The sequence below is a fragment of the Ruegeria sp. BB10 genome (assembly GCF_056535725.1).
This window is the reverse complement of record NZ_JBQFIW010000001.1, coordinates 2,582,960-2,637,492: the sequence shown is the minus strand read 5'-3', so window position 1 is coordinate 2,637,492 and position 54,533 is coordinate 2,582,960. Positions and strand designations below refer to the sequence as shown.

60 protein-coding genes (2 of these 60 running past the window's edge) are annotated in these 54,533 nt (G+C 58.8%); 38 read left to right on the top strand and 22 right to left on the bottom strand.

Annotated elements, in window-relative coordinates; genetic code table 11:
- The 4 genes in view from ACR3EP_RS13650 to ACR3EP_RS13635 are tightly spaced (at most 31 nt apart) and all read left to right on the top strand, a layout consistent with a single transcriptional unit that may run on beyond the window.
- A protein-coding gene (locus ACR3EP_RS13650; protein WP_480638331.1) for an ABC transporter permease crosses the window boundary here: on the top strand, window positions 1-198 show its final stretch. 750 nt of this gene lie to the left of the window's left edge; only the last 198 of its 948 coding nucleotides appear in the window; the start codon falls outside the window, past its left edge; it ends in the stop codon at window positions 196-198.
- Window positions 195-1,010: an ABC transporter permease gene (locus ACR3EP_RS13645; RefSeq protein ID WP_480638329.1), complete on the top strand. Its 816-nt coding sequence runs from the start codon at window positions 195-197 to the stop codon at window positions 1,008-1,010. Before ACR3EP_RS13650 ends, ACR3EP_RS13645 begins: the two co-directional genes overlap by 4 nt.
- Window positions 1,007-2,605 carry an ABC transporter ATP-binding protein gene (locus tag ACR3EP_RS13640; protein ID WP_480638328.1) on the top strand — a complete coding sequence of 533 codons (1,599 nt, stop codon included), beginning with the start codon at window positions 1,007-1,009 and terminating at the stop codon, window positions 2,603-2,605. Before ACR3EP_RS13645 ends, ACR3EP_RS13640 begins: the two co-directional genes overlap by 4 nt.
- Before the next feature lie 31 nt (window positions 2,606-2,636).
- A complete protein-coding gene (locus ACR3EP_RS13635; RefSeq protein WP_480638326.1) occupies window positions 2,637-4,088 on the top strand; it encodes an aldehyde dehydrogenase family protein in 1,452 nt (483 codons plus the stop codon).
- Window positions 4,089-4,091: 3 nt separating this feature from the next.
- Here ACR3EP_RS13635 and pncB read toward each other — a convergent pair whose 3' ends face one another.
- Complete coding sequence (gene pncB / locus ACR3EP_RS13630; RefSeq protein WP_480638324.1) at window positions 4,092-5,384, bottom strand: nicotinate phosphoribosyltransferase; 1,293 nt, start codon at window positions 5,382-5,384, stop codon at window positions 4,092-4,094.
- Window positions 5,385-5,550: 166 nt separating this feature from the next.
- Between pncB and ACR3EP_RS13625 the strand changes: the two genes are divergently transcribed.
- Window positions 5,551-6,084, top strand: coding sequence for a hypothetical protein (locus tag ACR3EP_RS13625; protein ID WP_170349732.1), 534 nt, complete (start codon window positions 5,551-5,553; stop codon window positions 6,082-6,084).
- Here ACR3EP_RS13625 and pncA read toward each other — a convergent pair.
- Window positions 6,081-6,674, bottom strand: coding sequence for a bifunctional nicotinamidase/pyrazinamidase (gene pncA / locus ACR3EP_RS13620; protein ID WP_170349733.1), 594 nt, complete (start codon window positions 6,672-6,674; stop codon window positions 6,081-6,083). The two genes, ACR3EP_RS13625 and pncA, sit on opposite strands and share 4 nt — an antisense overlap.
- Before the next feature lie 117 nt (window positions 6,675-6,791).
- On the opposite strand from pncA, the gene trhO reads away from it, so the two are divergent.
- Together trhO and ACR3EP_RS13610 are read left to right on the top strand one after the other, a co-directional pair.
- Complete coding sequence (gene trhO, locus ACR3EP_RS13615; protein WP_480638321.1) at window positions 6,792-7,697, top strand: oxygen-dependent tRNA uridine(34) hydroxylase TrhO; 906 nt, start codon at window positions 6,792-6,794, stop codon at window positions 7,695-7,697.
- 75 nt (window positions 7,698-7,772) lie between these two features.
- Entirely contained in the window at window positions 7,773-8,276 is a 504-nt protein-coding gene (locus ACR3EP_RS13610; RefSeq protein WP_170349735.1) for a potassium channel family protein, read from the top strand.
- Window positions 8,277-8,280: 4 nt separating this feature from the next.
- Here the strand turns inward: ACR3EP_RS13610 and ACR3EP_RS13605 are convergent, their stop codons facing one another.
- Window positions 8,281-8,610 (bottom strand): hypothetical protein, encoded by a 330-nt coding sequence (locus ACR3EP_RS13605; RefSeq protein ID WP_170360821.1) that lies wholly within the window; start codon window positions 8,608-8,610, stop codon window positions 8,281-8,283.
- A 182-nt stretch (window positions 8,611-8,792) separates the two neighbouring features.
- Between ACR3EP_RS13605 and betB the strand changes: the two genes are divergently transcribed.
- The 3 genes from betB to ACR3EP_RS13590 all read left to right on the top strand — a co-directional run bounded on the left by betB (window position 8,793) and on the right by ACR3EP_RS13590 (window position 14,175).
- Window positions 8,793-10,247, top strand: a complete 1,455-nt coding sequence (gene betB / locus ACR3EP_RS13600; protein ID WP_480638320.1) for a betaine-aldehyde dehydrogenase — start codon at window positions 8,793-8,795, stop codon at window positions 10,245-10,247.
- A gap of 146 nt (window positions 10,248-10,393) precedes the next feature.
- Window positions 10,394-12,835: a GcvT family protein gene (locus ACR3EP_RS13595; RefSeq protein WP_480638318.1), complete on the top strand. Its 2,442-nt coding sequence runs from the start codon at window positions 10,394-10,396 to the stop codon at window positions 12,833-12,835.
- Entirely contained in the window at window positions 12,832-14,175 is a 1,344-nt protein-coding gene (locus ACR3EP_RS13590) for an MmgE/PrpD family protein (RefSeq protein WP_480638317.1), read from the top strand. The genes ACR3EP_RS13595 and ACR3EP_RS13590 overlap by 4 nt, the downstream gene beginning before the upstream one ends.
- Before the next feature lie 65 nt (window positions 14,176-14,240).
- Here the strand turns inward: ACR3EP_RS13590 and ACR3EP_RS13585 are convergent, their stop codons facing one another.
- The 5 genes from ACR3EP_RS13585 to ACR3EP_RS13565 are packed head-to-tail and all read right to left on the bottom strand — an operon-like array spanning window position 14,241 to window position 18,875.
- Window positions 14,241-16,385, bottom strand: coding sequence for a hypothetical protein (locus ACR3EP_RS13585; RefSeq protein WP_480638315.1), 2,145 nt, complete (start codon window positions 16,383-16,385; stop codon window positions 14,241-14,243).
- The gene (gene motA / locus ACR3EP_RS13580; protein ID WP_480638313.1) at window positions 16,382-17,251 is read right to left on the bottom strand and encodes a flagellar motor stator protein MotA; all 870 of its coding nucleotides are present in this window, start codon (window positions 17,249-17,251) and stop codon (window positions 16,382-16,384) included. Before motA ends, ACR3EP_RS13585 begins: the two co-directional genes overlap by 4 nt.
- A 38-nt stretch (window positions 17,252-17,289) precedes the next feature.
- On the bottom strand, window positions 17,290-17,865 hold the full coding sequence (locus tag ACR3EP_RS13575) for a MotE family protein (RefSeq protein WP_170410821.1): 576 nt from the start codon (window positions 17,863-17,865) through the stop codon (window positions 17,290-17,292).
- Window positions 17,862-18,368, bottom strand: a complete 507-nt coding sequence (locus ACR3EP_RS13570) for a hypothetical protein (RefSeq protein WP_480638311.1) — start codon at window positions 18,366-18,368, stop codon at window positions 17,862-17,864. The genes ACR3EP_RS13575 and ACR3EP_RS13570 overlap by 4 nt, the downstream gene beginning before the upstream one ends.
- Window positions 18,369-18,377: 9 nt before the next feature.
- On the bottom strand, window positions 18,378-18,875 hold the full coding sequence (locus ACR3EP_RS13565) for a flagellar basal body-associated FliL family protein (RefSeq protein WP_480638309.1): 498 nt from the start codon (window positions 18,873-18,875) through the stop codon (window positions 18,378-18,380).
- Window positions 18,876-18,994: 119 nt separating this feature from the next.
- On the opposite strand from ACR3EP_RS13565, the gene fliF reads away from it, so the two are divergent.
- The 4 genes from fliF to fliP are packed head-to-tail and all read left to right on the top strand — an operon-like array spanning window position 18,995 to window position 22,191.
- Window positions 18,995-20,584, top strand: coding sequence for a flagellar basal-body MS-ring/collar protein FliF (fliF, locus tag ACR3EP_RS13560; protein WP_480638307.1), 1,590 nt, complete (start codon window positions 18,995-18,997; stop codon window positions 20,582-20,584).
- Window positions 20,584-21,180 carry a FliH/SctL family protein gene (locus ACR3EP_RS13555; protein WP_480638305.1) on the top strand — a complete coding sequence of 199 codons (597 nt, stop codon included), beginning with the start codon at window positions 20,584-20,586 and terminating at the stop codon, window positions 21,178-21,180. Before fliF ends, ACR3EP_RS13555 begins: the two co-directional genes overlap by 1 nt.
- Window positions 21,173-21,460 carry a FliM/FliN family flagellar motor switch protein gene (locus tag ACR3EP_RS13550; protein ID WP_170360799.1) on the top strand — a complete coding sequence of 96 codons (288 nt, stop codon included), beginning with the start codon at window positions 21,173-21,175 and terminating at the stop codon, window positions 21,458-21,460. Before ACR3EP_RS13555 ends, ACR3EP_RS13550 begins: the two co-directional genes overlap by 8 nt.
- Window positions 21,460-22,191: a flagellar type III secretion system pore protein FliP gene (gene fliP / locus ACR3EP_RS13545; protein WP_480638303.1), complete on the top strand. Its 732-nt coding sequence runs from the start codon at window positions 21,460-21,462 to the stop codon at window positions 22,189-22,191. Before ACR3EP_RS13550 ends, fliP begins: the two co-directional genes overlap by 1 nt.
- Window positions 22,192-22,195: 4 nt before the next feature.
- Here the strand turns inward: fliP and ACR3EP_RS13540 are convergent, their stop codons facing one another.
- Together ACR3EP_RS13540 and ACR3EP_RS13535 are read right to left on the bottom strand one after the other, a co-directional pair.
- Window positions 22,196-23,647 (bottom strand): sensor histidine kinase, encoded by a 1,452-nt coding sequence (locus ACR3EP_RS13540; RefSeq protein ID WP_480638302.1) that lies wholly within the window; start codon window positions 23,645-23,647, stop codon window positions 22,196-22,198.
- The gene (locus ACR3EP_RS13535) at window positions 23,644-24,381 is read right to left on the bottom strand and encodes a response regulator transcription factor (RefSeq protein ID WP_170349750.1); all 738 of its coding nucleotides are present in this window, start codon (window positions 24,379-24,381) and stop codon (window positions 23,644-23,646) included. Before ACR3EP_RS13535 ends, ACR3EP_RS13540 begins: the two co-directional genes overlap by 4 nt.
- Window positions 24,382-24,600: 219 nt before the next feature.
- Between ACR3EP_RS13535 and ACR3EP_RS13530 the strand changes: the two genes are divergently transcribed.
- Genes ACR3EP_RS13530 through ACR3EP_RS13515 form a run of 4 tightly spaced genes read left to right on the top strand, consistent with a single transcriptional unit; the run spans window position 24,601 to window position 28,768 of the window.
- On the top strand, window positions 24,601-25,845 hold the full coding sequence (locus tag ACR3EP_RS13530) for an ABC transporter substrate-binding protein (RefSeq protein ID WP_170349751.1): 1,245 nt from the start codon (window positions 24,601-24,603) through the stop codon (window positions 25,843-25,845).
- A gap of 57 nt (window positions 25,846-25,902) precedes the next feature.
- Window positions 25,903-26,775 carry a carbohydrate ABC transporter permease gene (locus ACR3EP_RS13525; protein WP_480638300.1) on the top strand — a complete coding sequence of 291 codons (873 nt, stop codon included), beginning with the start codon at window positions 25,903-25,905 and terminating at the stop codon, window positions 26,773-26,775.
- Window positions 26,768-27,667, top strand: a complete 900-nt coding sequence (locus tag ACR3EP_RS13520) for a carbohydrate ABC transporter permease (protein WP_170349753.1) — start codon at window positions 26,768-26,770, stop codon at window positions 27,665-27,667. The genes ACR3EP_RS13525 and ACR3EP_RS13520 overlap by 8 nt, the downstream gene beginning before the upstream one ends.
- A 3-nt stretch (window positions 27,668-27,670) precedes the next feature.
- The gene (locus ACR3EP_RS13515; protein WP_170349754.1) at window positions 27,671-28,768 is read left to right on the top strand and encodes an ABC transporter ATP-binding protein; all 1,098 of its coding nucleotides are present in this window, start codon (window positions 27,671-27,673) and stop codon (window positions 28,766-28,768) included.
- A gap of 60 nt (window positions 28,769-28,828) precedes the next feature.
- On the opposite strand, the gene ACR3EP_RS13510 is transcribed toward ACR3EP_RS13515, so the two are convergent.
- Together ACR3EP_RS13510 and ACR3EP_RS13505 are read right to left on the bottom strand one after the other, a co-directional pair.
- On the bottom strand, window positions 28,829-29,437 hold the full coding sequence (locus ACR3EP_RS13510; protein ID WP_480638297.1) for an MlaC/ttg2D family ABC transporter substrate-binding protein: 609 nt from the start codon (window positions 29,435-29,437) through the stop codon (window positions 28,829-28,831).
- Window positions 29,427-30,206, bottom strand: coding sequence for an MlaA family lipoprotein (locus ACR3EP_RS13505; RefSeq protein ID WP_170349851.1), 780 nt, complete (start codon window positions 30,204-30,206; stop codon window positions 29,427-29,429). Before ACR3EP_RS13505 ends, ACR3EP_RS13510 begins: the two co-directional genes overlap by 11 nt.
- Before the next feature lie 328 nt (window positions 30,207-30,534).
- Between ACR3EP_RS13505 and ACR3EP_RS13500 the strand changes: the two genes are divergently transcribed.
- The 4 genes from ACR3EP_RS13500 to ACR3EP_RS13485 are packed head-to-tail and all read left to right on the top strand — an operon-like array spanning window position 30,535 to window position 33,277.
- Window positions 30,535-30,990 carry a RidA family protein gene (locus tag ACR3EP_RS13500; protein ID WP_170515801.1) on the top strand — a complete coding sequence of 152 codons (456 nt, stop codon included), beginning with the start codon at window positions 30,535-30,537 and terminating at the stop codon, window positions 30,988-30,990.
- Window positions 30,987-31,754, top strand: a complete 768-nt coding sequence (locus tag ACR3EP_RS13495) for a glycerophosphodiester phosphodiesterase family protein (protein ID WP_480638295.1) — start codon at window positions 30,987-30,989, stop codon at window positions 31,752-31,754. Before ACR3EP_RS13500 ends, ACR3EP_RS13495 begins: the two co-directional genes overlap by 4 nt.
- A 45-nt stretch (window positions 31,755-31,799) precedes the next feature.
- A complete protein-coding gene (locus tag ACR3EP_RS13490; RefSeq protein ID WP_480638293.1) occupies window positions 31,800-32,987 on the top strand; it encodes a GNAT family N-acetyltransferase in 1,188 nt (395 codons plus the stop codon).
- On the top strand, window positions 32,984-33,277 hold the full coding sequence (locus tag ACR3EP_RS13485; protein ID WP_170396597.1) for a 4a-hydroxytetrahydrobiopterin dehydratase: 294 nt from the start codon (window positions 32,984-32,986) through the stop codon (window positions 33,275-33,277). Before ACR3EP_RS13490 ends, ACR3EP_RS13485 begins: the two co-directional genes overlap by 4 nt.
- Here the strand turns inward: ACR3EP_RS13485 and ACR3EP_RS13480 are convergent.
- The 4 genes from ACR3EP_RS13480 to ACR3EP_RS13465 form a co-directional block, all read right to left on the bottom strand.
- On the bottom strand, window positions 33,274-33,579 hold the full coding sequence (locus tag ACR3EP_RS13480; protein ID WP_226689087.1) for a hypothetical protein: 306 nt from the start codon (window positions 33,577-33,579) through the stop codon (window positions 33,274-33,276). The two genes, ACR3EP_RS13485 and ACR3EP_RS13480, sit on opposite strands and share 4 nt — an antisense overlap.
- A 15-nt stretch (window positions 33,580-33,594) precedes the next feature.
- Window positions 33,595-33,942: an EF-hand domain-containing protein gene (locus tag ACR3EP_RS13475; protein WP_480638291.1), complete on the bottom strand. Its 348-nt coding sequence runs from the start codon at window positions 33,940-33,942 to the stop codon at window positions 33,595-33,597.
- A gap of 11 nt (window positions 33,943-33,953) precedes the next feature.
- Window positions 33,954-34,199 (bottom strand): glycine zipper 2TM domain-containing protein, encoded by a 246-nt coding sequence (locus tag ACR3EP_RS13470; RefSeq protein WP_058282649.1) that lies wholly within the window; start codon window positions 34,197-34,199, stop codon window positions 33,954-33,956.
- Between the two features lie 103 nt (window positions 34,200-34,302).
- On the bottom strand, window positions 34,303-34,788 hold the full coding sequence (locus ACR3EP_RS13465; protein ID WP_170410792.1) for a peroxiredoxin: 486 nt from the start codon (window positions 34,786-34,788) through the stop codon (window positions 34,303-34,305).
- Between the two features lie 100 nt (window positions 34,789-34,888).
- Between ACR3EP_RS13465 and ACR3EP_RS13460 the strand changes: the two genes are divergently transcribed.
- From ACR3EP_RS13460 to ACR3EP_RS13445, 4 genes are all read left to right on the top strand, one after another.
- Window positions 34,889-36,100, top strand: a complete 1,212-nt coding sequence (locus tag ACR3EP_RS13460) for an NAD(P)/FAD-dependent oxidoreductase (protein ID WP_480638289.1) — start codon at window positions 34,889-34,891, stop codon at window positions 36,098-36,100.
- On the top strand, window positions 36,097-36,654 hold the full coding sequence (gene rsmD, locus ACR3EP_RS13455; protein ID WP_480638288.1) for a 16S rRNA (guanine(966)-N(2))-methyltransferase RsmD: 558 nt from the start codon (window positions 36,097-36,099) through the stop codon (window positions 36,652-36,654). Before ACR3EP_RS13460 ends, rsmD begins: the two co-directional genes overlap by 4 nt.
- Before the next feature lie 86 nt (window positions 36,655-36,740).
- Window positions 36,741-37,376 (top strand): HAD family hydrolase, encoded by a 636-nt coding sequence (locus ACR3EP_RS13450; protein WP_480638286.1) that lies wholly within the window; start codon window positions 36,741-36,743, stop codon window positions 37,374-37,376.
- A 24-nt stretch (window positions 37,377-37,400) separates the two neighbouring features.
- Complete coding sequence (locus tag ACR3EP_RS13445; protein WP_170349765.1) at window positions 37,401-37,580, top strand: hypothetical protein; 180 nt, start codon at window positions 37,401-37,403, stop codon at window positions 37,578-37,580.
- Here ACR3EP_RS13445 and map read toward each other — a convergent pair.
- On the bottom strand, window positions 37,568-38,380 hold the full coding sequence (gene map, locus ACR3EP_RS13440; RefSeq protein WP_170349766.1) for a type I methionyl aminopeptidase: 813 nt from the start codon (window positions 38,378-38,380) through the stop codon (window positions 37,568-37,570). The genes ACR3EP_RS13445 and map overlap by 13 nt on opposite strands.
- Window positions 38,381-38,571: 191 nt before the next feature.
- On the opposite strand from map, the gene ACR3EP_RS13435 reads away from it, so the two are divergent.
- Window positions 38,572-40,260 carry a tetratricopeptide repeat-containing sulfotransferase family protein gene (locus ACR3EP_RS13435; protein WP_480638284.1) on the top strand — a complete coding sequence of 563 codons (1,689 nt, stop codon included), beginning with the start codon at window positions 38,572-38,574 and terminating at the stop codon, window positions 40,258-40,260.
- 37 nt (window positions 40,261-40,297) lie between these two features.
- On the opposite strand, the gene ACR3EP_RS13430 is transcribed toward ACR3EP_RS13435, so the two are convergent.
- Together ACR3EP_RS13430 and sfsA are read right to left on the bottom strand one after the other, a co-directional pair.
- A complete protein-coding gene (locus ACR3EP_RS13430) occupies window positions 40,298-41,440 on the bottom strand; it encodes an amidohydrolase (protein ID WP_480638282.1) in 1,143 nt (380 codons plus the stop codon).
- 105 nt (window positions 41,441-41,545) lie between these two features.
- Window positions 41,546-42,253: a DNA/RNA nuclease SfsA gene (sfsA, locus tag ACR3EP_RS13425; protein ID WP_480638280.1), complete on the bottom strand. Its 708-nt coding sequence runs from the start codon at window positions 42,251-42,253 to the stop codon at window positions 41,546-41,548.
- 52 nt (window positions 42,254-42,305) lie between these two features.
- Here sfsA and ACR3EP_RS13420 point away from each other — a divergent pair, with 52 nt between their 5' ends.
- From ACR3EP_RS13420 to ACR3EP_RS13400, 5 genes are read left to right on the top strand one after another with little or no spacing between them, the layout of a single operon-like run.
- Entirely contained in the window at window positions 42,306-43,028 is a 723-nt protein-coding gene (locus ACR3EP_RS13420) for a competence/damage-inducible protein A (protein WP_480638279.1), read from the top strand.
- Window positions 43,025-43,753 (top strand): GNAT family N-acetyltransferase, encoded by a 729-nt coding sequence (locus tag ACR3EP_RS13415; RefSeq protein WP_480638277.1) that lies wholly within the window; start codon window positions 43,025-43,027, stop codon window positions 43,751-43,753. The genes ACR3EP_RS13420 and ACR3EP_RS13415 overlap by 4 nt, the downstream gene beginning before the upstream one ends.
- Window positions 43,750-44,322: a peroxidase-related enzyme gene (locus ACR3EP_RS13410; RefSeq protein WP_170549945.1), complete on the top strand. Its 573-nt coding sequence runs from the start codon at window positions 43,750-43,752 to the stop codon at window positions 44,320-44,322. Before ACR3EP_RS13415 ends, ACR3EP_RS13410 begins: the two co-directional genes overlap by 4 nt.
- Window positions 44,319-45,221, top strand: coding sequence for an OmpA family protein (locus tag ACR3EP_RS13405; protein ID WP_480638275.1), 903 nt, complete (start codon window positions 44,319-44,321; stop codon window positions 45,219-45,221). Before ACR3EP_RS13410 ends, ACR3EP_RS13405 begins: the two co-directional genes overlap by 4 nt.
- A gap of 48 nt (window positions 45,222-45,269) precedes the next feature.
- Window positions 45,270-45,989 carry an SDR family NAD(P)-dependent oxidoreductase gene (locus ACR3EP_RS13400; protein WP_480638273.1) on the top strand — a complete coding sequence of 240 codons (720 nt, stop codon included), beginning with the start codon at window positions 45,270-45,272 and terminating at the stop codon, window positions 45,987-45,989.
- Window positions 45,990-46,157: 168 nt separating this feature from the next.
- Here the strand turns inward: ACR3EP_RS13400 and ACR3EP_RS13395 are convergent, their stop codons facing one another.
- Entirely contained in the window at window positions 46,158-47,483 is a 1,326-nt protein-coding gene (locus tag ACR3EP_RS13395; protein WP_480638271.1) for a methyltransferase family protein, read from the bottom strand.
- Window positions 47,484-47,507: 24 nt separating this feature from the next.
- A complete protein-coding gene (locus ACR3EP_RS13390; RefSeq protein WP_170349776.1) occupies window positions 47,508-48,419 on the bottom strand; it encodes a LysR family transcriptional regulator in 912 nt (303 codons plus the stop codon).
- A gap of 228 nt (window positions 48,420-48,647) precedes the next feature.
- Between ACR3EP_RS13390 and ACR3EP_RS13385 the strand changes: the two genes are divergently transcribed.
- Window positions 48,648-49,088: a DUF4399 domain-containing protein gene (locus ACR3EP_RS13385; RefSeq protein ID WP_425081358.1), complete on the top strand. Its 441-nt coding sequence runs from the start codon at window positions 48,648-48,650 to the stop codon at window positions 49,086-49,088.
- Window positions 49,089-49,166: 78 nt separating this feature from the next.
- Complete coding sequence (locus ACR3EP_RS13380) at window positions 49,167-49,775, top strand: LysE family translocator (RefSeq protein WP_170349778.1); 609 nt, start codon at window positions 49,167-49,169, stop codon at window positions 49,773-49,775.
- Window positions 49,776-49,788: 13 nt separating this feature from the next.
- Here the strand turns inward: ACR3EP_RS13380 and ACR3EP_RS13375 are convergent, their stop codons facing one another.
- Window positions 49,789-51,816 carry a 2,4-dienoyl-CoA reductase FMN-binding domain-containing protein gene (locus ACR3EP_RS13375; RefSeq protein WP_480638269.1) on the bottom strand — a complete coding sequence of 676 codons (2,028 nt, stop codon included), beginning with the start codon at window positions 51,814-51,816 and terminating at the stop codon, window positions 49,789-49,791.
- Window positions 51,817-51,953: 137 nt separating this feature from the next.
- Between ACR3EP_RS13375 and ACR3EP_RS13370 the strand changes: the two genes are divergently transcribed.
- From ACR3EP_RS13370 to ACR3EP_RS13355, 4 genes are all read left to right on the top strand, one after another.
- Window positions 51,954-52,439 (top strand): RNA pyrophosphohydrolase, encoded by a 486-nt coding sequence (locus ACR3EP_RS13370; RefSeq protein ID WP_170410760.1) that lies wholly within the window; start codon window positions 51,954-51,956, stop codon window positions 52,437-52,439.
- A gap of 6 nt (window positions 52,440-52,445) precedes the next feature.
- On the top strand, window positions 52,446-52,985 hold the full coding sequence (sigZ, locus tag ACR3EP_RS13365) for an RNA polymerase sigma factor SigZ (protein WP_480638267.1): 540 nt from the start codon (window positions 52,446-52,448) through the stop codon (window positions 52,983-52,985).
- 64 nt (window positions 52,986-53,049) lie between these two features.
- Window positions 53,050-53,760, top strand: coding sequence for a glutathione S-transferase family protein (locus ACR3EP_RS13360; RefSeq protein WP_170376213.1), 711 nt, complete (start codon window positions 53,050-53,052; stop codon window positions 53,758-53,760).
- A gap of 71 nt (window positions 53,761-53,831) precedes the next feature.
- Window positions 53,832-54,533, top strand: partial view of a radical SAM protein gene (locus tag ACR3EP_RS13355; protein ID WP_480638266.1) — the 5' portion only. Its footprint extends 672 nt past the window's final position; the window shows 702 of its 1,374 coding nt (coding positions 1-702); the start codon lies at window positions 53,832-53,834; its stop codon lies beyond the right edge, outside the window.

The following is a 54,533-nucleotide window of genomic DNA, read 5'->3' as shown; positions in this document are numbered from 1 at the left end:
TTGGCGGGGTCGATTATTATCGAGCAGGTGTTTTATCTGCCCGGACTCGGGCGGCTGGTGTTTCAGGCGATCTCGGCCCGCGATTTGGTCGTGGTGGAATCGGTGGTCATGTTGCTTGTTTTTGCTGTCATCACCGTGAATTTTATGGTCGATCTCGCCTATGCCGCCGTGGACCCAAGGCTGAGAGGTCGGTCATGAGCCGCAACCTGCTTCTTGGTTCAGTATTGTCCTCGTTGGTCTTGCTGGCGGCGCTGATGTCCTTTTTCTGGACGCCGTATGATTATGCGGCGCTGGATATCCCCAACAAGCTGGAGCCGCCTAATGCACAGCATTGGTTCGGCACAGATCATTTCGGGCGTGACATGTTCTCGATGATCATGGTGGGGGCTCGTACGTCCATCGCGGTGGCATTGGTGGCGGTGGGGATTGGCATGGCGCTGGGCGTACCGCTGGGCCTGACGGCGGCAGCGCGTAAAGGATCATGGCTGGATGAGGTGATCATGCGCGGCAACGATTTGGTCTTTGCCTTCCCCTCGCTGGTCATCGCCATTCTGATCACAGCGGTGTTCGGAGCAGGCGCGATCAACGCGATCATCGCGATCGGTATTTTCAACATTCCCGTCTTCGCCCGCATCACCCGTGGCGCGGCCTTGTCCCTATGGGAACGCGAGTTCATTCTGGCCGCACGTGTCGCGGGCAAAGGCGCGGCGCGGATATCGGCAGAACATATTCTGCCCAATATTGCGAATCTGCTGATAGTTCAGGGGACCATTCAGTTCTCTCTGGGTATCCTGGCCGAAGCGGGCTTGTCTTATGTCGGTCTGGGTGCGCAACCGCCCACACCCAGTTGGGGTCGAATGCTGGCCGATGCGCAGACAATGGTCAGTTTTGCCCCGCATTTGGCTCTGATTCCGGGGCTGGCGATTATTGTCACTGTGCTGGGACTGAACCTGTTAGGCGATGGGTTGCGCGATTGGCTTGATCCCAGAATACGAGTCGCGCGCGCATGAGCTTGCTGGAGATCGAAAACCTTTCTCTGACCATCCATGAGACCGAGATTCTGAAGCGGGTCAGCTTGTGTATTGGTGCCGGACAAATTGTTGCCGTGACTGGTGAAAGTGGCTCGGGCAAGTCGATGACCGCGCTGGCCGTGATGCAATTGCTGCCAAATGGCGCAAAGACAGAAGGTGCGATCTGGCTGGGACGTCAGAATCTGCTGAAACAGTCTGAACGCGAAATGTGCGCCCTGCGCGGGGCCGAGATTGGGATGGTGTTTCAGGAACCCATGACCGCCTTGAACCCGGTCAAAACCATTGGCGATCAGGTGATCGAAACCATTCTGGTCCACAAGGCCATGTCGCGCACCAAGGCGCGGGCCCGTGCACACGAGGTTCTGAGCCGCGTTGGCCTGCCACCTGACCGTTTCCCGCTGTCGCGATACCCGCATGAATTGTCCGGCGGTCAACGGCAGCGTGTCGTGATCGCCATGGCTATCGCGCTGCGCCCCAAGCTGCTGATTGCGGATGAGCCGACAACCGCGCTGGATGTGACGACGCAGGCGCAGATACTCGACCTGCTCAAAGGACTGGCGCGCGAATATGGCATGGGGCTGCTGATGATCACGCACGATCTGGCGGTGGTGGCAGACATGGCCGACCAGATTGTCGTGATGCGCCATGGAGAGGTGGTCGAAAGCGGTGCAACCACTGACCTGCTGCACAATATGCAGCACCCCTATACACGGAAGCTGTTTCAGGCCTCGGGGCATCAGGTTTCGCTGCCTGAACCGCCCGAGTCCCTGCCATTGCTAGAGGTGAGAAATGTGGTGCGCGACTATAGCTTGCCGCGAAAAGGTCTGTTCGGCAGACCGGATCACCACCGCGCGGTCGATGAAGTCAGCTTTACCCTGCACCGGGGTGAGCGGTTGGGCCTGGTCGGAGAATCTGGCTGTGGAAAATCGACCCTAACACGGGCAATTTTGGGTTTGGAGGACGTGCAGAGCGGTGAAATTTTACTGGACAACCAGCCTGTCTTTGCCGGTCACAAGCCGAACCCCGTTGTGCGACGTAAGATGCAGGTGGTGTTTCAGGACCCCTATGGCAGTTTCAATCCGCGCCACCGCGTCGCCCGCCTGATCACCGAGCCGTTTCACCCGTTGGACAACCCGCCCACCGGCACAGAGCGGCAAGACCGTATCGCCGAAATGCTGACCGCTGTGGGCCTCAGCCCGGATGATGCGAACAAATACATCCATGAATTCTCGGGCGGGCAACGACAGCGGATTGCCATTGCCCGGGCCTTGATCATTCGCCCCGAACTGATTGTGTTTGATGAGGCGGTCTCGGCCTTGGATGTATCCGTCCGGGCACAGATTCTGGATCTGCTGGCCGAGCTGTGTGCCACCTACAACCTGACTTACCTGTTCATCAGCCATGATCTAAGTGTCGTACGGACGATCACGGACCGGGTGATGGTGATGCAGGCGGGCAGAATTGTTGAACAGGGTGTGACCGAACAGGTATTCTCTTCCCCGCGGCACGCTTACACTCGGACCCTGATCGATGCCGCACCGGTCTTGCCCAATATCGGTGCAAATGTCGCGTAATTCCTTTGTTAGAGTCGAAATGGAGGCCAAAATGCCCAATTCTCTCTGGTTCAATCCCGGCCTTTGCCTGATCGGCGGCGATTGGGTCGCGCCTGCGTCACAGCAGACGATTTCAATGATCAATCCGTCTGACGGATCCGAGATCTGCCGGATTGCTCGCGCGAATGCCCCAGATATAGATGCCGCTGTGCAGGCCGCCCAAACGGCGTTGGATGGGGATTGGGGGCGAAAGACAGCGTTGGAGCGCGGCCGCCTCCTGACCCGACTTGGCCAACTGGTTTTGGAGCGCGTAGAGGACTTGGCACAGCTTGAGGCGATGGATGTAGGAAAACCGCTGACACAGGCCCGTGCGGATGCCGTGGCGTTGGCGCGGTACTGCGAATTCTACGGCGGCGCGGCAGACAAGGTGATGGGCGAGACGATCCCCTATCTGGACGGCTACACCGTGTACACGCTGCGCGAACCGCACGGGGTGACCGGGCATATAGTGCCGTGGAACTACCCGATGCAGATCATTGGCCGCTCTGTCGGGGCAGCTTTGGCGATGGGCAACGCCTGCGTGCTGAAGCCAGCGGAAGAGGCGTGTTTGACCGCGCTTGCCTTTGCCCATCTGGCGCAACAGGCGGGCCTACCTGCCGGAGCGCTGAACGTGGTGCCGGGGTTGGGGGCCGAGGCCGGGGCGGCATTGTCAGCGCATCCAGGCGTGCAGCATATCTCATTCACAGGGTCAGTTGCCACCGGCGCGCTGGTGCAACAGGCGGCGGGGCGCAACGTGGTGCCTGTGACGCTGGAACTGGGCGGTAAATCGCCCCAGCTGGTATTTGACGATGCCGATCTGGATGCCGCACTGCCGTTTCTGGTGAACGCGGGTATTCAGAATGCCGGGCAGACCTGTTCGGCCTCGTCCCGTATTCTGGTGCAGCGTGGGGTGTATGAGCAGGTCAAAACCCGCATGGCAACCGCCTACGCCGATCTGACTGTTGGTCCAGCACCCGAAGATTTGCGGGTCGGCCCCCTGATCTCGGCCCGTCAGAAACAGATCGTCGAGGGGTTTTTAGCCAAAGGCGCGGACCTCAACATCGCAGGACAAGGGCGTATCGTAGATCATGCACCCGGCGAGGGGGCATATGTGCAGCCAACACTTTTTGCCGATGTCCCGTCAGATCACCTTCTGGCTCGGGATGAAATTTTTGGACCGGTGCAGGTTCTGATCCCCTTTGAAACCGAGGAGGAGGCGGTTCAGATCGCCAACGCCACCGAATACGGGTTGGTTGCCAGCATCTGGACCAGCGACGGTGCGCGGCAGATGCGGTTGGCGAAACAGCTGCGTTCGGGACAGGTGTTCATCAACAATTATGGTGCGGGGGGCGGGGTAGAGTTGCCGTTTGGCGGTGTCGGCAAGTCCGGTCATGGCCGCGAAAAGGGGGTCGAGGCGCTGTTTGGGTTCTCGCAGGTGAAAACAGTAGCGGCTTACCATGGTTAGGGTCTAAACAATCACTTCGATCGACTGTTGTGCACCCACACCGAAGACGCGCTTATAGCGCTCGATCTCATCCTTAGGGCCCATCGCTTTTTCCGGATTGTCGGATAATTTCACAGTTGGTCGACCGTTGGCGGACACCGCCTTGCAGACCAGAGAGAACGGTGCCAGCGCGTCTTGTGGGACCAGCCCACGGAAATCATTGGTCAGCAAGGTGCCCCAACCAAACGAGACCTTCGTGCGATGAGCGAACTGGCTGTGTAGTTCGTGGATTTTGTCCACGTCCAGCCCGTCCGAGAAGATTATCCGCTTTTGCAGCGGGTCCTCACCGCGCGATTTCCACCAGTTGATGGCATTCTCGGCACCCGTCGCCGGATCGCCGCTGTCGACGCGAATACCGGTCCATCCCGCCAGCCAATCCGGCGCATTGTCCAAAAAGCCCTGCGTGCCATAGGTATCGGGCAGGATGATGCGCAGATTGCCGTCATGTTCCTCGTGCCAGTCGCTGAGGACGTTATAGGGGGCCTGCGCCAGTTCGGTGTCGGATTCCGCCAGCGCGGAATAGACCATGGGCAGTTCATGGGCATTGGTGCCGATCGCCTCAACCTCGCGTCGCATGGCGATCAGGCAGTTCGAGGTGCCGGTAAACGCGGGCCCCAGCCCTTCGATCATTGCCTGCACGCACCAGTCTTGCCACAGGAAGGAATGCCGCCGACGGGTGCCGAAATCAGCAATGCCCAGCCCATCGATGCTGCGCAGGTGTTCGATTTTTTCCCAAACGCGGGTCATGGCGCGGGCATAAAGCACCTGCAGTTCGAACCGGCGCATATTGTTTAGAACGGCGCGGGATCGCAGCTCCATCAATACCGCAAGCGCCGGGATTTCCCACAGCATGACCTCGTGCCACTTGCCCTCGAAGGTCAGTTCATACTGATCGCCTTTGCGCTCAAGGTGGTATGGCGGCAGGCGCAGATTCTCGAACCATTCCATAAAATCCGAGCGGAACATCTGCCGTTTCCCATAGAACATATTGCCACGCAGCCATGTGCTTTCACCCCGGCTGAGGCTAAGTGACCGGATATGATCCAGCTGTTCGCGCAGCTCGCCCTCATCGATCAATTTGGCCAGTGGAATGTGATTCGACCGGTTGATCAGCGAAAAAACCACATCCGTTTGGGGCTTATTTCGAAACACTGACTGGCACATCAGCAGTTTGTAGAAGTCTGTGTCGATTAAAGACCGTACAATCGGGTCAATCTTCCATTTATGATTGTACACGCGCGTCGCAATATCGACCATGGCAGAACTCCTGCGATTTCTGTTGTTAGATCAATAGGTGCATGAATTGGCAAGAGTCGCTAGATTGAAGACAATGACAAGGTGAGGTCACAAATCGAGCATATTGTGTAATCTTTTCATTGGTTAGTGAAAAGAAGGGGTTGGAAGAACAAGGTTTAGTTGGTGAATGGGTCTCGAGTACGACTTTGATATTGTAGCGATTGCACCGGATGAAGTGGATCCGGAACATGGCATGGCTGCCGTGACGGGCCACCGCGCCGTTCGCGCGACCTTTCGCAATACTCAGACTGTTGAGGCCTTGCACAGTGCATCCCCCAAGATTCGTCGTATTTTTCTGGAATCGGGCTTCAGCCTGGAATCCAAGGGTGGCAGCCTTCCACATGGTTATTTCCTGTCCGAAGATGCACCGGATCGTGAACGCATCCTGAAACGGCTGTTCTCGAATATCCGCAATATGGGTGTTCAGGGGGAGTATTGTGGTGATTTCGACTTTTGGCATTTCCTCGACGACGTAAGGCGGGCACGCCCCCGGGCAAATGCCACGCGCGAGTTGCAGGAATTGACGCCAAGCCCTCAAGCGCCTGATGTGGTCAAACCAAAACGACGCTCGGTTCAGGGGCGTATCGGGTTTGCGCTTGGTCTGGCCGTGGTTGTGATTGTCGTGCTGAGATACCTGGCGTCCGAGGGGTCTGCCCCCTAGGCCAGGATAACGCCGGCTTCCCGCATTGCGGTTTCAGCAGCGGCCAGTGATCCATCCATATCGATAGCTCGGCACGCATCCATTCGGACCGTAACGTCAAAACCCAGGCGTGCTGCGTCGATTGCGGAATAGTACACACAGAAGTCAGTGGCCAAGCCGACGAGCGTCAGTTTCGTGATTCCGCGCGACTTAAGATACCCCTCCAACCCTGTTGGTGTTTTCTGGTCATTTTCGAAAAACGCCGAGTAGCTGTCGATACCGCTACGAAAGCCCTTGCGAAGGACAAGATCCGCATGGGTGTTCAGATCCGGATGGAAATTGGCGCCCTCGGTTCCCTGAACGCAGTGATCCGGCCAAAGTACCTGCGGGCCGTAGTGCATTTCCGTCATGTCAAACGGGTTCTTGTCGTCATGCGACCCGGCGAAGGACGAATGACCCGCCGGATGCCAGTCCTGCGTCAGGATCACGGCATCGAATTCGTCCATCATGGCGTTGATCGGGGCCACGATCTCATCCCCTCCGGGTACGGCCAGCGCGCCGCCGGGGCAGAAATCGTTCTGGACGTCGATCACAAGCAGGGCGTGGGTCATCGCGGTTTCTCCTTAGGTTGCTCTATCGGTAGGGCGCGCAGGCCCAATCGTCAATCTGGCTGCGAAGCGTCAATTCGATCCCTTGCGACTCTGTTGCGTCAGGTTTAGACCGCGCGCATGTATACCATCGCTGCTCTCTATCACTTCACCCGTTTCCCGGATCACGCTGCCCTGCGCGAGCCTTTGTTGGACCTGTGCCGTACGCAATCTGTCAAAGGCACATTGCTGCTGGCGCAAGAGGGGATCAATGGCACCATTGCCGGCCCCCGCGCCGGGATCGATGCGGTGCTGGCGCATATCAAAGCGCTGCCCGGCTGTGCCGATCTGGACTGGAAAGAGGCCACCGCCGATCACCCGCCTTTTGGCAAGATGAAGGTGCGCTTGAAAAAAGAGATCGTGACCATGGGGCAGCCGGATATCGATCCGCGCGCCCGTGTCGGCAACTATGTCGAGCCTGAGGATTGGAATGATCTGATCCGCTCGGACGACGTGGTGGTGATCGACACCCGCAACGATTATGAGGTGGCGATTGGCACGTTTGAGGGCGCAATAGACCCTGAAACGGCCAGTTTCCGTGAGTTCCCGGCTTGGTGGGAAGAGAACAAAGAGCGGTTCCACAACAAGCGCGTCGCCATGTTCTGCACCGGTGGTATTCGCTGTGAGAAATCCACTAACTTCCTGCTGGGGCAGGGGGTTGAGGATGTGTATCACCTGAAGGGCGGCATCCTGCGCTATCTTGAGGAAATGCCAGCTGATGACAGCACCTGGCAGGGCGAGTGCTTTGTGTTCGACAACCGTGTGTCCGTTGGGCACGGGCTGGTCGAGGGGCCGCATAACCTGTGCCACGGTTGCCGCCGTCCGATTCTGCCCGAGGATATGAAGCGCCCTGAATACGAACATGGCGTGTCCTGCCATCGGTGTGTTAACGAAACCTCTGAAGCCGACAAAATGCGGTTCCGTGAGCGGCAAAAGCAGATCGGTCTGGCGCGTCAGCGCGGGCAAGAGCATCTGGGCGCCGACTAACTCTCTGATAAATAAGGTTGCAGGCGCGGGTCGGAATGTCGATCATTGAACCTGCATCACCGTATCGGAGGTTTAATGCACCGCGACCCGACAACTCTGGATGAGTGGAAATCGACCTTGGTCGCGGCCCTGGGTCTGGTGGTCGTCAGCTTTGTTGCCTGGTATGGCCTGTCGCGGCTGAGCGAGACCACTGCTGGCGACAAAATAGGGACTGCAACAACCGTAGGGTTGACGATCTGGCTGGTGTCGCAGACCTGGTACTACATGACCCAGGTGAAATCCCCAAAGCGCCAGCTGTTGCTGATGGGGATCTCCTTTATTCAGGTCGTGCCTTTCTTGTTCGCAGCCGTTTACGGCTCGTTCGGGTATAACGATCTGTGTGTGGTCGGGGCCAAAGGGCCGTCAGACGTTTTGTATTTCTCATATGTCACATTCACGACGGTTGGGTTCGGAGACCTGCATCCCGCAGGCCTGTGCCGCGGGCTGGCCGTGGCTGAGGCGATCACTGGGTATATCCTGCTGGGCCTGTTCGTAGCGGCGGCCGTGGGCATTTACGCGCGCGGACACAGCCAGAATTGAACGGTCACTTGTTGTGGTCGATCCACTGGGACATTGCGTATTTGTCGCGAAAACACTCAGACGGGATTGGCCTGCGTTTGCTGCGCGAAATCCGTTCGGCAAAGGCGACCTGCTTGCCTGTGGGATAATTGGCAAAAGGTGACGGATCGTGTGGTTTATGTGCCGAAATCCAGGCTGACATTGATCGGCGGTCGCGTTGTGCTTCGACCGGGATTTCCAGCGCCGACTGTTCCGCAATAGCGCGGGCAAAGCGCATCTGCCGGTCCGTGACGGGCAGCAGGTGATAGTCGTTTGTCGGGCCGCTTGGAGCGGAATTTCGCAAGTTCTGGGTCATCGGATATTCCCCTGACTATGTAGAACATAAATGGAACATTAACTTCTAATTTCAAGAGAGGGGGCTGCGACTCGGCGGGATATTGCCTGTTACGGCTTTTATTGACTGACCAATCAATAAAAGCTAAATCCGCGGGCAACACTCTTTGCCCGACCCGGGTGCAATCAAGAAAAGGACGCGGCATGAAGTTTCAGCCCAAGGCCAGCCATTTCATCAATGGCGAATATGTCGAAGATGCCAATGGCGCCCCCATTGACGTCATTTACCCGGCCACTGGCGAGGTGATCGCTCGGCTGCATTCCGCGACGCCTGAGATTGTGAATCAGGCTCTAAACAGCGCTAAAACCGCCCAAGTTGAATGGGCCGCGATGTCCGGAACCGAGCGTGGACGGGTTCTGCGCCGTGCTGCCGATATCATGCGCGAGCGCAATCGCGAGCTGTCGATCATTGAAACCCATGACACCGGAAAACCCCTCCAAGAGACTTTGGTGGCCGATGCAACCAGTGGCGCAGATGCGCTGGAATATTTCGGTGGGCTGACCGCATCGCTGACCGGCGAACATATCCCGCTGGGCGGCGGTGATTTCGTCTATACCATTCGCGAGGCGCTGGGCGTCTGCGTCGGGATCGGCGCTTGGAACTATCCGACCCAGATCGCCTGCTGGAAGGGTGCCCCTGCGCTGGCTTGCGGCAATACGATGGTGTTCAAACCGTCCGAGACCACGCCGCTGTCGGCACTGCAAGTGGCCGAAATCCTGATCGAGGCTGGTGCCCCCAAGGGCGTCTATAACGTGGTGCAGGGCTATGGCGACGTTGGCGCGTCGCTGGTGACCGATCCGCGTGTGGCCAAGGTGTCGCTGACCGGGTCTGTGCCGACCGGTCGCAAGGTCTATGCCGCTGCGGCGGATGGTATGAAGCATGTGACCATGGAACTGGGCGGCAAGTCCCCGTTGATCGTGTTCGACGATGCCGATATCGAAAACGCCGTGTCGGGTGCAATTCTGGGTAACTTCTATTCCTCGGGTCAGGTCTGTTCCAACGGGACTCGCGTGTTCGTTCAGAAGGGCATCAAAGAGGCCTTTCTGACCCGTCTGTCCGAACGTCTGGCGACCGCGAAAATCGGTGATCCGCTGGACGAAGAGGTCAATTTTGGCCCGATGGTCAGTGAAAACCAGATGAACGTCGCGTTGGGCTATATCGGAAAAGGCAAGGCCGAGGGCGCACGTCTGGTCTATGGTGGTGAACGGATTAAAGGTGACGGTTTCTACATGCAGCCGACTGTCTTCGCCGATGTCACTGATGATATGACCATCGCGCGCGAAGAAATCTTTGGCCCGGTCATGTCCGTGCTGGATTTCGACACCGAAGAAGAGGTCATGACCCGTGCCAACGACACGGAATTCGGTCTGGCCGCCGGTGTGTTCACCAATGACCTGACCCGCGCCCACCGTATTGTGGCTGGGTTCGAGGCGGGCACTTGCTATATCAACACCTACAACCTCGCCCCGGTCGAGGCCCCGTTTGGCGGGTCGAAAATGTCGGGTGTCGGGCGTGAAAATTCGAAACTGGCGATCAACCATTTCAGCGAGATGAAGACGGTTTATGTTTCGATGAATGACGTTGAGGCGCCTTACTAATTCATCTCAGCGTGAAAATTTTTCGTGCCGAGAATACTCTGTTCCCGACATTTCGCGTCGGGAACAGAGCATAAGCCACCTTTGACCTGTGGCTGACTTTCCTGACAGGGTGCTGTTCATGCGCCCGCCAGCAGGAGGTCACACCCATGAAAACCCACGCCCAGGCCGTTGTGATCGGAGGAGGCCTTGTTGGCTGTTCGATCCTGTATCATCTGGCCAAGCTCGGCTGGACCGACGCGGTTTTGCTAGAACGGGATGAGCTGACCTCGGGATCGACCTGGCACGCGGCAGCGAATATTCACGGGCTGCACGACAACAACAATATCACCCGTATCCAGCATTATACGATGAACCTGTATAAAGAGCTGGAGAAGGAAACCGGGCAGGGCTGCGGCGTGTTCCAGCCTGGGTCGCTGTATCTGGCGCAGACCGAGGACCGCGAGCATCAGCTGCGTCTGCAAGAGGCCAAGGCAAAATTCTACGGCCTGAACTTCCACGAAATCAGCCGTGAACAGGCCAAGGAACTGCACCCGCTGGCGCAGTTCGACGACATTCGCTGTATCATGTACGAACCCGATGGCGGCAATGTGGACCCCTCGGGTGTGACCATGGCCTATGCTGCGGGTGCGCGCGCCATGGGGGCCACGATTGAGCGGTTTTGCCCTGTAATAGGGACGGAACAACAACCCGATGGATCGTGGATTGTCCGCACTGAAAAGGGCGATATCCACACGCAATGGGTGGTCAATGCCGGGGGTCTGTGGGGGCGAGAAGTCGCGGCGCTGGCCGGGATTGAACTGCCGCTGCAACCGACCGAGCACCAGTATTTCGTGACCGAGGCGATTGACGAGGTTGCGGAACTGGGCCGTCGCCTGCCCTCGATCGCCGATCGGGATGGTGAGTATTATTTCCGTCAGGAAGGAAACGGTCTGCTGATCGGGGCCTATGAGAAAGACATGCGGTTCTGGGCCGAAAACGGTACGCCGCTGGACTTCGCGCATGACCTGTTCCCCGACGATCTGGATCGGATCATGGAGAACGTGATCCGCGCTACCGAACGTGTGCCGGTGGCGGCAACAGCCGGGGTCAAACGGGTGATCAACGGCCCGATGATCTGGTCGCCGGACAGCAACGCGATCTGGGGGCCGGTGCCAGAACTGAAGAACTATTTCTGCTGTACCGGTATCATCCCCGGCTTCTCGCAATCCGGTGGCCTCGGGTTGTTGGCGGCGCAATGGATGGTCGAGGGTGAGCCGCAATATGACATGTTCGCCTGGGACCTGGCGCGGTTTGGCGACTGGGCCGATAAGAAATTCACCAAGGCCAAGGTGGAGGATGTCTATACCCACCGTTTTGCCATCCATTTCCCGAACGAAGAACGCAGCGCTGGCCGTCCCGCCCGTGTGCGGCCCGCTTACGAGATGCAGAAAGATATGGGCTGCGTCTTTGGACTGAACTGCGGTTGGGAACACCCGCTTTGGTTCGCAGATCACCCCGGTGCGACCGAAACCAACGGCTTCACCCGCCAGAACTGGTGGCAACCCGTGGGCCGCGAGGTACAGATGCTGCGCGACAACGTAGGCGTCATCGATATCTCGAACTTCGCCAACTACGTGATCAAGGGGCCGGGCGCGTATGACTGGCTGGATCGTCTGGTGGCCAATCGGGTGCCGACTGCAGTGGGACGGTCCTGCCTGACGCCACTGATCTCGGTTCGCGGTGGCGTGGCCGGTGATTTCACCATCACCAAAGTGGCCAAGGATGAGTATATGATGATCGGCTCTGGCATGGCGGAACGCTATCATCAGCGCTTTTTCAACATGGTCGATCTGCCCGAAGGCACCACGTTCGAGGTTGCCACCAATCGGATTGCGGGCTTCAACGTGGCCGGTCCAAAATCGCGCGATCTGCTGCAACGGCTGACCAACGCGGACCTTTCGAACGAGGCGTTCCGCTTTATGCGGTCCCAGCCCATCGAAGTGGCCGGGGTGACCTGTCTGGCCATCCGCGTTTCGTTCACCGGTGATCTGGGGTGGGAGCTACACTGCGCCGAATCCGATCAAATCAGGCTCTATTCCGCGCTTTTGAATGCGGCGAAAGAGCTGAACGGTGGCCCGGTTGGCGGTCGCGCGTTGGGATCGCTGCGCATCGAAAAAGGCTACGGCTCGTGGGGACGGGAGTATTCTCAGGAATACTGGCCGCAAGAGGTCGGGTTGGCCGGCCTGATCAAACTGGACAAGGATTTCCTAAACAAAGACGCCTATCTGTCCATCAGAGATAATTCTGCCCGCGAAGTGCTTTCGATCTTTGAGGTTGATGCCGTTGACGCTGATGCCACCGGAGGTGAGCCGATATTCATGCCAGATGGTACGCCTGTGGGCCGGGTGACCTCGGGTGCCTATGGCTATTCGGTGGGCAAGTCCCTGGCCGTTGGGTATGCCGACCCCAAGGTGGCCGGCCCCGGCGATACGGTCGAAATCTACATTCTGGGCAAGCCGCACAGCGCCAGAATCCTCTCGGAACCGCCATTCGATCCCAAAGGTCTCAAATTGCGTGATATTCAGCCGGTCGTCGAAGGCGTCTCATGACCGGAACTTTCGCCCGCGTTGCAGATTTTGCCCTGAACCGATCTGCCGATCAGATGCCCGACAGCGCCAAGGAAGCGGCTGCGCTGATGATGCTGGATACGATGGGCATCCTGATCGCCTCTGGCCCGATGGAGGCCGGGGTGATCGCACGCGACACGGCGGCCCTGCTCCATGGCAGCTCTGATTCGGACTACAGCGCCCGGATGATGTTCGACGGGCGTCCGGTCAGCATGGCCGGGGCGGCTTATGCGGCGGCGACCCAGACGGATAACCTGGATGGGCATGACGGTTATAACCCGACCAAGGGGCATATTGGTGTCGTGGTTTTGCCCGCACTGATCGCCATGGCCGCCCATCGCCCGGATCTGACGGGCCCCGAAGCACTGGCGACGGTGATCACCGGCTATGAAATTGCCGGGCGCGCGGGGTTGTCGCTGCATGCCTCGGTCAGTGACTACCATACGTCAGGTGCATGGAACGCGTTGGGTGTAGTCGCGATGGCCGCCCGTCTGCGCGGCCATTCGCAGGATCAGATGCGGCAGGCGATGGGTATCGCCGAATATCACGGTCCCCGCAGTCAGATGATGCGCGAGATTGCCAACCCCACGATGCTGCATGACGGATCGGGTTGGGGTGCGCTTGTCGGAGTTTCAGCCGCTATTCTGGCCGAACGTGGCTTTACCGGTGCCCCCGCCATCACGATCGAGGCAGAAACCGCCGCGCCTCATTGGGCCGATCTAGGCCAGTTTTGGCAGGTCGAGCATCAATACGTGAAACCCTACCCAATCTGCCGTTGGGCCCATGCCGCAATCGACGGTGTCCGGGCGGTAATGCGGGACAATGACCTGTCTCATGCGCAAATCCGGTCTATTCAGATCAACACATTCCATCAGGGTGCCTGCCTGTATGCCGGAATGCCCGGCACGACCTCTCAGGCACAGTATTCGTTGCCTTTCGCGGTGGCCGTGCAGGCGCTTTACGGTCGGATCGGGGTCGAGCATATTTCCGGCTCCGGTCTTTCGGACCCGGCAGTGGCCGCGCTGATACCCCGTATTCACGTGGCCGAGAGTGATCGTCACAATGCCCGCTTCCCCAAGGGGCGTTGGGCCGATGTCAGTATCGAAACCACGGATGGGCAGATTTTCGACTCTGGAGATGTCCACGCCCGAGGCGGTCCCGAGGCCCCCATCAGCCGCGAAGAAGTGATCACCAAGTACTTGGAATTCGCAAAGCCAGTCATCGGCCCGACCCGGGCTGCGGCAATTCGGGATGCAATTTTGGGCTGGGTCGCGCCGGACTCTCGGATGTCTGACTTGTCTCCGTTGATATTTGATCCTTAGAAAATGTGTCGCTTACGTCGCGCGTGTCGACAAATTTCAGGAGAGTGTCCGCGTTAGAGCCGTACTCACGGCTGACTCAATATGGCAAACAACTCCGCAATCCTGTTGCGGGTTTCCACGCTGTCCCTCAATAGGTTCTCCGCGTCGGCCAGGGGCGTTTCAGGAAGTCGGGCCGGTGCGGCTGTTAGACCTTGGGATGTCTGGACGACCTGATCGAATTTGGTGTGATTTTCCAAATTCACTTGCTCTGGTAGATCGGCCAACCAGAACAAGCGGTTTGCTTCATCCTCACGACCTGAGTTGCGCATCAGATCACCCGCCGCCGCAAAATCCTCTGCTGCAATCAGGGCTTCAGTCCGTAGCATAATCGCTGCGTCCGTCTGATCATCGTCCAGTTCCAGCATCGCTTGATGCGGACGCTGATCCAATAGCGCGGCTTTGGCCCGCAGACGGGCACGCTCACCCCGCCTCAGCCTGTCCTGAGGACGCTTTGCTAGTGCGTATGCATGTTGTGAAAACCCAAGCTTTGCCAGTCGGTCAGCAACGGCAAGGGCTGTGTCGGTTGTCAGATTTTGAGAATGCTTATGTGACAAGATCAGGACGCGGCGCAAAAAGGTCGCATCATCAGCGCGTTCGGTCAGGATAAGCACCGCACGGTTCAGAGCGTCCGCGGATTCCGCATCCTCTGTCAGCTCTGCCACCAAATCCAGAGAGGCATCGAATTCCTGACTCAGGCTTAGCGCGACCATATGGGTTTGTTTCATCAGGGGGCCGATGTCAGAACGGCGAAACTCAATCGTGTAGGATTCCGCCAGATCCAGTTCCTGAGGAGAGATTGCGCCACGTTCCAGCCAACGTTTGTCGACCAGTCGGGCCAGTGCCAACGGCGCCTCAAGCGTGGCGTCTGACGCTTCGATCGCTTCAGTCAGCAAGGCTTCGGTCCGGGGGGCGTCACCTTCGGCCGTTGCAACCTTGGCCTTTGCCTGCGCGACATTTGCGCTGGTTTGCGTCTTGACGCGATCGACCGAGCGCAAGATCCGCCGGGCGGCTTCTAACTCGTCCCCGTCTACCAGAATGTCCGACAAGGCCGGGCCGACATGGCGCCGCAGATGGTCCGGTAAGCGGGCAAAAGACTGTTCGATAGCCGTTAGATTGGCGTCGCCTTGCAAGGTGCCTTCACTCATCGCCGCCCACAAAGCCACATCGCCCTCGCAACGCTGCAAGCCCTGGAACGGATTGTCTTCGATCAGCGGCCCATCATCCAGAACACGGGCAATGGCCGCGATGTGTTCGGTTTCCAAAGATCGCTCGTCCAGCAGGTCCAACGCCCGGATCGCTTCGGCGCCAAACCCGGAATGCGCGTACAGTTTCGCCAGTTTCAGCGCGCTTTCTTTGTCGATGGTATCGAATTCTTGGTACAGTTCTGATCGAAGCTGCGCGGCTTGTTCTGGAAACGGACGCTCGTCAGACCAACGGTCAAAAGCCAGCTCGGCGCTGGATACGCAGGGTGGGCGCCGTTCCACTTTTGGAACATCCGGACCCAAAAGCCCGTTCAAACCGTCCAAAATCGAAGTCACTTGAACATTCAATTCAACACCGGCTGGCAAAAACAGGCTTTGATTCCCGTTGGATGCGCGTGGCCCCACCGGCGCAATGTTCAGATCAATGATTCCGCGGTCCGCCCCCTGCAGCAGCCGGGTCGAAAGCTGGTCTTCGAATCCGTTCGCGTTGAGGTTCAACAGCGGCAGGGCCAGTGCAGCAATGGTCTGCTCCGGGCCTGTCGTTTTGATTTCTTTTGGGGATTTGGACAGGACCGGGGCCGGAATATCACTGGTGAGCGGCGGCAGGAAGGTGCCGGGCGCGATATCAATCACAATCATCGTACTTTTGAAAAGAAAGGTCGAAGCGACACAATCGCAACCGAACTCCAGTTCCAGTGCACCGCCTGGTTCGGCCTGCGAAATCGCGGCAAGTCGGTTTTGCGTCAGGCGTTGGAAGACGGTGCCGGTTCGGTATGTCACATCCTTCAGCGCGACGTTCAGGCGTGCGCCGTTTTTTGTCTGTTTCAGAACCCAATCGGTGTCTTGAGGCACTTGAACCACCAATCTGGTATAACCTTCATGCTCACCCGAGCGCACCGTCAGATCTTGCGCTGCGGCTCCGCTGGCCCCGGCGATGAACGCCGAGAATAAGAATGCAAACCGGGTCATGCGGCTGCCTGTTTGAGTTCTTTCAACGCTTCTTCCAACTCGGTGAAATCAGGGCGGTTGTGGGTTGGGGTGTTCTGACGCCCAACCTCAATGCACATGGCAGCGTTGTGGTTGTGCAGATTGGCGACCAACACTTCTTTGATCAGCTGGTAGAAGTGGTTGTCTTCTTCGACGACAGCTTTCAGTTTGCCCGCGAAAGGTCCGACCAGGCCATAAGCCAGAAACACCCCAAGAAAGGTCCCCACCAGGGCGCCGCCGATCAATTTACCCAGCACTTCGGGGGGCTGGTCAATCGAACCCATCGTCTTGATCACGCCAAGAACCGCCGCAACGATGCCCAAAGCGGGTAGGCCATCCGCAACCGTCTGCAAGGCGTGGCTGGAATGCATGGCATGGTGGAAGTTCGCCTCCATCCGCTTTTCAAGAACTTCTTCCACCTGATGCGGATCATCATAGTTCATCGAGGCGGCGCGCATCGTATCGCAGATCAGGTCAACGGCCTCTTTATCTCCCTGAATTTTCGGGTAAGCCGAGAACAGAGGTGAATTTTCCGGGTCTTCGATATGTTGTTCCACCTCGACCGGGTTGGCCTTGGCAATACGGATCAGCGAGAACAGCAGGCACAGCAGGTCGCGGTAGTCCTCAGGTTTCCATCTTGGTCCTTTGAACACTTTGCCCATGTCTTTGAGGGTGTGTTTGACGGCGCTCATGTCATTGCTGATCAGGAAGGCACCGACAGCGGCACCGCCAATCATCATCATCTCAAAAGGAAGTGATTTCAAAATGATGGTCATTTTGCCGCCCGCAGCCAGATAACCGCCGAACACCATGGCGAAAATGACGACAATTCCGATTATTCCGATCATGGGTGATCTCCAGCAAAATCCTGTGCGGGGTTAGAGTTTTATTCCTGTGGGGCGGCGGCGTTGCGGCCTGCCATTATGACGCTGATGGTATAGGCGGCTTCGGGGCGCAGCCCGGCCAGAACACCAGCAGCCGCATCGGGCGGCATGCGAGACAGGAATCCGGCGGCAAAGCTTGGGTCCATCGTCTCAAACAACGCTGCGGCGTCCTTGGGTTTCATGCTTTGATAGACATCCGTCAGGCGCGTCAGATCGGTCTCGGCAGCTTTTTCGGCAATGGCGAGCGTCGCGCGCAGAGCCTCTTCGGCCTCTTGCAGGGCAACCAGTCGCATCTCGATCGCCTGATCGGCGATGGCCAATGCCTTTTCCTTGTCAAGCGCTGCTGCCTCGCGCTTTTTCAACGCTTCTTCCCGGCGCAGCAGTTCGGTCAGCAGGACCTGTGCGCCGGGCAGATCGGCCTGTGCGTGTTTGACTTTGGGGGCATAAGGTTCGGCAGTTTTTGCCAACGCTGGTCCTGCTTCCAGCCCAAGACGAATCGCGGCAGACCCGATCATCAGCAAAGAGATGACGGCCAGCACGCCACCTTTTGGGCGCCTATCGGCTTTCCGGCGGGTCATGATGCGGCCTCACCCTGAGAGCGATCGTGGCGGAAGAACATCAAGCCGCCCGGCCGCTTGGCCGGTTTTGGGGCGGTCGCGTCCTTTTTTGGCTTCTCGGGCGCTGCGATCGTTTCAGCGACTTCATCTGACTCAGGCACGGCGGATTCCGCCTGTTCCTCGGGTGCGGCGCTGATATCTTCTTCGGGGTCGGTCGACTGGTCGGGTTTATCTTGCGATGGAACGACGTCGTGCATCGAAGCCATCATCAGCTCTAACCGCTGCGCCACCGATTCGGCCCGCTGCGTCAGCTCTTTCAATTCCGCACCGGACTGGTCCGAGGCTGCTCGTGCGGCACCCAGGGATTTCTTAAGCTCATCCGCCTGGGTCGACAGAACAGCAACCGCGCCGCCCACGCCTTTTTCCAGATCGGTGAAGCGTTTCAGCCGTCGGGACAGCACGAAACAATACAGACCCGCACCCAGCGCGCCGGCGACCAGCAAAATATCTGCAATCAGCTCCAATTTCGCCTCCTAGTTCAAAACGAATTCCATCACGAGAACGTCGCGCACGCGGCCTTCTCCGACGACGATTTCAATGCGGCGCAGCAGATGGCCGCGGATGCGCATCAGGGCCAGAGAATCTTCAAGGTCCGAGACTTCGACCGCGCGTAGATACCCGTTCAGGATGTCCATGATTCGGGGTTTCATCTTTTCGACATCGGCGGCGTGTTCGCTGTTCACCTCTAGCTGAGCGTGAAATTTCAGATGCCGCGAATCGCCTGCGTTCACCGACACGATCACCGGCGGCAGATCGATGAATCCCACTTGCGGCAGGGCCTTTACAGCCTTGCCCTTATCCGTTTCCTTGACGTCTTCCATTGCGGGCTTGCCACCAAAAGTAAGTAACCCGGAGGTGGTCAGGAAATAGCCACCAGCCGCCCCGGCCACGGCCAGAATCACCCCTATGATCATCCCTTTTTTCCCAAATTTTTTTGGTACTTCTGCCTGTTCTGCAGCCGCGTCAGTCATGACGTCCTCATTTGTCCGTTCTGCAATCGTCATAACCCGGCAGGGACTAACCGATTGTTAAGGGCAATCGTTCAAACAAGGGATGCGCCGGGCAGAATGTCGGCGAGTCGGAGGTGATCGTGCAGCAGATCGGAACTGTCTGGGCAAGTTTGGACAGGCGTAAACAAATCATCGTCGCCGGTGCAGTAGTGCTGGTTTTTCTTGGGGTCCTTGCGATGTCGCGGATGGTCACGGCGCCGTCGATGACCTTGCTTTATGCCGGGCTGGAAAGTGGCGCGGCGGGGGATGTCGTCCGCTCGCTGGATCAGCGCGGGGTGCCTTATGAGATTCGGGGCACCTCGATCTACGTGCCCGGATCACAGCGAGATGAGCTGCGCATGACACTCGCCAGCGAGGGGATGCCCGCCAACGGCAATCAAGGCTATGAGCTGTTGGATTCACTTAGCGGGTTTGGCACCACCTCGCAGATGTTCGATGCCGCCTATTGGCGCGCAAAAGAAGGTGAGCTGGCCCGAACCATCGTTGGCAGCCCTCATGTCAGCCAGGCACGGGTTCATATTGCCAACGGATCGAACAACCCGTTTCAGCGCAGCGTGGCGCCGACGGCCTCGGTCTATCTGGTGCCGTCAGGGGCGCTGATCACATCCGATCAGGCCAAGGCGATCCGGTTTCTTGTGGCGTCTGCCGTCAGTGGTCTGGCGCCTGAGAATGTCACCGTGGTCGATTCGAACGGGGCGGTGATCGGCGCGCAGGAGACCGCAGTCGCTGCGGATACGGCAGATGACAAGGCGCGCCAGTTGCGCGAGCGTGTGATGCGATTGGTCGAGGCGCGCGTCGGCACGGGCAATGCTGTGGTTGAGGTCAGCGTCGACACCGTGACCAAGACCGAATCCATCCGCGAACGCCGTTTTGACCCCAATGGCCGCGTTGCCATCAGCACTGATGTCGAGGAACGCTCGGACAGCGCCCGCAACCAATCTGCCGATGTCACCGTGGCCTCGAACCTGCCGGATGGCGATGGCGCGGGTGGGGACGAATCGAATTCGAACGCGACGCAGACGCGGGAACGGGTGAATTACGAGGTCTCGGAAACCGAATTGGAAGTCCACAATGCCCCCGGTGCGATCAAGCGTCTGACGGTTGCGGTTCTGGTCAACGGCACACGGTCCGTGGATGCGACCGGAGTCGAGACATTTGAGCCGATGCCCGAAACCGAGATGGAGGCCTTGAAGGAGCTTGTGGCCTCGGCCGTGGGGTTCGACGCCGAACGCGGGGACGTCATCACCCTGAAATCGCTGGACCTGCCGGTGGTAGAGCCGCAGGGCACATTGGCAGCGGCCTCGATCTGGCAAAAGGTTCATTTCGACGCGATGTCGCTGATCCAGATGGCAGTGTTGGCGATTGTCTCGCTGGTGCTTGGGCTCTTCGTGATCCGTCCGATCCTGACCAAACCGGCGATGGCCCCGGCCTTGCTGCCCGCCGGGGCACCTCCTGAGCCCGAGGCCATTCTGACCGGCGAGATAGCGACTGACGAAAACGGACAATTTAGCGCGCTGCCGGGCCAGACTGCCGCTGGCGACGTCCCGGCACTGGCCGCGCAGGCGGGCGCTGATCCGGTCGACCGGTTGCGGGCTATGATCGGCGATAAACAGGAAGAGACCGTCGAGATCTTGCGCAGCTGGCTTGAAGAAGGTGAGGAGCGTGTCTGATGTCGATTGCTCATCTTCTTGAGGATTTCACGCTGCAAGCCGGGGGTGGCAAGCTGCGCTTGCTGGACGAGGACGCGCTGGAGGAACAGCGGCTGGCAGCGTTCGAGCAAGGCTATAGCGCCGGTTGGGAAGACGCGCTTCAGGCGCAAGAACAAAGCCGAGGTCAGGTCTCAGACGGGCTGGCCAGATCGTTGGAGGACATGTCCTTTACTTATCATGAGGCTGTCACCCGCATGACGCTGTCGCTGGACCCGATGTTCCAGAGCCTGGTGGACACTGTCCTGCCCGAAACGCTGGATCGCGGTTTTGCTGTCCGGTTGGCCGAACAGCTGACCGAAATGGCGCGGGAACAGATTGGCCAGCCGATGAAAATCTTCGTGCCCAAGGGGCGCGCGGCTGGGGTAGAGGCCCTGCTACCGCAGGAACTGTCCTCACCCACTCGCGTGATCGAAGACCCTTCGTTAGAGCCAGGACAGGCCCGGTTGCAGGTCGGCACAACCCAGCGTGAGGTGGATTGCAGCGGTCTGCTCGCCGCGGTCGCGGGGGCATTTGACGCATATGTATTTGAGGCAAAAGAGGCAGTGAATCATGAATGATCCCCAAACTCCGAAACCCGAAAAAGCCAATCCGTTCGAGGCGGTTCCGATTGAGGTTACGGTTTCGGTCGGGCGTGCGCGTCCGCTGATCCGCGACCTGCTGAACATGGGTGAGAACGCCGTGCTGACGCTGGACAAGCGGATCGAGGACCCGGTCGACCTGTATGTCGGAGACCAACTGGTCGCCCGCGGCCTGCTGGAGGAGATGGAGGGCGATCAGGCCGGGCAGCTTGCTGTGCGCCTGACAGAGATTGCTGATTTGCAGAACGGGATCGGTTGATGCGGCTTCTGCTTTGGTTGGTTGTTGCGCTGGCGACGCTGTCCCCGTCTCTGGCTGCGGCGCAAGAGCTGTCGCTGTCATTGGGCGAGGGGGGGTCGATCTCGGCGCGGACCATCCAGCTGATCCTTTTGATCACGATCCTCAGCCTGGCACCTGGGCTGGCGATCATGGTCACCTGTTTTCCGTTTCTGATCACCGTTCTGGCCATTCTGCGTCAAGGGATCGGATTGCAGCAATCGCCACCGAACATGCTGATCGTCAGCCTGGCGATGTTCCTGACCTATTTCATCATGGAGCCCGTATTTTCCGAGGCCTGGGCCACCGGTATTCGACCGATGGTCGAAGAAACCATGGCGGTCGAACCCGCGTTGCAGGTTGCCATTCAGCCCTTCCGAGCCTTTATGGCCGCGCGGCTGGACCCGGACACGTTTCACGCGATGGCGGCCTTGCGACCTGGCGGTGACGCTATCGCCCTGACGCCCGAGGCGCCGCTGTCGATCCTGATGCCGTCCTTCATGCTGTCCGAGATTGCACGCGCCTTTCAGATTGGTTTTCTGGTTTTCCTGCCGTTTCTGATCATTGATCTGGTTGTGGCGGCGGTGCTGATGTCCATGGGGATGATGATGGTTCCCCCCGCGACGGTATCGCTGCCATTCAAACTGGCGTTCTTTGTTATTGCGGATGGATGGTCTCTGATCGCTGGGGCGTTGGTGCGCAGCTATATGACATGAGATATCACTGCCGGGTGATTTGCAACCGCGCACGCAAGCCCTGGTCCCCGGCCTCAAAACTGAGGGAGCCCCCATGCTGTTCGGCAATCGTAGCCACGATTGTCAGGCCCAGACCGAACCCGTCTGAGGATCCGATGTTCGATCCGCGCCGGAACGGTGCCATCAGGTTTTCGATATCAGTGACGGACAGATCGGCACCCTTGTCCTCGACCGTGATGGTCGCGGTACGGGCGTCGGTTTCCAGCTGCACCTCGGCATGGCGGCCGTATTTCAGGGCGTTGTCGATCAGATTTGTTAACGCCCGTTTCAGAGAGATTGGCCGCCCCATCACCAGCATCCGCCGTGTCTCGGGCAAGGATCCATGCCCGCGTCGGGACATGAAGACCGATGGCGCGCCTTCGACTGCGACCGGGGCGATTTTCTTCAGGGTCACCGGCAGGTCCATGTCCTGATAATCAGCGACCACAGACTCGACCAGCGCGGTCAGGGAAATCTGACGGGGGTCTTCAACGCTGAGTTCCGAGCGTGTGTAAGTCAGCACGCTTTCGATCATGCCCGTCATCTGATCCACATCGGCCTCAAGCTTTTCGCGCAGTTCGTCATCGGCGATCAGGGCCGCGCGCAGGCGAACACGCGTGGCAGGGGTGCCAAGATCGTGACTGACACCGGACAGAACGGTAGCGCGTTTTTCAAGCTGCATGCGCTCTGCATCCAGATGGTCGTTCACGGCTGACACGATGTCGCGCAGTTCCGCCGGGCCGTCGGCATCATAGCTGCTCGGCCCGCCCCGGCGTTTGCGGCCGCGCAGGGCGTTGGAAAACCGGGTGAAACTGTCCGAGACATTGCCGATCGATGTCAGGATGACCGCCAAAGCCACGATGGCGGCCAGAATGGCGGGCAGGCGCAGGTCGCCAGGGGCGGCCTTGCAACCCCAGATATTGGTGCCGTCCACCTGCTGCCAGCCTCTGTGTCCGAACCGGGCGACCAGGATTGGCTCGCTGCAATAGGTGGCCAGAAGGCGGGTCAGATTGCCCATCTTCTCGGCCCCGGTCTGGTCAACGCGGGACAGAAGATCAGACACCGGATAAACCAGCCGGTCGGACATCACCGCCAGCGTCAGTTCGCGCCCGGCCAGGGGGGCGGTGTTGTCGGTCAGGATCGACAGGTTGGTGACAAAGCTGCGATCCGACAGGCCGGGCAGTTGCTCGAACCGCCCGGCATCGGCCAACTGCGCAGCTTCGGGGGACAAGGGGGTGATCGTGATCCCCGGCGGGGGGATTTTGCTGACCCGCAGCTCTTCATAGACGGAAAACCCTGCGACATAGGCGCGGGTTAGAAAGTTGTCCCAGGCGCGGGCCGAAGAAAACCACAGCCCGGCGGAGAGAAGCCCCGAGGCAAAGGCGGCCCCTGTCCAGATCCAGCCCAGGCTGCGCAGGCGCGGGGCGTGTGTGGTCATGCGTCCTCTTCCACCGACACTTCGGCCGCAAAGACATAGCCAACCCCGCGTTCGGTACGCAGCATCTGCGGGTCTTTCGGGTTGACCTCGATTTTCGAACGCAACCGACCAACCAGCATGTCGATGGCGCGACCCTGCGCCTCGGGTTTGTCGGCGCTGCCGGTGACGTCCAGCGCAGCGGCGATTTCATCCCGAGTCAGGGGGATATGCGGGTTGGCCAGCAAAACCTTGAGCAGCGCAGTTTCCCGTTGCGACAGAGGAACCAGGTAGCCTTCGGGTGAATGCACCTCATCCCGTTTGCCGTCATAGGCCCAGTCGTTGAACCGAAAGCGGTGTGTGCGGCGGCGATAGGCCAGCGACGGCGTACGCCGGGCGCGTTGCATCACAGCACGAACCCGCGCCAGCATCAGCTGCGGGTTGAAAGGCTTGGCGATATAGTCGTCGGCCCCGACCTCGTACCCCGCCATGCGCTGATGGTCGGCTGACAGGGCCGAAACCAGAATGATCGGCACGTCCTGTTCAGCCCGCAGGCGGGCGCAGATCTCGACTCCGTTCTCATCCCCAAGCATCACATCCAGCAGGATCAGGTCGATCCGTCCCGCTGTCAGATGGTTGCGGATTTCAGCCTCGGAACTGGCGGGCAGGGCGACGAACCCGTTCTGATGCAGGAATTGGGTCATCATCGACCGCATTTCAGGGTCGTCATCCACCACCAAAAGTCGCGGAATGCTCACGCGGTTTGTCCTCCCAGTTTCTGCTGCTCCGACATCATCCATTGTAACGAACGGAAACAGATTCAATGTCAACGTAACACGCTGTAACAAAAGCAGTGAATTTTTGGGTAGTTGCCGGGCTTTGGCGCGGATTCAGCGTTGCCAGATGACGAACTGGTCTCAGAATAACGGGCATCGCTGCATCAGCAGTCACTAAGTTCTCTAGGGAGGAAACAGACAATGAAGCATTTTGCATTCGCCACCGTTTCGACATTGGCCGTTGTGGCCGGGTCGTCGGTTCTGGCCGAGCCGCAGGCCGAGGTTCTGCATTGGTGGACGTCGGGTGGTGAGGCCAAGTCGGTCGCCGTACTGCAGGAAGAGTTCGCGTCGAATGGCGGAACCTGGACCGATATGCCGGTTGCAGGTGGTGGCGGTGACGCGGCCATGACCGCGTTGCGTGCCCGGGTGCTGGCCGGAAACGCGCCGACCGCAGTTCAGCTGAAAGGCCCCGCAATTCAGGAATGGTACGAAGAGGGCGTTCTGGCCGATATCTCATCCGTGGCCGACGCCGAAGGCTGGGCGGATGTGCTGCCCGCATCCATCGCAGGTCACATGAAGTGCGAGGGCACATGGTGCGCCGCACCAGTGAACGTACATCGCGTAGACTGGATCTGGGCCAATGCTGATGTTCTGGCCGCAAATGGCATCGAAATGCCGACCACCTGGGACGAGTTCAACGCTGCTGCTGATAAGCTGCAGGCTGCCGGTGTGATCCCGCTGGCCCATGGTGGTCAGTCATGGCAGGACGCGACCGTCTTTGAAACTGTGGTTCTGGGTATCGGCGGGCCCGAATTCTTCCAGAAAGCGCTGGTCGATCTGGACCCCGAGGCGCTGACCTCGGACACGATGGTTCAGGTCTTTGATCAGATGCGTACCCTGCGCGGCTATGTCGACGAGAACTTCTCGGGCCGTGACTGGAACCTTGCCACTGCCATGGTGATGAACGGCGAGGCCGCTTTCCAGATCATGGGTGACTGGGCCAAGGGCGAGTTCCTGGCCGCTGGCAAGAAGCCCGGCGAAGATTTCCTGTGCGCCTCGACCCCCGGCGACGGCTATCTGTACAACGTTGACAGCTTTGCCATGTTCGACGTGGACGGAGATGACAAGAAAGCCGGTCAAGACCTGTTGGCCAAGCTGATCGTGGCGCCGAACTTCCAGAAGGTATTCAATCTGAACAAAGGCTCGATCCCTGCCCGCACCGACGTGGCGCTGGATGATTTTGACATCTGCGCCAACCTGTCGGCTGAAGACATGGGCTCGACCTCGGACGCTGGTTCGCTGTTGCCGTCCTATGCCCATGGCATGGCGCTGCGCGGGTCGCAGTCCGGTGCGATCACCGACGTTGTGACCGCGCATTTTAACTCGGATATGTCCTCGGCTGACGCGGTTCAGCAACTGGCGGACGCGGTGGCAAACAGCTACTGATCCAATACGCTCTGCCCCCTATAATGCGGGGCAGAGCATCTTTCCCCGGAGGCTAAAATGTCCGAATGGCTGGAAAACCACCTGCCCAAGGTGGTGCTGGCACCGTCGTTCATCGCCGTATTGATCTTTGTGTACGGATTTATCGGATGGACCGCATGGGTGTCGCTGACACGATCTAAACTACTGCCGAAATATGAGATCAACGGGTTCATCCAATATGAGCGCCTGTTTGATTCACCCCGCTGGGATACGGCAATCAACAACCTTTACATCTTCGGTGCACTGTTCATCGTGATCGCGATGATCCTGGGTCTGCTGCTGGCCATCCTGCTGGATCAGAAGATTCGCGTCGAAGGAGCGATCCGGACGATTTACCTGTACCCGATGGCGCTGTCGATGATCGTGACTGGCACGGCTTGGAAGTGGATTTTGAACCCCGGGTTGGGCATTGAATCCATGGTGCAGGGTTGGGGCTTTCCGAATTTCGAGTTCGACTGGCTGGTGAACCCTGACTACGCGATCTATACGATCGTAATCGCTGCTATCTGGCAGAGCTCGGGCTTTGTCATGGCGTTGTTTCTGGCAGGTCTGCGGTCTGTGGATGGCGAAATCATCAAGGCCGCGCAGGTCGATGGTATTCCCACTTGGCGCATCTATACGGCGATCATCATCCCGTCGATGGCTCCTATCTTCCTGTCGGCGTTCATCGTGCTGGCGCACCTTGCGATCAAGAGCTTTGACCTGGTCATCGCCCTGACAGGCGGCGGTCCGGGCTACGCGACCGATCTGCCTGCCACTTACATGTATGCCATGGCGTTTTCGCGCGGCGATATCGGTCAGGCGGCATCCTCCGCGATGATCATGATGCTTGTCGTCTTTGCCATCGTGGTTCCCTATCTTTACTCAGAGCTGAGGGCGAAAAATGACTGATCTGTCGATGCCCCAAACCCAAACCCGCACCCAAAGCGCCACGGGCAAGATCGCCTTGCGCTGGTTGCTGTATGTCCTGCTGGGCCTGTTCGCGCTGTATTACCTGATGCCGCTTTTCGTGATGTTGACCACGTCGCTTAAAAGCCTTGAGGAAATTCGCACAGGCAGCCTGATCTCGCTGCCGCGTGAGGTCAGCTTTGACGCCTGGAAAACCGCGTGGTCCGGGGCTTGCACCGGTATCCAGTGTGAAGGGCTGCGGCCTTACTTCTGGAACTCGGTCCTGATCGCGGTGCCTGCGGTGGCCCTTTCGACCCTGCTGGGCGCGCTGAATGGCTATGTCGTGGCGCAATGGCGGTTCAAAGGCGCTAATATCATCTTCTCGCTGATGCTGTTTGGTTGCTTCATCCCGTTTCAGGTTGTGCTGCTGCCGATGGCGCGTCTGCTGGGCATGATGGGGATCGCCGGGACCATTCCGGGTCTGATCTTCGTCCACGTGATCTATGGCCTCGGTTTCACCACACTGTTTTTCCGCAATTACTATGTCACCATTCCGGCCGAGCTGACCAAGGCGGCACGGGTCGATGGGGCCGGATTCCTGCGGATATTCTGGTCGATCTTCCTGCCGCTGTCGCTGCCCATCATCGTGGTGACCGTTATCTGGCAGTTCACGCAGATCTGGAACGACTTCCTGTTCGGCGTGTCGTTCAGCCAGGCGGGAACGCAGCCCGTGACCGTGGCGCTCAACAACATCGTAAACTCCACCACCGGCGTCAAAGAGTACAACGTCGACATGGCCGCCGCGATCATCGCGGGGCTACCGACGCTGCTCGTTTATGTCGTCGCCGGTAAGTATTTCATCCGCGGTCTGACCGCTGGCTCAGTGAAGGGATAACCCATGGCTCCCATCCTCGATATCAACAATCTGTACAAGAATTACGGCGCAACCGAGGTTCTGAAGGACATCAACATTTCGATCGAACCGGGTGATTTCCTGGTGCTGGTCGGTCCCTCGGGTTGCGGCAAGTCCACCCTGCTGAACTGTATTGCGGGGCTGGAGGAAATTACCGGCGGCACGCTGTCCATCGGGGGTAAGGACATGACCCATGTCAGCCCCAAGGATCGCGACATCGCGATGGTGTTCCAGTCTTATGCTCTGTATCCGACCATGTCGGTGGCCAAGAACATCACCTTTGGCATGAAGGTACGCGGGGTCGATCAGGCGACGCAGGAGGCCAAGCTGAACGAGGTTGCCTCGTTGCTGCAGATCGAGCCGCTGCTGAACCGCCGCCCCAGCCAATTGTCAGGCGGTCAGCGTCAGCGAGTGGCGATGGGTCGGGCGCTGGTGCGCGATCCCAAACTGTTTCTGTTTGACGAGCCGTTATCGAACCTTGACGCCAAGCTGCGGGTCGAGATGCGAACCGAGATCAAGAAACTGCATCAGACGCTGGATGCCTCGATCGTCTACGTGACCCATGACCAGATCGAGGCGATGACGCTGGCGACCAAGATCGTGGTTCTCAAAGGTGGAATCGTGCAGCAGATCGGCAGCCCGGCTGAAATCTACAACAACCCGGCCAACCTGTTTGTGGCTGATTTCATGGGCTCACCGGCGATGAACCTGATCCCGGCGCAAGCGTCCAAGACCGGCCCGGGCACGCAGATCGCCATTGCACGTGAAACGGGCGAGACACTGGTTCTGAACGATGCCCGCGATCTGTCACTGCCCGAGGATGTGATTCTGGGCCTGCGCCCCGAAGACATTGCCGAGGCCGGGTTCCGTGCCGGTGATGGTGTGCAAGAGGCCTCCTGTATGGTCGACATGGTCGAACCGGCGGGGGCTGATACTTATGTGGTCTCGGAACTGGGCGGCAAACAGGTCACTGCACGGCTGCACGCGGAAACCAGTGCGCAGGCGGGCAAGATGTTGAACCTGGCCTTTGACATGAGCAAGGTGTCCTATTTCGCCAAGGAAACTGGCGAACGCCTGAACTAAACCCAAAAAAAAGCGCCGCGCGAAACCAATCGCGCGGCGCTTTTTCATTTGTGAACCGGATCAGCTGAGCTTGTTTCGGTTCATATCCTTGATCAGGCGGTTCAGATCGCCCCCACGCGCATCCAGCATGGCGCCGACCTCGGTCCGTTCGGTCAGCAGCATGTTCACCCCTTCGATGAACATGTTGAAGAACTTGTCGCGGCCCGATTTGTCCGACACCAGGAATGTCACCTCAAACGGGGAAGACCCCTGCAACTTGACCGAGGTGCGCACCTCGTAGCCCGCCTTGATTTTGCGGGCATTGCGAACTGTGACTTGGCCACCAATGAACTCGCGGAAGCGGCGGCCATATTTGTTGGAAATATAGCCCTGAAACGCTTTGGTGAATTGCTTGATCTGCGAGGGGCTTGCTGAGCGGCCATCTGCCCCCAGCACATAGCGCGCCATGATCGGCACATCGGCATATTGCACGAAGATCTTTTCAAAATCGCGGATCATCGCCTTTTCGGATTTGCCCGAGGCGATCACGCGGTTGATATCGTCCACGACACTGACAACCAGTGCCTTGGCGCTGGCTTCGGTCTGGGCAAAGGCGGGCAGGGCGGTCAGCATCGCACTGGCCAGGCCAGTGGCGATAAAACCGCGTCGGTTCAGATGGTTATTCGGCATAGGGGTCCTCGTAGGGGTCTAGGTAGGGGTCCCTGACTGGGTCAGTCCCGATATCTGCATAAGGGTCATCGTACAAACCCAGATAGGCGTCCTCATCGTCGCGTGCCAGTTCAAAGCGGCGGTTTTGGATGTAAATTGTCTGTGCCTGCGCATAGCTGTCGGCGCTTTCATACAGGATTGAATCCACCGTATCCGAGAACCGGCCCCGATCACCCATGCGGCGGACGACCTCGGCATATACGCCGATATTGTCCACCGGACGGACCGGTGTGAAATTGATCGGATTCGAGAATAGATTGACTACAACACCAATCGCATCCCGTTGGGTTGACGGGCCATAGAAAGGCAGCTCGACATAAGCGCCCTCGCCAACGCCCCAAACATGCAGGGTCTCGCCGAAATCGGTATCCACCGGCGGCAGGTTCAACTCGGCAGCGGGGTCAGACAGGCCCAAGCCGCCCACAGTGGTATTGACCACAAAGCGCAGCAAAGCGTTGCCGGATTGTTTGACATTGCCTTGCAACAGGTAGTCCAGCGCCTGCCCGGGCATCGTCAGGTTTTCAGCGAAATGGTTAAAGCTTGTCACCATCGGATCGGGTACGATCTTGACATAGCCTTTCGAGGCCGGACGGAACAGAAACCGGTCAACGCCCAGGTTGAATTTGTGAATGCCCCGGTTGGTGTTCTCATAGGGATCGAACACCTCATTCGACGGGGTCCCCTCCGGCGGTCGCGTGGCGCAGGCGCTAAGGAATGCCATCACGGACATGACGATAAGGTGCTTCAGGCGGGGTCTGCTCAACACGGTCTTTGCCACTCCTAAACGTTCGGGTTCCACACGCCCGAACTGTCAATCAATACTGCCCGTGGCCACATAGCATGGCCCAATCCGATGTCACATATACGTTTCGCAACCAGTATGAAACAAAAAGCGTTTAACCTGTGCGACGTACTTACGTAAAGTGGTACAGGTTCAACTGTTCGGCATAGGAAGAGTTACGCTGACCGCTCTGGGTCGTCTATCCCCGTTTTCGTACTTTCCGATCCCGGTCTTCCCGGTTAGCTTCGCCCCGACTCAAAGATTGGGAGGAAACTTCATGAGCATCGCAGCAAAACTGGAAAGCCTGGGCGTCAACCTGCCGGACGCGCCTGCGCCGGCGGCGAACTATGTACCCTTCGTTCGGGTGGGCAACATCGTCTATGTCTCGGGCCAGATTTCCAAGGATAACGATCTGATCACCGGCAAGCTGGGCGATGACATGGAAATTGAAGCCGGTGCAGCGGCGGCCAAGGTGTGCGCAATCAACCTGCTGGCGCAGGTCAAAGCGGCCTGTGGTGGTGACATCGAAAAGCTGGTGCGCGTGATCAAACTGACCGGTTTCGTGAACTCAACCGCCGATTTCACCGCACAACCGCAGGTGATCAACGGGGCGTCGGATTTCCTGGTCGAAGCCCTGGGTGAGGCTGGCCGTCATTCCCGCTCGGCCGTCAGCGCCGCGGCACTGCCGCTGGGCGTGGCCGTCGAAATCGAAGGTATTTTCGAGGTTCAATGACACCGACCTTGCCGTCAGTTTTCCTGCAGGCCCCGATTGCGCATCGGGCGCTGCATGACCTTTCGGATAACCGCCCGGAAAACAGCCGGGCGGCCATCCGTGCGGCTGTCGAGGCCGGGTACGGGATCGAGATTGATTTGCAGCGAACTTCGGACAGCCGGGCAATGGTGTTTCATGATTACGACATGACACGCCTGACCGGGCAGCCCGGCCCTATTCAGCAAGTGACAGCGACACAGGCGCAGGCGACGCAGCTGCTGCATGCTGATGATGGTATTCCGACGCTGGACGACGTGCTTGCACTGGTGGACGGCAAGGTTCCCCTGCTGATCGAGTTCAAGGATCAGGACGGCGCAATGGGTCCCAATGTCGGATCACTTGAGGCTGACGCAGTGCGGGCCTTGCAGGGGTATGACGGACCGGTGGCCTTGATGTCTTTCAATCCCAACAGCGTGGCCGAACTGGCGCGTCTTGCCCCCCATCTGCCGCGCGGTTTGGTGACCTGTTCTTACCAGCCCAAGGTCGAGCTGTTGCCGCAGAAGGTCTGCGATCACCTGCGCGACATACCCGATTTCGACAGGGTCGGCGCCAGCTTTATCAGCCATGAGGTCGCCGATCTGCCCCGCCCCCGCGTGGCCGAACTGAAAGCGCGCGGCGTGCCGGTTCTGTGTTGGACCGTACGCTCGGCCGAGCAAGAGGCTCGGGCCCGAAGGGTTGCCGATAACGTGACCTTCGAAGGGTATTTGGCCCCACATCCGGGTTGAACCTGCCCCCTGGTGTCACAGATAAAGATCAGACGCGGAGGGCACATGGATCAGGCGCAAATCGAAGTTCAGGTTCTGAGATCGCTTTCGCAGATTTCTGCGACCGAATGGGATGCCTGTGCCTGCCCCGAGGCCGCCGATGGCGGGCGGCCGCTTGATCCCTTTACCACGCATCGCTTCCTGCTGGCGCTGGAAAACAGCGGTTCGGTTGGGCCGGGCACTGGCTGGCAGCCTCAATACCTGACCGCATATCTGGATGGGATGCTGATCGCGGCCGCGCCGATGTATGCCAAATCGCACAGTCAAGGCGAATACATCTTCGACCACAGCTGGGCCCATGCTTATGAAAACGCAGGCGAGCGGTATTACCCCAAACTGCAGATCGCGGTACCGTTCACTCCGGCCACCGGGCGGCGGTTTCTGGTGCGACCGGGGTACGAGGTGCCGGGCATGTCGGCCCTGGTGCAAGGGGCCGTGCAGATTGCAGCCGATAACCGGGTGTCTTCGGTTCATGCCACGTTCTGCACCGAGGACGAAGCGCTGGCGGGCGAACAGATGGGTCTGTTGCTGCGTCAATCACAGCAGTTTCACTGGCTTAACGACCAATATGTGGATTTTGATGGGTTTCTGGCCGCGCTGTCCTCGCGCAAGCGCAAGAATATCCGTAAGGAACGCGCGCAGGCCTGCGAATTTGGCGGAGAAATTCACACCTATTCCGGTGATGATCTGCGCCCTGAACATTGGGATGCGTTCTGGCGGTTCTATCAGGATACCGGCGCGCGGAAGTGGGGATCGCCTTACCTGACGCGACAATTCTTTGATATCGCTCAGGAAACCATGACTGACGATATGGCATTGGTTCTGGCGGAACGCAATGGTTATCCGATTGCCGGGGCACTGAATTTCATTGGGCGCGAAACGCTTTATGGCCGCTATTGGGGCTGCGTCGAACATCACCCCTGCCTGCATTTTGAATTGTGCTACTATAGGGCGATCGACTTTGCCATTGCCGAAGAATTAGCCCGTGTTGAGGCCGGTGCGCAGGGCGAACACAAGCTGGCGCGGGGCTATCTTCCCATGCGCACGTATAGCTTGCATTGGGTCGCCGACCCCGGCTTTGCCGATGCGATCAAGAAATATCTGGACGCCGAGGCCCACGCAGTGGGACAAGAGATTGAGATTCTGACGGAATACGGCCCGTTCAGGAAATCGAACCCGGAGGAACAGCTATGACCGAACTATTGTCGCCCGAGACCCGCGGACCGCTTCTGGACCCGCTGTTCAACAACGGCTGGACCATGGTCGAAGACCGGGATGCGATCACCAAGACCTTTATCTTTGAAGATTTCGTGCATGCCTTTGGTTGGATGACGCAGGTGGCGATTTTTGCCGAAAAGTGGAATCACCACCCCGAATGGTCCAACGTCTATCGCACCGTCGAAGTGACGCTGGCCACCCATGATGTCGGTGGCATTTCGGCGCTGGATGCAAAGCTGGCGCGCAAAATGGATAGCCTGTGCTAACGGTTGCCTGACCCGACCCCGCCCGCAAGCGACGCGGTTATGCCCATCTGCTCGAACTCGGCGGGTGTTACTGTGCCGCTGCTGACATCGATGTTGCGCGGAATGCCGGTCGTCCGGTTTCCGATCTGACGGACACTGCGCGCGGCTGGGTTAATGTCCAGACAGCGGGTTTTGTAACAGGTCAACCCGGATGTGTTGATCTGAATGCGTTCCTGCCCGTCTGGTCCGGTCACCAGCGGCGCTTGCGGCGCATCACACGCTACAAGCAGAAAAAGCGCACCCAAACTGATCCATTTGTTCATCGTGCGCTCCTGTTGCTAGTCCAGTTGACCGTTGCCGTTCTTATCCGCCGCGTTGAAGTCGTCGTTCATCTGCGCGTCGTATTCCGCCCGAGAGATAAAGTCGTCATTATCGCGGTCAACGTCCCGAAACTGTTTTATGTCCAGAAACGGCTTGGCTTCGTCCAATCCCAGCGTGCCGTTCTTGTCGTCATCCATTTCCTGAAAGGCATAATCGGAAAAGGCATCGAACTCATCACGGGACAAGAAGCCGTCATTGTTCTTGTCGATGGCCTTCAGTTCGTTTTCATGCAACTCGCCCACGGTCTCGGCTGTGGCCGCACCGGCCAGTATAAGGGCCGCAGCAATCAAAATTCCACGTGTCATCTCGGCTCTCCTCAGCATGCGTACCTGTTGCCTTCAATCGCGCCTGCGGCTGCGCCTGCCGCAGTCAGGATGGATTTACCTGATCCACCACCGAATTGGTTGCCGATCGCGCCGCCGATCAATGCACCGCCCAGTGATCCGCTGAGACATGCGATTTCATGCTGCCGCGCCGCCTGTTGCTGAGGGGTGGGTGCCGGGCCGCAGGCGGCCAATGCCCCCGCTGTGCCCAGTAATAGAGTGAATACTTTCAGTTTCATCAATGAACTCCCTGATTGTATGCCACAACTATTGGCTGATCAGGGCGTTGCATCAAGTTAAATGCGTTTGCGGCCCCGAGGTGACCCGGGGCCGCGCGCAGGATCAGATCGCGTCCAGCAGAGTTTCGCCTGCCGAAATCTCGCAGGTGCCGGGGCTTTCTTCCACGTTCAGCGCAGTGACCTTGCCGTCTTCGACCAGCATGGCATAGCGTTTGGACCGGGCATACAGTCCGGCGGGCGGGGCGTCGAATTCCATGCCAATGGCCTTGGTGAATTCGGCTGAGGCATCGCCCAGCATGGTCAGGCCTGCATCGGCCGCGCCTGTGGCCTCGCCCCAGGCTTTCATAACAAACGGGTCGTTGACCGAAACGCAGATGATCTCATCCACGCCATTGGCGGTAAACTGGTCTTTGGTGCGAATGAAGCTGGGCACATGGGCCGAACTGCAGGTCGGCGTGTATGCTCCGGGAACCGCAAAGATCACCACTTTGCGCCCTTTGGTTTTGTCTGAAATCCGCACCTCTTCGGGGCCGTCTGCGCCCAGTTGCGTCAGTGTGGCGTCGGGCAGTGTCTCACCTGTTGAAATCATTTTTTAAGCTCCTGTCGTTTGGATTTGCAGAGTCGGGCTCAGCCGCAATATAGGTGGTCGCGTGGATGAGACCACGGGAATTCGACACGGTGGGAGGAACATGAGCCATATTGTCGTCATCGGTGCCGGGCAGGCGGGGTCGTCGCTTGTTGCCAGGCTGCGCAAAGACGGGTTCGAAGGGGACGTCACTCTGATAGGGGCCGAGCCGCATCTGCCTTATCAGCGCCCGCCGCTGTCCAAGGCTTATCTGCTGGGTGAAATGGAGCTGGAGCGCCTGTTCCTGCGGCCCGAAAGCTTCTATGCCGAGAACAATATCACCCTACGTTTGGGTCAGCGCGTGACGGCGATTGATCCGCAGGCCAAAACCGTGACCGTGGGGGATGACGTCATCGCATATGACGAACTGGCCCTGACCACCGGGTCGGACCCGCGCTACCTGCCTGCCGCGATTGGCGGCGATCTTGAAGGTGTCCACGTGGTGCGCGATCTGGCCCATATCGACGAGATGGAGCCCCGCGTGAAAGACGGCGCGCGCGCCCTGATCGTGGGCGGAGGCTATATCGGGCTTGAGGCCGCGGCTGTCTGCTCCAAGCGCGGGGTCAAGGTGACTTTGGTCGAAATGGCCGACCGCATCCTGCAACGTGTCGCCGCGCCCGAGACCAGCGATTACTTCCGCGCATTGCACAGTGAATATGGCGCCGATATCCGCGAAGGTGTCGGGCTTGATCGTCTGGTGGGCGACAACGGCAAGGTGGTTGGTGCGGTTCTGACCGACGGCACCGAGATCGAGGTCGATTTTGTTGTTGTCGGTGTCGGCATCGTCCCATCAACCCAACTGGCCGAGATCGCAGGGCTTGAGTTGGAGAACGGCATCAAGACCGATGCGCATGGTCGAACCTCTGATCCGGCTATCTGGGCGGCAGGCGACTGCGCGTCCTTCCCACATGGCGATGCCCGTATTCGTCTGGAAAGCGTGCCGAACGCGATTGATCAGGCCGAGATCGTGGCCCAGAACATGCTAGGCGCGGCCAAGGACTATGTGGCGACGCCGTGGTTCTGGTCGGATCAGTATGACGTCAAACTGCAGATTGCGGGCCTGAACACCGGCTATGACCGCGTGGTGACCCGTCAGGGTGACGGTCAGACCGTGTCCTTCTGGTACTACAACGGCGATCAGCTGATCGCCGTTGACGCGATGAATGATCCTCGCGCGTATATGGTTGGCAAGCGCCTGATTGAGGCGGGCAAAACCGCTGATCCGGCCGTGGTCGCCGACCCTGACGCGGATCTGAAACCGCTGCTCAAGGCGTGAGGATCATCGCCGGAGAGTTCCGGGGCCGGGCCTTGGCGTCGGTCGGCAAGGGGGATGCGGGCGCACATCTGCGCCCCACCACCGACCGGGTGCGCGAAAGCCTGTTCAACGTGTTGGGTCATCAGATCGACTTTGACGGGCTGCGCGTTCTGGACCTGTTTGCCGGAACCGGCGCGCTGGGGCTTGAGGCGCTGTCGCGCGGTGCTGCACAGGTGACCTTTGTGGATGACGGGCGGGTGGCGCAGGGGCTGATCCGCAAGAATATCGACCTGACCCGCAGCGCCGACCGCACCACCTTGATCCGCCGGGACGCCACGCGGCTGGGCGAAAATCCGGGTGCGCCCTATGATCTGATCTTTCTGGATCCGCCTTATGGAAAATCCATGGGGCAAAAGGCCATCGCTGCCTTGTCCCGTGGCTGGCTCGCCGACGACGCGCTGATCGTGTGGGAGGAAAACAGCCCCATGGCAGCGCCGCAGGGGTTCGACCTGCAGGACAGCCGGAAATACGGTGATACGCATATCTCGTTGATGTGGCGAAATGTTTCAGGCTGAAACCCTGCGGGCAAGGTTCTGCTGACACCCGGTTTGCACCTGCGCGCACGGTTGGTTAGGCACAGTGCAAAGCAACGAGGGCAGGCATGCACGATCTGGTCATTTTCGATTGCGACGGTGTTCTTGTGGACAGTGAGCCGCTGTCCAATCAGGTGCTGGTCGACAATCTTGGACGGTATGGGCTGAACTTGTCGCTGGAAGACAGTGTTGCGTTCTTTCTTGGGGGTACAATGACCGGAGTGCGCGACAAGGCCCGCGCGCTGGGCGCAAACCTGCCCGAAGATTGGGTCGATGAGGTTTATGCAGAAACCTATGATCGTTTGCGGCAGGGCGTGGAACTGGTTTCGGGTATTCCGGAACTGCTGACCGCGCTGGATGCTAAGGGCATCCCCTTCTGTGTGGCGTCAAATGGAAGTCCCGACAAAATGCAGATTACTCTGGGCCAGAACGGTTTGTGGGAGCGGTTTAGCGGCGCAATGTACTCTGCCCATGTCTTGGGAACCGCCAAGCCTGATCCGGTCATGTTCCAGACGGCCGCCGATCAATTCGGGGCCACCTCACCAGTGGTGATCGAAGACAGCCAGAACGGCGTATTGGCAGCCAAACGCGCGGGCATGCGCTGTCTGGCCTACGCGCCGCATGGGCAGGGCGAGAAGCTGGCGGAACTTGGGGCCGAAGTCTTTACCGATATGGCCGAGGTCCCGACGCTTTTGGGAATCTGACCCGGACGTGCTAGCATTCGGGGCATGGACCGTACCTTAAATCCCCCGATCTGGACCCTTTCAAAGGATACGGAATCGACTACCGGCCCCGAACGCAATCCCATGCGCGCACCGGTATTCATCCACGACGCAGTGACGCCGTGGCGGGATGAGACATTGCTGCTGAAGCTATTGCGAGATCAGGCCGTCAATCAGGACGAATAGGTTGGGTGAAACTTGTTGCCCGGTGACAGGGTAAAGATCTCAACCCCATCTGCCGTGACACCCACCGAATGTTCGAACTGCGCCGATAGTGACTTGTCACGGGTCACGGCGGTCCAGTCATCGGCCAGCGTTTTGGTCTCGGGGCGGCCCAGATTGACCATCGGCTCGATGGTGAAGAACATGCCTTCTTCCAGCTTCGCTCCGGTCCCCGGACGGCCATAGTGCAGCACGTTGGGCGGGGCGTGGAACACACGACCCAACCCGTGGCCACAGAAATCGCGGACAACGCTCATCCGGTGCGCCTCGACATAAGCCTGAATTGCGTGGCCGATATCGCCGAAGGTGTTGCCCGGCTTGACCATCTCAATGCCTTTGAACAGCGCATCATGGGTCACCTGAATCAGTCGCTCTGCCTTGCGGGGCAGTTTACCGGCCACGAACATGCGCGAAGTATCGCCGAACCAGCCGTCAACGATGACGGTAACGTCGATATTCAGGATATCGCCATCCTTCAGGCGCTTGTCGCCTGGGATGCCGTGGCAGACCACATGATTCACGCTGATACAGCTTGCGTGCTGATAGCCCTTGTAGCCTATGGTGGCCGACGTTGCGCCTGCATCCTCGACCATCTGAGTGATCAGGCGGTCGATCTCACCGGTTGTTTGGCCGGGAAAGACATGATCCGCAATATCGTCGAGTATCCGCGCAGCCAGTGCCCCTGCCGCGTGCATGCCGGCAAAGTCACCCTGTTCATAGATGCGGATGCCATCCTTGGTCAGACGGCCACGATGTTCTTTCATGGATGCGAGGCTCCAAATGTTTCGCGCAGCACTCCTTTTACGCTGCTTGTGCAGAAAGTACCAGAGGGCGTTAGGTCGTAATGTCAAGTCCGCGCCCGGTCTGGTACCTGATCGCATATAGACCCTCAGGTAATTTTCAACTAGCACAAAGCAAGGCTGCGCGGGTGCGCGAAACAGGAGAAGGCGTGCAAATGCAAAGAAAAGCAGACCAGTTGAGGGCCGAGATCACCAATATCAGCGCGCTTCTCCAGGCTGGTCGGCTGGATCAGGCCTTTAAACGCGCCACCAAGGCGGCCAAGAAATGGCCTAAGGCTGCGGCGTTGCCCCGAATTGCCGGTCTGTGCGCAATTCAGCAGCAGAACTTCAAGCAGGCCCAGATGTATTTTGAACGCGCTTGGCGGCTGGACCCCGGCAATGCCGAACTGATCCAGAACTATGGTCTGAGCTTGATTCAAGGCGGCGAACCGGCTGCTGCCTTGAAGTTTCTTGAGAAAATTCGCGCACGTGGTCCTCTCAGCCCGGCGCAGCTGTTCATTCAGGCGTTGGCCCTGCTGCAAGAGCAAGAAGCGGAAATGGCCCTTGTAGCCATCGAACAAGTCCTGAAGCGCGAACCCGCCAATGTGAATGCGCAAATTCTGAAGGCGGACATTCTGGATGCGTTGCAGCAATGGGATAGTGCTGTAGACATGTTGAATACGCTGGTTCGAAAAAACCCGCGGTTTCTTCCCGGCCTGTTACGTCTTGCCAGATCTCAGTTGGGTTTGGGCCAGCTTGGCGAGGTGTTAAAGAACCTACGCGCAGCCCTGGTGCAAGCGCCTGGTCACCCCGAGGCGCTTGAGATGATGGCGGGGTTGCCCAATCTGACCTTCGAGGATGCCGCAACGCTGAAGACGCAGATCGCAGCTGCGCTGGAGCGCGGCGTGCCAAACCCTAAGGATGCTGTGATGGTATGCTTTGCTGCGGCCAGCCTGGCACGCCGCGAAAAGAACACACCGCTTGAAATGCAGCACCTGTCTGAGGCTCATTTGATGCAGCGTGCAGGGTTTGACTCTTGGGAAGAACGCAGCGTGCAGGAATGCGATAAACGGCTGGCTGCGCCATTGCCCGCTGCCCAGCCCAAACCATCCAAGGGCAGTACCCGGCCGATTTTTGTGGTTGGTCTACCCCGGTCGGGCACCACGCTGGTCGAGCGTATTCTGGGCCGTCACTCTGCTGTTCAGGGTTTGGGTGAGCTGGCATCAGTACACCAATGGGCCAGACAGGCCGAAGCGCAACCACCCGAATGGCGCGAGGCTCATAATCTGGCCGATTTCTACATGGGTAAGCTGCCTTCGTTGACAGATGGCGCAGTGGCTTTTGTGGACAAAGCACCGGGCAACTACGCTTTTTTGGGTGAGATTGCGCAAGCTTTCCCCAATGCCGTGATTTTTAACGTGCTGCGAGACCCGCGCGATGTCGCGCTGTCCATGTGGCGCGCGAATTTTGGCGCGGGCGGGTTGTATTTCACCCATGACCTGGACTGGATGGCGGCCGAGGCCAACCGGTATCAGCGCTATATCCAGCACTGGCATAAGGTTCTGCCGGGACGTATTCACGACATTCGGTATGAGACGTTGGTAGGCAATCTGGAAAAAACCGCAAAAGAACTGGCTCAGATCTGCGATCTGCCCTTTGAGGACGCGATGCTGTCACCGGACAAGTCCCCGAACGCGATTAAGACGGCCAGTAACCTACAGGCGCGCAAGCCGGTCAATGCCGCCTCGGTCGGGGGCTGGCAGGCGGTGACAGATGAGTTCGAGCTGTTTGTGAACGGACTGGATGCCGAGTTGTGGGCAGAGTTTCTGGATGCGCCAGGCGATGCTGAGGAACAGCAAGCCTGAAACCGGTTGCGCCCTCATCCATTGGGGCCGCTTCGGTTCAATCCCTTGCGGGCAAACGATCGCGCGCAAGCGCAGTCCAGAAATCGACCCCCAAGAGCAGCAATTCATCATTGAAATCGTAATCGCTGGAGTGCAGCGGTTGCCCATGCGGTCCGGTTTCGCCATTCCCCATCAGCAGAAAACAGCCCGGAACGACCGCGCTGAAATGGGCGAAATCTTCGGAAAAGCTCATGGGCTGGCGGTCGGGGATGGTGTCGGCGCCGATGAATCGTGCGGTCCGAACAACGGCCTGTGTGGGTTCCTCGGCATTAATTGTTTCGATGAATTCCGTGTTGAACATGACATCGACCGAGACCCCGTGCGCGATGGCCACACCGCGTGCGATTTCGCGCATCAGGCCCTCGATGGTGATGCGGTCTTCGGGGCTGCGGGCGCGTACGTCGCCTTTCAAGGTCGCATGTCCCGGCAGAACATTGCGCTGCCCATCGGTCAGAAACTCGGTCACTGACACCACCGCCCCGGCACCGGGGGCAAGTTTGCGCGATACGATGGTCTGCAATGCCTGCACCATATCCGCGCCAATGGTGATCGCATCGCGCCCTGCTTGCGGCATCGAGGCATGACCCCCCTGACCGGTGATGGCAATCTCGAACAGGCTTTCTGAGGAACAGATCAACCCGGTCCGCGTCGATATCTGCCCGACAGGGGCACCGGGAAGGTTGTGAATGGCATAGATCTCGTCCACCGGAAACTGTTCCAGAATCCCTTCATCAATCATCGCCCGCGCGCCGAGCCCATGTTCTTCATTGGGCTGGAACAAAAAAACTATGGTGCCATCGAAGCTGGGATCAGCAGCCAGTTCCTGCGCGGCGCCCAATAACATCGACATGTGGCCGTCATGCCCACAGGCATGCATCACGCCGTCGGTCTCCGAGGGGTAATCGTGCTGGCTGGTCTCATGAATCGGCAGGGCATCCATATCAGCGCGCAGCCCGATGGCCCGGTTGCCTGTACCCGCTTTCAACACCCCCACGACGCCGACGCCCTCGTGAACGTCCAATCCGAGATCGCGCAGAAACTCCGCTACTTTGGCCTTGGTACGTGTCTCATCGAACCCAAGTTCCGGAAAGCGGTGAAAATCTTGCCGCAAGGCAACTAGCTTTTCTTGATTGGACTCCAAGTGCGTTCCCCTGACTGGTTGGTAAATCGTTGGTGCGGGTGACCCGAGCATAGTCAAACGCGCGGACCGGGAAATGGCAACGGGCGCAACAGATAAAATCCGGCCTTATCCGGGTTGCGCCCGAATCCTTTCGCCGACCGTGATTTCGGTGGGTGCAATGCGCGTGCCGTAAATCAGCCGCTCGACCCCTTGCCCCTGCGCGATCTCGAACGCGGCCGCGTAGGCTGGGTCGATATCCGCGGCCAGCGCGAACCGGTCGCAATCGGTGCGCTGCACCAGATACAGCATGATCGCGCGGTGCCCCAGCGCCGCCATCGCCGCCAGTTCACTCAGATGCTTGGTGCCGCGGGCGGTGACACTGTCCGGGAATTCGGCCAGTCCCGGTTGGCGAGACAGGGTGACGCTTTTGACCTCGACATAGGCATCTGGCAGGCCCGGTTGGGTCAATAAAAAGTCGATGCGGCTGTTTTCGCCGTATTTCACCTCGGGGCGGACGGTCCTATAGGCCGCAAGTTCCGGAATCTCTCCAGCTTCCAGTGCCGCGCGCAGGGCTTTGTTGGGAACCGAGGTGTCGACCCCGGTAAAGTGTCCATTTTCATGATCGACCAAACGCCAGCCGTATTTCAGTTTCTTCTTCGGGTCGTCATTGGGCTCCAGCCAGATTTTCTCGCCCGGCTCGGCCAGCCCCATCATCGAGCCCGGGTTGGCGCAGTGTGCGGTCACCTCGCGCCCGTCCTCCAACGTGCAATCGGCCAGGAAGCGTTTGTAGCGTCGGATCAGGCGGGCGGGGACAAGGGGGGTTTCAAATTTCATGCCTCAGGGCCTATACCTGCCCCAAAGGTCGATCAAGAGGGAGGCACGCGCCATGGCCAATCCAACCGCTGCAATGCTGGTGATCGGGGATGAAATCCTTTCAGGCCGCACCCGAGAAGCGAATATGCATTACCTCGCCGGTGAACTGACCAAACATGGCATCGATCTGAAAGAGGTGCGCATTGTCAGCGACGACGCATCCGCCATTGAAACGGCGGTCAAGGCGTTGTCGGAAGCCTATGACAATGTCTTTACCAGCGGTGGGATCGGCCCGACCCATGACGATATCACCGCCGACAGCATTGCCCGTGCGTTCGACACGCCTATCGACGTGCGCGAGGATGCGCGCGCTTTGTTGCAGGCCCGCTATGACAAATCCGGGCAGGAGTTGAACGCGGCCCGCCTGCGCATGGCCCGCATTCCGGACGGGGCGGCGCTGATCGACAATCCGGTTTCGACTGCGCCGGGGTTCACCATTCAGAACGTGCATGTGATGGCCGGGGTGCCTTCGGTGTTTCAGGCGATGGTTGCCAGCGTGTTGCCCGGCCTGACCGGTGGCAGCCCGTTGTTGTCGCAAACCCTGCGCGTGGAACGTGGTGAGGGTGATATCGCGGGACCGCTGTCCGCCTTAGCTGAAGATTTCTCGGACCTGTCCATCGGCAGCTACCCGTACCAGATCAACGGCGTGTTTGGGGCGAACGTGGTTGTGCGCGGCACAGACGGGGCACGGATCGACGCGGCTGTCACCCGATTGGCGAAAGAGCTTGATCTGTGAGCGTCAACTGGCCCGACATCGTCGACGGCACCTGGCCCGCTGCGGGCTATGAACGGAAGGGGCCGTTTCAGCTGCGACAAGGGCAGGGCGGTGGATCGCGGGTGTCAGCGGCCAGTGCGCTGGGGCCGGTGACCGAAGCTGATATCAGCGCCGCCGAGGCTGCAATGCAGGCGATGGGGCAAAAGCGCCTGTTCTGTCTGCGTCGGGGGGATGAGGCGTTGGATGCTCAGCTTGCCGCGTGCGGGTATGAGGTTCTGGATCCGGTTAACATCTATGCCTGCCCAACTGATCACCTGACCGATACACCGATCCCGCGCGTGATGGTCTTTCCAACACCGGAACCCCTTGCGATTATGCGCGAGATTTGGGCGCAGGGTGGAATTGGTCCGGCACGTGTTGCGGTGATGGAGCGGGCGAAGGGCCCGAAAACCGGGCTAATGCTGCGCCGCGACGATCAGCCCGCCGGTACTGTATTTGTCGCGATTCAAGACGGTGTTGCGATGGTTCACGCGCTTGAGGTTCTGCCGCAGCACCGGCGACACGGGTTGGGTGCCTGGGCGATGCGCGCCGCAGCCTTTTGGGCACAGGAAAACGGTGCCGAAACACTCAGCGTGATCTGCACCAAGGCGAACGCGGCAGCCAACGGGCTTTATCACGCACTTGGGATGGAGATTGTCGGCGAATACCACTACCGTCAGCTTGTCCAAGGAGAGAGCCTGACGTGACCGACCAGAATATGCCCACCGCGCTGAATTTGCCGATGGTGGACCCGCTGCCGCCCGAGACGCAGAAATATTTTGATATCTGTGTGGAAAAGCTGGGCTTTGTACCGAATGTGCTGCGGGCCTATGCGTTTGATATCGACAAGCTGAACGCATTTACGGCGACGTATAACGATCTGATGCTGGGCGACAGTGGGCTGAGCAAGCTGGAACGGGAAATGATCGCCGTGGTCGTGTCGGCGATCAACAAATGCTTTTACTGCCTTGTGGCCCATGGCGCAGCGGTGCGGCAATTGTCGGGCGATCCACAACTGGGTGAGATGCTGGTGATGAACTACCGTGTGGCGCCGCTGGACCCGCGACAGCGAGCGCTGCTGGACTTCGCCGCCAAAATGACGACTTCCAGCGCCGAGATCGAAGAGCCCGATCGCCAACACCTACGGGATGTCGGGCTGACAGACCGGGATATCTGGGACCTTGCCAATGTCACCGGATTTTTCAACATGTCGAACCGGGTTGCCAGTGCTACGGCGATGGCCCCGAATGACGAATATCACGCGCAGGCCCGATGACCCGAATTGCCTTTCTGATCCTGGTGTTGCTGGCCGGACCGCTTGCCGCGCAAGACCTGACCCTGCCTAGCGGCGCACGTCAACTCAGCGACCGTGTCAGCCCCTTGGACAGTTACGATCTGCCAACTGGCCCCTTTGCCGATGGCAGCCTGCCCGTGCGCCACGTCGAAGGGCAGATTGAGCGCATCACATGGCGTGTGCAATCGGGCTCTAGCACCACGTTGCAATTGTTGGCGCCATTGCGTGAACAGATCATCGCGCAGGGCTATGAGGTTTTGTTCGAATGCGAGGCTCGGAATTGCGGCGGGTTCGATTTCCGCTTCGGGACCGAGGTGGTGCCGACCCCCGACATGTATGTCTCGATCCAGGATTACCGCTTCTTGGCTGCCACGCGCGGGGATGAGGTGCTGAGCCTGCTGGTCAGCCGCAACCCGCCCAGCGGCTATGTGCAGATGATCCGTGTCACCCCGGTTGGTGTCGCTGCTCCGCCGCCGCTGGTGATCGAGGAAACGGTCAACGCCACGGACGGCCTGCTGAGCGAATTGGCCCAGAACGGGCATGTGATTCTGGACGACCTGCATTTCCGTACCGGTGAGATCACGCTGGGTGACGGGCCCTTTGCCTCTCTGGATTTGATTGCCGGGTATTTGGCCGACAATCCGGGTACGCGGCTGGCGTTGGTGGGCCACACAGATGATACCGGCGCGCTGGATGCTAATATCTCGGTTAGCACGGGTCGGGCGCAAGCGGTGCGAACCCGCCTGATCGAGGCGCATGGGGTTGCCGCCGACCGGCTTGAGGCGCGGGGGATTGGGTATCTGGCGCCGTTGACGTCAAACGCGACCGCCGAAGGGCGCGACCTGAATCGCCGGGTTGAGGCCGTATTGCTGGTCAATTGATCGCACCGACTTAGGTCAGTGAGAGGACCAAGAGTGAAGGAGCTCGCCATGGCCGATCAGACACAAACCCCTCAGGCATTGATCATCGGCGCGGGAGCAGGCCTGTCGGCCTCATTCGCGCGGGCCTTGGCTCGGGATGGATATGCGCTGCACTTGACCGCGCGCGATATCGCGAAACTGGAACCACTGGCTGCCGAAACGGGTGCGACGCTTCATCAGCTGGACGGTACGGATGCCACGGGCGTGGCGGCGTTGGTCGCCGATCTGCCGGGTGAATTGCGTGTGGCCTGTTACAACCCCTCGGCCCGGCAGCGTGGTCCCATCACCGATCTGGACCCCGAAACGGTACGCAAGGCGGTTGAAATAACGGCCCACGGGGCCTTTTTGTTAGGGCAGGCCGCTGCCCGCCGCATGCTGGACCAGCCGATGCGGGACAACCGGCGCGGAACGATTCTGTTCACCGGTGCCTCGGCTGGGGTCAAAGGCTTTCCGCTGTCCGCACCCTTTGCCATGGGCAAATTTGCACAACGCGGATTGGCGCAATCCATGGCGCGCGAGTTGCACCCCAAAGGCATCCACGTGGCGTGGGTCAATATCGACGGTGGCATCCGCAATGCGTCCCGTCCGGAACGGGTTGAGGCCACGGACAACCCCGACAGCATGTTGGACCCGGACGCCATCGCGCGGGAATACATGCATTTGGTACATCAGGACCGATCCGCCTGGAGCAACGAGCTGACCTTGCGTCCTTGGGTCGAGCGTTTCTAAAAGACAATTAATAAAAAAGACCCGCACTGATGCGCGGGCCGTCGAGGTTCACCGGGGGAGATATTTCCTGTTACTTGCACTATCACTGGCAAAAGAGACGATTTGTCGACAAAACGAAGACGATCTGTGGTTTTCCTTCGACTAATCGCCTTCGGTTGGCTCTGACCGTCAGGGTTTCTGACTGCGACGTTGATTTCGCAAGCGCGCAATCAGGCCATTTTCCGCGATCCAGTCAGCATAGGCGTGATAGTCTTCGTCGGTCATAAGATGCTTTTCTTCCGTCTTGGCGCGCGCGTAATACAGTGCATTCACCCCCAACAACAAAATGCAGCTTTGAAGGGCGGCCGCTGGTCCGACGGCCGAAAGAAATGGCATGTAAAGCATCCACCACATGATGTTTTTGGACAGATAGGCAGGATGCTTGGAATAGCGAAACGGCCCGGTCGTGATAATCCCGCGATGGGTCAGGTTCGAAAAACGAAGCCCGAACGCAGCGGTTGCCCAGGCATAGATTATGGCAAGCAACAGAATTACGCCGCCCCAAACAATCAAAAGCACAGGCTGATCCGACAGCCAATCCGTCCATGATTGCGTGCCTGCGCGATAGTCGAGCGGGCCACTAGTGGTCATCAACGCGAAGGGGGGATAACACACCAGCGCAGCGACCCAGGCAGATAAATACGGGTTCGCAGTTCTAATATGTGAATCGAGAACCCGGAACGTGCAGACATAGCCAATCGACCCGATGCACACATCCACAAGAAAGGAAACCTGGATCAATAGCAGGATGAGCGACACTGGATCGGCAAAAAAGCTCTCTAGATCCGCGTTGGTCACGAAACTGACGATCTGCGGTAGGATGGTGATCATGAAGGCCAGGAAAAACCCTTTGACCAGCCATGTCCTGCAATGGTCTTTGATCTTTTCAGAATCCACGACGGAAAGCTGCAGGGTGATCAGCTTACCAAAGTGCCAAAGTTCGTCGCGCGGCTCGACCATGTGGCGGGTGGTGAAGGCAATATAAGCTGGGGACAGAATCCAAATTATAGGAAACCACGCAAGGGTCAGTGCGCGAACCAGCTCGTATTTCGACGAGTCGTAGGTCGGAATGATCTGGTAGGCCATGGCGATGACGAAAAAGGTCGCCCCAAGGCCCAGGGTCTTTGTTACCGTGATTGAGACAACATCTGAAGAGTGCCTCCTGAGCCCATAATCCAATCCTGTTGAGGCGCGCAAATGGGCCTTGTCCAGCAGGATAGAGGACACAATCATCGGAAGCGCGGCACCCGCCAACAACAACTGAATGGACTGCAACAACGGCGTGTCGAAATAGACGGCTGCCAATGTTGCTGCAAAAAGGCCGACTACGCCAATCAGGCCAGTGATTTCGCTTACGGCTGAAACCGGGGGCGTTTTTGACCCTGTTGACGATGCAGGACGTGCGTCGCCATCGGTGTACTCGGTGCTATTCTCGGTCTGAATAGCTGTATTCATTTGTTCAGCCTGTTGAGCATCGGGTCAGTCCACCCAATCCATCAGGCCTTTTTCCGCAAAGGACTGAACCAGGAAATCGATGAACGCGCGTACTTTGGGCTGCGTGAAGCGGCCGGGTGGATAGACGGCATAGATACCCTGCACCTCATCGGGCAATGACGGCATCGCATCCAGTACCTCGCCGGATTTCAGCGCTTCGGCATACAGGTAGCTGGGCAGATATGCGATCCCCAGCCCCGAGATCGCGGCGTTCAACAGCGACTGACCGTCATTCACGCTGAGCCAACCGGCGGTGCGCACTTGTCTTTTTTCACCTGACGGTGCCGTCAACCTCCAGACATTGCCCGAGGATTGGCTCGAGTAATGCAGCAGCTTGTGTTCATTCAGATCGTCGATTTTTTGCGGACGACCGAATTTCTCGATATAGCTGGGCGCGGCGACCATCCGTTTCACGGTTTCTGTCAGTTTACGTGCGCGCAGTGTGCTGTCCTCAAGCTCACCAATGCGTACGGCGACGTCGAAGCCTTCGGAAATCAATTCCACGTAACGGTTGTTCAGAACCATATTCACGGTGATATCCGGGTACGCGGCCAAAAAGTCCGACAGCACCGGCGACAGATGGTTCACCCCGAAATCCGTCGCCACGCTGATTCGCAGCAGGCCAGAAGGTGCCGATTGCATTGAGGTGACCAGCGCATCCGCTTCGCCCGCGTCATTCAGTACGCGGCGCGCGCGGTCGTAATAGGCCAGCCCGATCTCGGTCGGGGATACCCGACGCGTGGTACGGTTCAGCAATCGTGCGCCCAGCCGTGCCTCAAGGCTTGATACATGCTTTGATACTGCAGATTTAGAAATACCCATCTTCTTGGCCGCATCGGTGAACCCACCCTGATCCACCACATTGGCAAAGGCTTCCATTTCGGTCAGTCGGTCCATACTCGTTCCCCGGGTGTTTTGTCTCTGCCTGACTTTGGCGCCCAATCTGGGCGGAAACGGGGCAGACATGGGATAATATCAGGGATTTTATTGCTATCGTTTGCAGATGGGAAACGCGGAAACAATAGTTTCCAAGGTGACTACACCCCAAAAAAGACAAAGGGTTTAGGGGCATTGGCGCGAATATGCTAAGATGAGAATGGCAAATTTGTGACCACGGAGGAGATCATGAAAGCCCTTTTCGCCCTTGCTGCCCTGTGCCTGTCCGCAACCCTTGCGTTGGCCGGAGGAGAAACGCCATCCAACCCCGAAGCAAAGGTTTATTTCGTCAATCTGGCGGACGGGGATACCGTCAAGTCCCCTGTGACGGTGGTCTTTGGTCTTAGCGGCATGGGCGTGGCCCCGGCTGGGACCGAGAAGGAAAACACCGGTCACCATCATTTGCTGATTGACCGCCCACCGCTAGGTGAGGGCGAAGACGGCGCAGATGAGCTGGCCTATGGTTTGCCCGCAGACGACAATCACCTGCATTTTGGTGGCGGTCAGACCGAAGTGACGCTGGACCTTGCCCCCGGTGAACACACGCTGCAACTAGTGTTGGGCGATGCAGGGCACGTGCCGCATGCAACACCAATTGTGTCCGAGGTGATTACGATTACGGTGGAGTAGTCACCAGAACTGCCAGCGAAAACGGTTTACATTAATTTGATTGTCGGAAACTCTGCCTCGGAACAAGTTGGAGGCGGCATGTCGCTTGAGTTTTTTCTGACATCTCTAATTGTGGTGCTATTGCCCGGGACCGGTGTGATATACACGCTGGCCGTTGGTCTTGGGCGCGGTTTTCGCGCCAGCCTTGCGGCCGCAGTTGGATGTACAATTGGAATCGTTCCGGCAGCGCTTGCCAGTATCATCGGGCTTGCCGCGCTTTTGCATACCAGCGCGCTGGCGTTTCAGCTCATCAAGTATCTGGGTGTCCTTTATCTGTTTTATATGGCTTGGGGGATTCTCAAAGATGGCGGCGCATTGGAGGTCAATGCCGAGAAATCCTCGGTAAGCCACGTCAAAATCGCGGTGACCGGAACTTTGATCAATGTTCTGAACCCCAAACTATCCTTGTTCTTTCTGGCCTTCCTGCCACAGTTCTTACCGGCAGGTACGGCGAACGCAGGGCTGGAACTGATCAAGCTCGCCCTTGCCTTCATGGCACTGACCTTTGTGGTCTTTGTTGGATACGGAGCCTGCGCGGCGCTGGCGCGGGATTATGTCATTCACCGACCATCCGTCATGACCTGGATCAAGCGGTGTTTCTCAACCGCGTTTGGTGCGCTGGGCGTCAAGCTCGCGCTTTCCGAGTAACCTTTGTACGAACTCAGAGGCTAGCCGCCAACCGTGTGCCCTGATTGATCGCCCGCTTGGCGTCCAGCTCTGCCGCTACATCCGCGCCACCAATCACGTGCGGGGTGATGCCGCGATCGATCAGCGCGTTGGCAAGGCAGCGTTCAGACACCTGACCAGAACACAGAACAATCGTATCCGCTGGGATGACAGTCGGATCAGCGCGTTCTTCGCCAAAGGTTACATGCAGGCCGTCCTCGTCGATGCGTTCATAGTTCACGCCGCCTACGAAATTGACGTTTTTCATCTTTAGCGTTGCGCGGTGAATCCATCCCGTAGTTTTGCCCAGCCCTTTGCCGTGTGCCTGCTTCTTGCGCTGCAACAGGGTGATCTGCCGCTTAGGAGCCTCGGGCTGCGGGCCTTCGGGGGCCAGGCCCGAGCGGTGATCCTCGGGGTCGGTCACACCCCATTCCTTCATCCAGACGGGCAATTCGGTTGTGGGGCTATGTCCGTCTTCAATCAGGAATTCGGACACATCAAAACCAATGCCGCCTGCGCCGATCACGGCGACGGACGCACCGACCTCGGCCTTGTTGCGCAGCACGTCGATATAGCTGAGGACGTTGTCCCGATCCTGTCCCGGTATCTGCGGATCGCGAGGGGTAACACCGGTGGCGATGATCACTTCGTCAAAACCGGTCAGGTCATCGGCACTAATCTCGCGGTTCAGTTCCACTTTCACACCCAGATCAGCCATCATGGTGCGGTACCAGTCGACCAGGCCCCAGAACTCTTCTTTACCCGGTACCTGTTTGGCCATGTTCAGCTGACCGCCAATTTCACTGGCGCGGTCGAACAGGGTGACCTCATGGCCGCGCTGGGCGGCGGTCATGGCGGTGGATAGACCAGCCGGGCCAGCACCGACAATAGCCACCGTCTTGACCGTATCTGCCTTGGCAATCTCCAACTCGGTCTCGTGGCAGGCGCGCGGGTTAACCAGGCATGAGGTCAGCTTGCCGCTGAACGTGTGATCCAGGCAGGCCTGGTTGCAGGCGATACAGGGCGCGATCTTGGCGCTGTCCCCGGCAATCGCTTTGTTCACGAAATCCGCATCCGCCAGCATTGGGCGGGCCATTGAGACCATATCGGCGCAGCCTGTCGCCAAAACCTCTTCGGCCACTTCCGGTGTATTGATCCGGTTTGAGGTGATCACGGGGATCGAGACCTTGCCCATCAGCTTTTTGGTCACCCACGCAAAGGCGGCGCGGGGAACACTGGTCGCAATCGTCGGAATCCGTGCTTCGTGCCAACCGATGCCGGTGTTGATGATCGTCGCACCGGCCTGTTCGACCCGCCGCGCCAATTCCACCACCTCATCATGGGTCGAGCCGTTGGGGATCAGGTCAATCATCGACAGGCGGTAGATGATGATGAAGTCCGTTCCCACCGCCTCGCGCGTGCGGCGTACGACTTCGATGGGCAGGCGCATCCGGTTCTCATACGACCCGCCCCAACGATCGGTGCGCTTGTTGGTGTGGGTTACAAGGAACTGATTCAGGAAATACCCTTCAGAGCCCATGATCTCGACCCCGTCATAGCCTGCCTTCTGGGCCAATCGGGCAGCGTTGACGATATCGCTGATCTGTTTCTCGATGCCGTCTTCGTCCAACTCGTTTGGCGGAAACGGCGAGATCGGAGACTTCACAGGGCTGGGGGCCACACATTTCGGGCCATAGGCATAGCGGCCCGCGTGCAGGATCTGCATCGCGATCTTGCCGCCTGCTTCGTGTACCCGCTGCGTCACGATGGAATGGTTCGCCACTTCTTTGTCGTTGGTCATCATTGACGCACCCGGCAGGACCGAGCCTTCAAGGTTCGGGCCAATCCCGCCCGTCACCATCAGTGCCACGCCACCCCGCGCACGGTCGGCATAGAACTCGGCCACGCGGTTCCAATCGCCGGTTTCCTCAAGCCCTGTATGCATCGAACCCATCAGCACGCGATTCTTCAACGTGGTAAAACCCAGATCCAGCGGGGCCAGCATGTTTGGGTACGCAGTCATGGCGAAACTCTCCCTCACGAATTTGCAACCTAAATTGACGCGCGCGTAAACTTTGTCACGCGAAACCTAACGTCACCCCCTTTGCGGACCTCGCGGCGCTTGTTAGAGGTTGCCTGAACATCCCCATGAGGCCACGCATGACCCCCGAAGAAATCGCCAAACTTCCCTATCGCCCCTGCGTCGGGTTGATGCTGATGAATGCCGACGGCAAGATTTTTGTCGGCCAGCGTAATGACCGCCATAAGGACGCGTGGCAGATGCCGCAGGGTGGGGTGGACAAGGGTGAGGACCCCCGCGATGCTGCCTTGCGTGAGCTATGGGAAGAAACAGGCGTGACCGCTGATCTGGTCAAGGTAGTGGCCGAGACCGATGGCTGGCTGCCTTATGACCTGCCGCATGAGATTGTGCCCAATATCTGGAAAGGCCGTTTTCGCGGGCAGGAACAGAAATGGTTCCTGCTGCGCTTTACCGGCCGCGACGATCAGATCAATATCGCAACGGATCACCCGGAATTCACCCGCTGGAAATGGCAAGACCCCGGCAAGCTGATCGCGGAAATCGTGCCCTTCAAGCGTGAGGTCTATGAGCAGGTGGTGGACGCGTTCGCCGATTACCTGTCATAAACCAACATGCAGATCGAAGATATTTGGCCGAAATATCGCTCTCGTCTAAAGGCGTTTTTGCATTCGCGCGTGTCCAATGCGGCGGATGTGGATGACCTGCTGCAAGAGATTTCGGTCAAGGTCTTCACCGGCCTGCCTGATTTGAAAGATCCGGCCAAGCTGCAGCCGTGGCTGTTTCAGACGGCGGATCGCACTATCATTGACCACTATCGCAAAGCGGGCCGTGCGCAGGCGCATCCGGATGACCTGTGGTATCATCGCGATGATCCCGAAACCCGTCAGGATCTTGAAGGCTGTGTCGAACCCTTCATTCGGGGTCTGCCCGCCGAGACCGCAGATATGTTGATGGCCATAGACATCAATGGCATGTCACAACGCGATTATGCACAGGCGCATGGGCTGTCCTATTCGACCCTCAAGTCACGCGTTCAAAAAGGTCGGTCCGAGTTGCGCAAGGCGTTTGAAGACTGCTGCAATATTTCGATGGATGTGCGGGGAAACATCTCGGACGTGCAGGAAAAATCCAGCAATTGCAGAAAATGTTGATCTGATCGTCGTCTTTTTGGCGTGGGCTTCGTCTGACAGGTGAAGCAACCAAAAGGAAAGACCAATGATCCGTATCATCAGCTTTAAAATTTGCCCTTTCGTTCAGCGCGTCACGGCGTTGCTTGAGGCCAAGCAGATGCCCTATCAAATCGACTTCATCAGCCTCAGCGACAAGCCCGATTGGTTTCTTGAGCTGTCGCCAACCGGCCAGGTGCCCGTGCTGGTGACCGAAGGCGGCACGCCGCTGTTCGAGTCAGACGCAATCGCTGAATATCTTGATGAAGTCGCTACCCCGCTGCAACCCGATCTGACGCCCGAACAGCGCGCCTTGAACCGAGCGTGGAGCTATCAGGCCAGCAAACACTATCTGGTTCAGTGCAGCACCATGCAAAGTGCGGACAGCGCGGTATTTGGTGAACGCGTGACCAAATTGAACGCCGCCTTTGCCAAGGCGGAAAAACAACTGGGCGATGGTCCGTTCTTTGCAGGTGAAACGCTGGGCAATGTCGATATGGCATGGCTGCCCTTGTTGCACCGCGCTGCGATTGTCGCCGATTACAGTGGGCACGACATGCTGGCCGATTATCCCAAGGTGAAAGCGTGGCAGCGGGCCCTACAGGCCACGGGCATTCCGCAGAAATCCGTGTCCGACGACTTTCACGACCGCTTCACCGATTTCTATCTGGCCGAACGCACCTGGCTGGGTCGGGGTGCGAATGTGAACGAGGCTCCGTCGGCGACCGAAGTGAAACAATCCGGTGGCTGCTGCGGCTGATCGTTCACCGGCCCGCACGTTGGCGTGAGAGGGCGTGGCCGCATGTCCGAGCCCTCTCTAGCTTGGTGCGTATGAAAGACACCGCGCATCCCCAGCCCGCCATTGTCCCCGCCGGACGCAAGTTCACAGGCACCGACCGTCGTGCCCCCTTGCGTGGTGGTTTGCTAAGTTGCGGTGAATTTGGTGCGGGACAGACAGCGGGGCGGTTTTACCCCATCGCCTGCGTCGCGCTTGAGGTCACCCAGCACTGCAATCTGGATTGCACGCTATGCTACCTCTCGGACCGGGCCGAGATGACCTTTGACCCACCGCTTTCGGTTCTGTTTGCACGGCTCGCCACGATCCGCAGCCACTATGGCAAAGGTGTCTCGGTACAACTGACGGGCGGTGACCCGACCCTGCGCAAGGTCGAGGATCTTGAGGCCCTGTGCCGCGAGATCCGCCGTCTGGGCATGCGGTCCTGCCTGATGACCAACGGTATCCGCGCCAGCCGGGCTTTTCTGACGCGGCTGGCAGCGGCAGGGTTGGATGATGTCGCCTTTCACGTCGACCTGACCCAGGAACGAAAAGGGTTCAGCACCGAGGTCGAACTGAACACCGTGCGCCGCGCCTACATCCGCCGCGCGCGCGGGTTGGGGTTGCGTATCCTGTTCAATACCACCGTGTTTGGCGGCAATTTCGGCGAGATACCGAAATTGGCCCGGTTTCTGCGTGACCGCCCCGAGGTTGCCTTTGTGTCGTTCCAGATGCAGGCCGATACCGGGCGCGGTGTT

Excerpts from the sequence above, each read along its gene's own strand:
- ACR3EP_RS13645 (WP_480638329.1), top strand. The coding sequence starts at position 195 with ATGAGCCGCAACCTGCTTCTTGGTTCAGTATTGTCCTCGTTGGTCTTG.
- ACR3EP_RS13640 (WP_480638328.1), top strand. The coding sequence starts at position 1,007 with ATGAGCTTGCTGGAGATCGAAAACCTTTCTCTGACCATCCATGAGACC.
- ACR3EP_RS13635 (WP_480638326.1), top strand. The coding sequence starts at position 2,637 with ATGCCCAATTCTCTCTGGTTCAATCCCGGCCTTTGCCTGATCGGCGGC.
- pncB (WP_480638324.1), bottom strand. The coding sequence starts at position 5,384 with ATGGTCGATATTGCGACGCGCGTGTACAATCATAAATGGAAGATTGAC.
- ACR3EP_RS13625 (WP_170349732.1), top strand. The coding sequence starts at position 5,551 with ATGGGTCTCGAGTACGACTTTGATATTGTAGCGATTGCACCGGATGAA.
- pncA (WP_170349733.1), bottom strand. The coding sequence starts at position 6,674 with ATGACCCACGCCCTGCTTGTGATCGACGTCCAGAACGATTTCTGCCCC.
- trhO (WP_480638321.1), top strand. The coding sequence starts at position 6,792 with ATGTATACCATCGCTGCTCTCTATCACTTCACCCGTTTCCCGGATCAC.
- ACR3EP_RS13610 (WP_170349735.1), top strand. The coding sequence starts at position 7,773 with ATGCACCGCGACCCGACAACTCTGGATGAGTGGAAATCGACCTTGGTC.
- ACR3EP_RS13605 (WP_170360821.1), bottom strand. The coding sequence starts at position 8,610 with ATGACCCAGAACTTGCGAAATTCCGCTCCAAGCGGCCCGACAAACGAC.
- betB (WP_480638320.1), top strand. The coding sequence starts at position 8,793 with ATGAAGTTTCAGCCCAAGGCCAGCCATTTCATCAATGGCGAATATGTC.
- ACR3EP_RS13595 (WP_480638318.1), top strand. The coding sequence starts at position 10,394 with ATGAAAACCCACGCCCAGGCCGTTGTGATCGGAGGAGGCCTTGTTGGC.
- ACR3EP_RS13590 (WP_480638317.1), top strand. The coding sequence starts at position 12,832 with ATGACCGGAACTTTCGCCCGCGTTGCAGATTTTGCCCTGAACCGATCT.
- ACR3EP_RS13585 (WP_480638315.1), bottom strand. The coding sequence starts at position 16,385 with ATGACCCGGTTTGCATTCTTATTCTCGGCGTTCATCGCCGGGGCCAGC.
- motA (WP_480638313.1), bottom strand. The coding sequence starts at position 17,251 with ATGATCGGAATAATCGGAATTGTCGTCATTTTCGCCATGGTGTTCGGC.
- ACR3EP_RS13575 (WP_170410821.1), bottom strand. The coding sequence starts at position 17,865 with ATGACCCGCCGGAAAGCCGATAGGCGCCCAAAAGGTGGCGTGCTGGCC.
- ACR3EP_RS13565 (WP_480638309.1), bottom strand. The coding sequence starts at position 18,875 with ATGACTGACGCGGCTGCAGAACAGGCAGAAGTACCAAAAAAATTTGGG.
- ACR3EP_RS13555 (WP_480638305.1), top strand. The coding sequence starts at position 20,584 with ATGTCGATTGCTCATCTTCTTGAGGATTTCACGCTGCAAGCCGGGGGT.
- ACR3EP_RS13550 (WP_170360799.1), top strand. The coding sequence starts at position 21,173 with ATGAATGATCCCCAAACTCCGAAACCCGAAAAAGCCAATCCGTTCGAG.
- fliP (WP_480638303.1), top strand. The coding sequence starts at position 21,460 with ATGCGGCTTCTGCTTTGGTTGGTTGTTGCGCTGGCGACGCTGTCCCCG.
- ACR3EP_RS13540 (WP_480638302.1), bottom strand. The coding sequence starts at position 23,647 with ATGACCACACACGCCCCGCGCCTGCGCAGCCTGGGCTGGATCTGGACA.
- ACR3EP_RS13530 (WP_170349751.1), top strand. The coding sequence starts at position 24,601 with ATGAAGCATTTTGCATTCGCCACCGTTTCGACATTGGCCGTTGTGGCC.
- ACR3EP_RS13525 (WP_480638300.1), top strand. The coding sequence starts at position 25,903 with ATGTCCGAATGGCTGGAAAACCACCTGCCCAAGGTGGTGCTGGCACCG.
- ACR3EP_RS13520 (WP_170349753.1), top strand. The coding sequence starts at position 26,768 with ATGACTGATCTGTCGATGCCCCAAACCCAAACCCGCACCCAAAGCGCC.
- ACR3EP_RS13515 (WP_170349754.1), top strand. The coding sequence starts at position 27,671 with ATGGCTCCCATCCTCGATATCAACAATCTGTACAAGAATTACGGCGCA.
- ACR3EP_RS13510 (WP_480638297.1), bottom strand. The coding sequence starts at position 29,437 with ATGCCGAATAACCATCTGAACCGACGCGGTTTTATCGCCACTGGCCTG.
- ACR3EP_RS13505 (WP_170349851.1), bottom strand. The coding sequence starts at position 30,206 with ATGTCCGTGATGGCATTCCTTAGCGCCTGCGCCACGCGACCGCCGGAG.
- ACR3EP_RS13500 (WP_170515801.1), top strand. The coding sequence starts at position 30,535 with ATGAGCATCGCAGCAAAACTGGAAAGCCTGGGCGTCAACCTGCCGGAC.
- ACR3EP_RS13495 (WP_480638295.1), top strand. The coding sequence starts at position 30,987 with ATGACACCGACCTTGCCGTCAGTTTTCCTGCAGGCCCCGATTGCGCAT.
- ACR3EP_RS13490 (WP_480638293.1), top strand. The coding sequence starts at position 31,800 with ATGGATCAGGCGCAAATCGAAGTTCAGGTTCTGAGATCGCTTTCGCAG.
- ACR3EP_RS13485 (WP_170396597.1), top strand. The coding sequence starts at position 32,984 with ATGACCGAACTATTGTCGCCCGAGACCCGCGGACCGCTTCTGGACCCG.
- ACR3EP_RS13480 (WP_226689087.1), bottom strand. The coding sequence starts at position 33,579 with ATGAACAAATGGATCAGTTTGGGTGCGCTTTTTCTGCTTGTAGCGTGT.
- ACR3EP_RS13475 (WP_480638291.1), bottom strand. The coding sequence starts at position 33,942 with ATGACACGTGGAATTTTGATTGCTGCGGCCCTTATACTGGCCGGTGCG.
- ACR3EP_RS13470 (WP_058282649.1), bottom strand. The coding sequence starts at position 34,199 with ATGAAACTGAAAGTATTCACTCTATTACTGGGCACAGCGGGGGCATTG.
- ACR3EP_RS13465 (WP_170410792.1), bottom strand. The coding sequence starts at position 34,788 with ATGATTTCAACAGGTGAGACACTGCCCGACGCCACACTGACGCAACTG.
- ACR3EP_RS13460 (WP_480638289.1), top strand. The coding sequence starts at position 34,889 with ATGAGCCATATTGTCGTCATCGGTGCCGGGCAGGCGGGGTCGTCGCTT.
- ACR3EP_RS13450 (WP_480638286.1), top strand. The coding sequence starts at position 36,741 with ATGCACGATCTGGTCATTTTCGATTGCGACGGTGTTCTTGTGGACAGT.
- ACR3EP_RS13445 (WP_170349765.1), top strand. The coding sequence starts at position 37,401 with ATGGACCGTACCTTAAATCCCCCGATCTGGACCCTTTCAAAGGATACG.
- map (WP_170349766.1), bottom strand. The coding sequence starts at position 38,380 with ATGAAAGAACATCGTGGCCGTCTGACCAAGGATGGCATCCGCATCTAT.
- ACR3EP_RS13435 (WP_480638284.1), top strand. The coding sequence starts at position 38,572 with ATGCAAAGAAAAGCAGACCAGTTGAGGGCCGAGATCACCAATATCAGC.
- sfsA (WP_480638280.1), bottom strand. The coding sequence starts at position 42,253 with ATGAAATTTGAAACCCCCCTTGTCCCCGCCCGCCTGATCCGACGCTAC.
- ACR3EP_RS13420 (WP_480638279.1), top strand. The coding sequence starts at position 42,306 with ATGGCCAATCCAACCGCTGCAATGCTGGTGATCGGGGATGAAATCCTT.
- ACR3EP_RS13405 (WP_480638275.1), top strand. The coding sequence starts at position 44,319 with ATGACCCGAATTGCCTTTCTGATCCTGGTGTTGCTGGCCGGACCGCTT.
- ACR3EP_RS13400 (WP_480638273.1), top strand. The coding sequence starts at position 45,270 with ATGGCCGATCAGACACAAACCCCTCAGGCATTGATCATCGGCGCGGGA.
- ACR3EP_RS13395 (WP_480638271.1), bottom strand. The coding sequence starts at position 47,483 with ATGAATACAGCTATTCAGACCGAGAATAGCACCGAGTACACCGATGGC.
- ACR3EP_RS13390 (WP_170349776.1), bottom strand. The coding sequence starts at position 48,419 with ATGGACCGACTGACCGAAATGGAAGCCTTTGCCAATGTGGTGGATCAG.
- ACR3EP_RS13385 (WP_425081358.1), top strand. The coding sequence starts at position 48,648 with ATGAAAGCCCTTTTCGCCCTTGCTGCCCTGTGCCTGTCCGCAACCCTT.
- ACR3EP_RS13380 (WP_170349778.1), top strand. The coding sequence starts at position 49,167 with ATGTCGCTTGAGTTTTTTCTGACATCTCTAATTGTGGTGCTATTGCCC.
- ACR3EP_RS13375 (WP_480638269.1), bottom strand. The coding sequence starts at position 51,816 with ATGACTGCGTACCCAAACATGCTGGCCCCGCTGGATCTGGGTTTTACC.
- ACR3EP_RS13370 (WP_170410760.1), top strand. The coding sequence starts at position 51,954 with ATGACCCCCGAAGAAATCGCCAAACTTCCCTATCGCCCCTGCGTCGGG.
- sigZ (WP_480638267.1), top strand. The coding sequence starts at position 52,446 with ATGCAGATCGAAGATATTTGGCCGAAATATCGCTCTCGTCTAAAGGCG.
- ACR3EP_RS13360 (WP_170376213.1), top strand. The coding sequence starts at position 53,050 with ATGATCCGTATCATCAGCTTTAAAATTTGCCCTTTCGTTCAGCGCGTC.